48 protein-coding genes (2 of these 48 running past the window's edge) are annotated in these 57,306 nt (G+C 72.3%); 22 read left to right on the forward strand and 26 right to left on the reverse strand.

Features of this window, described 5'->3' with window-relative positions:
- A protein-coding gene (locus tag ACQP2H_RS24945) for a cobalamin B12-binding domain-containing protein (protein ID WP_219464403.1) crosses the window boundary here: on the forward strand, positions 1-834 show its 3' portion. Its footprint begins 150 nt before the window's first position; only the last 834 of its 984 coding nucleotides appear in the window; the start codon falls outside the window, past its left edge; the stop codon is at positions 832-834.
- Between the two features lie 10 nt (positions 835-844).
- Here the strand turns inward: ACQP2H_RS24945 and ACQP2H_RS24950 are convergent, their stop codons facing one another.
- Positions 845-1,357 carry a MarR family winged helix-turn-helix transcriptional regulator gene (locus tag ACQP2H_RS24950; RefSeq protein ID WP_208568506.1) on the reverse strand — a complete coding sequence of 171 codons (513 nt, stop codon included), beginning with the start codon at positions 1,355-1,357 and terminating at the stop codon, positions 845-847.
- Between the two features lie 93 nt (positions 1,358-1,450).
- Between ACQP2H_RS24950 and ACQP2H_RS24955 the strand changes: the two genes are divergently transcribed.
- The gene (locus tag ACQP2H_RS24955; RefSeq protein ID WP_433229084.1) at positions 1,451-2,584 is read left to right on the forward strand and encodes a PP2C family protein-serine/threonine phosphatase; all 1,134 of its coding nucleotides are present in this window, start codon (positions 1,451-1,453) and stop codon (positions 2,582-2,584) included.
- A gap of 57 nt (positions 2,585-2,641) precedes the next feature.
- Here the strand turns inward: ACQP2H_RS24955 and ACQP2H_RS24960 are convergent, their stop codons facing one another.
- From ACQP2H_RS24960 to ACQP2H_RS24990, 7 genes are all read right to left on the reverse strand, one after another.
- Positions 2,642-4,129: a sugar transferase gene (locus ACQP2H_RS24960; protein WP_219464405.1), complete on the reverse strand. Its 1,488-nt coding sequence runs from the start codon at positions 4,127-4,129 to the stop codon at positions 2,642-2,644.
- Positions 4,130-4,347: 218 nt separating this feature from the next.
- Entirely contained in the window at positions 4,348-6,090 is a 1,743-nt protein-coding gene (locus ACQP2H_RS24965; protein WP_357534960.1) for a VWA domain-containing protein, read from the reverse strand.
- 168 nt (positions 6,091-6,258) lie between these two features.
- Positions 6,259-7,290 carry a lactonase family protein gene (locus ACQP2H_RS24970; RefSeq protein WP_219464407.1) on the reverse strand — a complete coding sequence of 344 codons (1,032 nt, stop codon included), beginning with the start codon at positions 7,288-7,290 and terminating at the stop codon, positions 6,259-6,261.
- Between the two features lie 108 nt (positions 7,291-7,398).
- Entirely contained in the window at positions 7,399-8,001 is a 603-nt protein-coding gene (locus ACQP2H_RS24975) for a GTP-binding protein (RefSeq protein WP_208568448.1), read from the reverse strand.
- On the reverse strand, positions 7,982-8,371 hold the full coding sequence (locus tag ACQP2H_RS24980; protein ID WP_208568447.1) for a DUF742 domain-containing protein: 390 nt from the start codon (positions 8,369-8,371) through the stop codon (positions 7,982-7,984). The genes ACQP2H_RS24975 and ACQP2H_RS24980 overlap by 20 nt, the downstream gene beginning before the upstream one ends.
- Positions 8,361-8,783: a roadblock/LC7 domain-containing protein gene (locus ACQP2H_RS24985; RefSeq protein ID WP_219464408.1), complete on the reverse strand. Its 423-nt coding sequence runs from the start codon at positions 8,781-8,783 to the stop codon at positions 8,361-8,363. The genes ACQP2H_RS24980 and ACQP2H_RS24985 overlap by 11 nt, the downstream gene beginning before the upstream one ends.
- Complete coding sequence (locus ACQP2H_RS24990; protein WP_357534963.1) at positions 8,783-11,125, reverse strand: sensor histidine kinase; 2,343 nt, start codon at positions 11,123-11,125, stop codon at positions 8,783-8,785. Before ACQP2H_RS24990 ends, ACQP2H_RS24985 begins: the two co-directional genes overlap by 1 nt.
- Before the next feature lie 422 nt (positions 11,126-11,547).
- On the opposite strand from ACQP2H_RS24990, the gene ACQP2H_RS24995 reads away from it, so the two are divergent.
- The 5 genes from ACQP2H_RS24995 to ACQP2H_RS25015 all read left to right on the forward strand — a co-directional run bounded on the left by ACQP2H_RS24995 (position 11,548) and on the right by ACQP2H_RS25015 (position 15,951).
- The gene (locus ACQP2H_RS24995) at positions 11,548-12,141 is read left to right on the forward strand and encodes a hypothetical protein (RefSeq protein WP_219464411.1); all 594 of its coding nucleotides are present in this window, start codon (positions 11,548-11,550) and stop codon (positions 12,139-12,141) included.
- Positions 12,142-12,154: 13 nt separating this feature from the next.
- Complete coding sequence (locus ACQP2H_RS25000) at positions 12,155-13,255, forward strand: hypothetical protein (RefSeq protein WP_433229086.1); 1,101 nt, start codon at positions 12,155-12,157, stop codon at positions 13,253-13,255.
- Between the two features lie 252 nt (positions 13,256-13,507).
- A complete protein-coding gene (locus tag ACQP2H_RS25005) occupies positions 13,508-15,166 on the forward strand; it encodes a sodium:solute symporter family protein (RefSeq protein WP_363823661.1) in 1,659 nt (552 codons plus the stop codon).
- Between the two features lie 31 nt (positions 15,167-15,197).
- Complete coding sequence (locus ACQP2H_RS25010; RefSeq protein ID WP_208568441.1) at positions 15,198-15,503, forward strand: hypothetical protein; 306 nt, start codon at positions 15,198-15,200, stop codon at positions 15,501-15,503.
- Positions 15,504-15,576: 73 nt separating this feature from the next.
- Positions 15,577-15,951, forward strand: coding sequence for a hypothetical protein (locus tag ACQP2H_RS25015; RefSeq protein ID WP_433229088.1), 375 nt, complete (start codon positions 15,577-15,579; stop codon positions 15,949-15,951).
- Between the two features lie 203 nt (positions 15,952-16,154).
- Here ACQP2H_RS25015 and ACQP2H_RS25020 read toward each other — a convergent pair whose 3' ends face one another.
- Complete coding sequence (locus tag ACQP2H_RS25020; RefSeq protein ID WP_357534965.1) at positions 16,155-17,954, reverse strand: glycoside hydrolase family 6 protein; 1,800 nt, start codon at positions 17,952-17,954, stop codon at positions 16,155-16,157.
- A 547-nt stretch (positions 17,955-18,501) separates the two neighbouring features.
- On the opposite strand from ACQP2H_RS25020, the gene ACQP2H_RS25025 reads away from it, so the two are divergent.
- Positions 18,502-19,662 carry a hypothetical protein gene (locus ACQP2H_RS25025; RefSeq protein WP_433229090.1) on the forward strand — a complete coding sequence of 387 codons (1,161 nt, stop codon included), beginning with the start codon at positions 18,502-18,504 and terminating at the stop codon, positions 19,660-19,662.
- The gene (locus ACQP2H_RS25030) at positions 19,649-20,386 is read left to right on the forward strand and encodes a class F sortase (RefSeq protein ID WP_208568437.1); all 738 of its coding nucleotides are present in this window, start codon (positions 19,649-19,651) and stop codon (positions 20,384-20,386) included. Before ACQP2H_RS25025 ends, ACQP2H_RS25030 begins: the two co-directional genes overlap by 14 nt.
- A 100-nt stretch (positions 20,387-20,486) precedes the next feature.
- Here ACQP2H_RS25030 and ACQP2H_RS25035 read toward each other — a convergent pair whose 3' ends face one another.
- Positions 20,487-25,562, reverse strand: a complete 5,076-nt coding sequence (locus ACQP2H_RS25035; protein WP_433229092.1) for an NAD-glutamate dehydrogenase — start codon at positions 25,560-25,562, stop codon at positions 20,487-20,489.
- Positions 25,563-25,901: 339 nt separating this feature from the next.
- Here ACQP2H_RS25035 and ACQP2H_RS25040 point away from each other — a divergent pair, with 339 nt between their 5' ends.
- Positions 25,902-27,863, forward strand: coding sequence for a penicillin-binding transpeptidase domain-containing protein (locus ACQP2H_RS25040; RefSeq protein WP_433229094.1), 1,962 nt, complete (start codon positions 25,902-25,904; stop codon positions 27,861-27,863).
- Between the two features lie 62 nt (positions 27,864-27,925).
- On the opposite strand, the gene ACQP2H_RS25045 is transcribed toward ACQP2H_RS25040, so the two are convergent.
- The 4 genes from ACQP2H_RS25045 to ACQP2H_RS25060 all read right to left on the reverse strand — a co-directional run bounded on the left by ACQP2H_RS25045 (position 27,926) and on the right by ACQP2H_RS25060 (position 32,262).
- Positions 27,926-29,011, reverse strand: a complete 1,086-nt coding sequence (locus ACQP2H_RS25045; RefSeq protein WP_363823670.1) for an arginase family protein — start codon at positions 29,009-29,011, stop codon at positions 27,926-27,928.
- 65 nt (positions 29,012-29,076) lie between these two features.
- Complete coding sequence (locus ACQP2H_RS25050; RefSeq protein ID WP_219464419.1) at positions 29,077-30,000, reverse strand: tetratricopeptide repeat protein; 924 nt, start codon at positions 29,998-30,000, stop codon at positions 29,077-29,079.
- 112 nt (positions 30,001-30,112) lie between these two features.
- A complete protein-coding gene (locus ACQP2H_RS25055) occupies positions 30,113-31,801 on the reverse strand; it encodes an acyl-CoA mutase large subunit family protein (protein ID WP_219464421.1) in 1,689 nt (562 codons plus the stop codon).
- 122 nt (positions 31,802-31,923) lie between these two features.
- Positions 31,924-32,262, reverse strand: a complete 339-nt coding sequence (locus ACQP2H_RS25060; protein ID WP_357014983.1) for a hypothetical protein — start codon at positions 32,260-32,262, stop codon at positions 31,924-31,926.
- Positions 32,263-32,592: 330 nt separating this feature from the next.
- Between ACQP2H_RS25060 and ACQP2H_RS25065 the strand changes: the two genes are divergently transcribed.
- On the forward strand, positions 32,593-33,096 hold the full coding sequence (locus tag ACQP2H_RS25065) for a hypothetical protein (RefSeq protein ID WP_357534978.1): 504 nt from the start codon (positions 32,593-32,595) through the stop codon (positions 33,094-33,096).
- Positions 33,097-33,290: 194 nt separating this feature from the next.
- Here the strand turns inward: ACQP2H_RS25065 and meaB are convergent, their stop codons facing one another.
- Positions 33,291-34,226 (reverse strand): methylmalonyl Co-A mutase-associated GTPase MeaB, encoded by a 936-nt coding sequence (meaB, locus tag ACQP2H_RS25070; RefSeq protein WP_255598571.1) that lies wholly within the window; start codon positions 34,224-34,226, stop codon positions 33,291-33,293.
- Positions 34,227-34,462: 236 nt separating this feature from the next.
- Complete coding sequence (locus ACQP2H_RS25075) at positions 34,463-35,656, reverse strand: acetyl-CoA C-acetyltransferase (RefSeq protein WP_208568429.1); 1,194 nt, start codon at positions 35,654-35,656, stop codon at positions 34,463-34,465.
- 63 nt (positions 35,657-35,719) lie between these two features.
- On the opposite strand from ACQP2H_RS25075, the gene mce reads away from it, so the two are divergent.
- The 4 genes from mce to ACQP2H_RS25095 all read left to right on the forward strand — a co-directional run bounded on the left by mce (position 35,720) and on the right by ACQP2H_RS25095 (position 41,985).
- Complete coding sequence (gene mce, locus ACQP2H_RS25080) at positions 35,720-36,196, forward strand: methylmalonyl-CoA epimerase (protein ID WP_433229098.1); 477 nt, start codon at positions 35,720-35,722, stop codon at positions 36,194-36,196.
- 516 nt (positions 36,197-36,712) lie between these two features.
- The gene (locus tag ACQP2H_RS25085; protein ID WP_219464425.1) at positions 36,713-37,978 is read left to right on the forward strand and encodes a DivIVA domain-containing protein; all 1,266 of its coding nucleotides are present in this window, start codon (positions 36,713-36,715) and stop codon (positions 37,976-37,978) included.
- A gap of 177 nt (positions 37,979-38,155) precedes the next feature.
- Positions 38,156-40,303 carry a hypothetical protein gene (locus ACQP2H_RS25090; RefSeq protein ID WP_363823679.1) on the forward strand — a complete coding sequence of 716 codons (2,148 nt, stop codon included), beginning with the start codon at positions 38,156-38,158 and terminating at the stop codon, positions 40,301-40,303.
- A gap of 290 nt (positions 40,304-40,593) precedes the next feature.
- Entirely contained in the window at positions 40,594-41,985 is a 1,392-nt protein-coding gene (locus ACQP2H_RS25095; protein ID WP_433229100.1) for an AI-2E family transporter, read from the forward strand.
- A gap of 233 nt (positions 41,986-42,218) precedes the next feature.
- On the opposite strand, the gene ACQP2H_RS25100 is transcribed toward ACQP2H_RS25095, so the two are convergent.
- The 4 genes from ACQP2H_RS25100 to ACQP2H_RS25115 form a co-directional block, all read right to left on the reverse strand.
- On the reverse strand, positions 42,219-43,019 hold the full coding sequence (locus ACQP2H_RS25100) for an alpha/beta hydrolase (RefSeq protein WP_219464427.1): 801 nt from the start codon (positions 43,017-43,019) through the stop codon (positions 42,219-42,221).
- A 139-nt stretch (positions 43,020-43,158) separates the two neighbouring features.
- Positions 43,159-43,485, reverse strand: a complete 327-nt coding sequence (locus ACQP2H_RS25105) for a hypothetical protein (RefSeq protein WP_208568424.1) — start codon at positions 43,483-43,485, stop codon at positions 43,159-43,161.
- Between the two features lie 111 nt (positions 43,486-43,596).
- Positions 43,597-45,381: a 3-hydroxybutyryl-CoA dehydrogenase gene (locus tag ACQP2H_RS25110; protein WP_219470323.1), complete on the reverse strand. Its 1,785-nt coding sequence runs from the start codon at positions 45,379-45,381 to the stop codon at positions 43,597-43,599.
- A 420-nt stretch (positions 45,382-45,801) separates the two neighbouring features.
- Complete coding sequence (locus ACQP2H_RS25115; protein ID WP_219464429.1) at positions 45,802-46,269, reverse strand: FHA domain-containing protein; 468 nt, start codon at positions 46,267-46,269, stop codon at positions 45,802-45,804.
- Between the two features lie 193 nt (positions 46,270-46,462).
- On the opposite strand from ACQP2H_RS25115, the gene ACQP2H_RS25120 reads away from it, so the two are divergent.
- The gene (locus tag ACQP2H_RS25120; protein WP_219464430.1) at positions 46,463-47,962 is read left to right on the forward strand and encodes an aldehyde dehydrogenase family protein; all 1,500 of its coding nucleotides are present in this window, start codon (positions 46,463-46,465) and stop codon (positions 47,960-47,962) included.
- Between the two features lie 142 nt (positions 47,963-48,104).
- Here ACQP2H_RS25120 and nucS read toward each other — a convergent pair whose 3' ends face one another.
- On the reverse strand, positions 48,105-48,764 hold the full coding sequence (nucS, locus tag ACQP2H_RS25125) for an endonuclease NucS (protein ID WP_208568421.1): 660 nt from the start codon (positions 48,762-48,764) through the stop codon (positions 48,105-48,107).
- A gap of 71 nt (positions 48,765-48,835) precedes the next feature.
- On the opposite strand from nucS, the gene ACQP2H_RS25130 reads away from it, so the two are divergent.
- Positions 48,836-49,453: a DUF4126 domain-containing protein gene (locus ACQP2H_RS25130; RefSeq protein WP_208568503.1), complete on the forward strand. Its 618-nt coding sequence runs from the start codon at positions 48,836-48,838 to the stop codon at positions 49,451-49,453.
- Between the two features lie 66 nt (positions 49,454-49,519).
- Here ACQP2H_RS25130 and ACQP2H_RS25135 read toward each other — a convergent pair whose 3' ends face one another.
- Entirely contained in the window at positions 49,520-50,116 is a 597-nt protein-coding gene (locus ACQP2H_RS25135; protein WP_219464432.1) for a hypothetical protein, read from the reverse strand.
- Positions 50,117-50,853: 737 nt separating this feature from the next.
- Here ACQP2H_RS25135 and ACQP2H_RS25140 point away from each other — a divergent pair.
- The 3 genes from ACQP2H_RS25140 (at position 50,854) to ACQP2H_RS25150 (ending at position 53,142) form a co-directional block, all read left to right on the forward strand.
- Positions 50,854-51,150, forward strand: coding sequence for a DUF1540 domain-containing protein (locus ACQP2H_RS25140; protein WP_208568419.1), 297 nt, complete (start codon positions 50,854-50,856; stop codon positions 51,148-51,150).
- Positions 51,151-51,397: 247 nt separating this feature from the next.
- Positions 51,398-52,300 carry an ABC transporter ATP-binding protein gene (locus tag ACQP2H_RS25145; protein WP_219464433.1) on the forward strand — a complete coding sequence of 301 codons (903 nt, stop codon included), beginning with the start codon at positions 51,398-51,400 and terminating at the stop codon, positions 52,298-52,300.
- The gene (locus ACQP2H_RS25150; protein WP_219464434.1) at positions 52,300-53,142 is read left to right on the forward strand and encodes an ABC transporter permease; all 843 of its coding nucleotides are present in this window, start codon (positions 52,300-52,302) and stop codon (positions 53,140-53,142) included. Before ACQP2H_RS25145 ends, ACQP2H_RS25150 begins: the two co-directional genes overlap by 1 nt.
- Positions 53,143-53,237: 95 nt before the next feature.
- On the opposite strand, the gene ACQP2H_RS25155 is transcribed toward ACQP2H_RS25150, so the two are convergent.
- Both ACQP2H_RS25155 and murA read right to left on the reverse strand, forming a co-directional pair.
- Complete coding sequence (locus tag ACQP2H_RS25155; protein ID WP_219464435.1) at positions 53,238-54,086, reverse strand: 3-hydroxyacyl-CoA dehydrogenase family protein; 849 nt, start codon at positions 54,084-54,086, stop codon at positions 53,238-53,240.
- 128 nt (positions 54,087-54,214) lie between these two features.
- Positions 54,215-55,654, reverse strand: coding sequence for a UDP-N-acetylglucosamine 1-carboxyvinyltransferase (gene murA, locus ACQP2H_RS25160; RefSeq protein WP_219464436.1), 1,440 nt, complete (start codon positions 55,652-55,654; stop codon positions 54,215-54,217).
- Here murA and ACQP2H_RS25165 point away from each other — a divergent pair.
- Both ACQP2H_RS25165 and ACQP2H_RS25170 read left to right on the forward strand, forming a co-directional pair.
- Positions 55,653-56,225 (forward strand): cob(I)yrinic acid a,c-diamide adenosyltransferase, encoded by a 573-nt coding sequence (locus ACQP2H_RS25165; RefSeq protein WP_208568414.1) that lies wholly within the window; start codon positions 55,653-55,655, stop codon positions 56,223-56,225. The two genes, murA and ACQP2H_RS25165, sit on opposite strands and share 2 nt — an antisense overlap.
- Positions 56,201-56,623: a VOC family protein gene (locus ACQP2H_RS25170; protein WP_208568413.1), complete on the forward strand. Its 423-nt coding sequence runs from the start codon at positions 56,201-56,203 to the stop codon at positions 56,621-56,623. Before ACQP2H_RS25165 ends, ACQP2H_RS25170 begins: the two co-directional genes overlap by 25 nt.
- Before the next feature lie 106 nt (positions 56,624-56,729).
- Here ACQP2H_RS25170 and ACQP2H_RS25175 read toward each other — a convergent pair whose 3' ends face one another.
- Together ACQP2H_RS25175 and ACQP2H_RS25180 are read right to left on the reverse strand one after the other, a co-directional pair.
- The gene (locus ACQP2H_RS25175; protein ID WP_208568412.1) at positions 56,730-57,185 is read right to left on the reverse strand and encodes a DUF2550 domain-containing protein; all 456 of its coding nucleotides are present in this window, start codon (positions 57,183-57,185) and stop codon (positions 56,730-56,732) included.
- A 12-nt stretch (positions 57,186-57,197) separates the two neighbouring features.
- Positions 57,198-57,306, reverse strand: partial view of a F0F1 ATP synthase subunit epsilon gene (locus ACQP2H_RS25180; protein ID WP_219464438.1) — the 3' end only. It continues 170 nt past the right edge of the window; the window shows 109 of its 279 coding nt (coding positions 171-279); its start codon lies beyond the right edge, outside the window — the gene reads right to left on this strand; it ends in the stop codon at positions 57,198-57,200.

Consider the following 57,306-nt stretch of genomic DNA (forward strand, 5'->3'; position numbering starts at 1 on the left):
GGGCTGCGCTGGCTGTCCGGCCGGTGGAGCATCGCCCAGGAGCACGCGGCCACCCACGTCAGCGAGCAGGTGGTCGAGGCGGTCGCCGCCCACACCGCCCCGACGGACGACCGGGGCCACGTGGTCCTGGCCTGTGTCGAAGGCGAGTGGCACGCGCTGGCCGCCCGGATCGTGATGGAGGTGGTCCGCGCCGCCGGCTGGCGGGTCACCTTCCTCGGCGCCAGTGTGCCGGTCCGGCACCTGGTCTCCTACCTGCATCAGACCGGCCCGGACGCGGTGCTGCTGAGCTGCGTGCAGCCGAGCCGGTTGGTGCGGGCGGGGCGGATGGTCGAGGCGTGCCGGGCGGCCGGGGTGCCGGTGGTGGCCGGCGGGCCCGGTTTCGGCCCCGAGGGCCGCTGGGCCACCGCGGTCGGTGCCGCCGGCTGGGGCGCCACCGCCCGGGACGCCGTCCGGCTGCTGTCCGGCCCGCTGCTCGCGGCCCCGCACACCGGTGCCGCGCCGACGGCCGGCTCCGACGAGTACGTACCGGTGCTGCGTCGCCGTCGGGAACTCGTCCAGCTCGTGCTCCGCGAGGTCACCCCCGCGGCGGAACGGGCGGAGGAGGTCGCCGGGGTCGTCGCCCAACTGGTCGACGCGCTGGCTGCGGCGATCCGGATCGGCGACCCGCAGCTGCTGGTCGAGTTCGTCCGTTGGCAGGCGGGGGTGCTCGACACCAGGGACGGGGCCCGGCTGGTGGACGACGTGCTGCGGGTGTGTGCCACCGCGCTGACCGAGCATCCCCGCTCGGCCGACCACCTGCACCGGGCCCGGACCGCACTGGCCACGCCACCGTGACCGGCCCGGGTCAGGCCGAGCGGGCCGCCGGTGGGTCGGCGGAGCCCGGACCGGGCTGGGTGGGTGGGTGCGGTGCCGACCGGAACTCCACCGCCGGCCCGGTCTCCCCCTCCCGGGCCCGCGCCACCCGGTCGAACTCCACCAGACCGCGCAGCAGTGCCTGCCGCCCCTCGCCGCTCATCCCGGCCAGCACGTCGGCGAGCCGTTGCCGGCGGTCCCGCCGCAGCTCAGCGAGCAGGCGGATGGACTCCGGGGTCAGGTGCAGGGCGATCTCCCGTCGGTCCGACCGGCCCGGCTCCCGCTCCAGCATGCCGGCGGCGACCAGTCGGTCACAGAGCCGGCTCGCCGAGGAGAGCAACATGTTCAGCAGGGCGGCGAGCCGGCGCAGGTTGATCCCGTCGTACCGCTCGACCACCATGACGGCGCGCAACTGCGCGCCGGACAGCCGGCTGGTGGTGTTCTCCCGGGCCGCCTCCCACACAGACAGCAGGGTCCCCGTCGCGCCGTCCAACTCGGCGGCCATACTCACGTCTGATCCGTAAGGACCACTCTCTTCGGCCATGGTGGGCCCGAGACTACCCCCCGTACCAGGGGATCTGCGCTTTCAGGAGGCGTGATGACGAGCGGACCCGAGGCCCGGGCCCGGCAGGTGCTGACCGAATCTCCGGCGGACCTGCTGCTGGACCGGCTCGCCGGGGAGCTGACACGGGCCTATCGGATCACCGACGTGGAGCTGTTCCAGGTCGACTACCGGTTGTCGGTGCTGCTGCCGCTGGCCGGTGGGGAGCCCGTGAGCGGCCCCGGTCACCCGGCCTGGCGCTGCTTCGACCACCAGCAGCCGGTGCTCACCGAGGGGGTGGGCTGGTTCCCCGTCGGGATGCGGGGTGAACGGCGCGGGGTGCTGCGGTTGGCCCCGGTGCCCGACGACCGGGCCACCGTCGGCGAGTTGGCCCGCATCGCCACCGCCCTGGGGCACGAGTTGGCCGCCGTCACCGCCGGCACCGACGTGTACCGCACCTCGCGCCGGGCCCGCCGGCTCACCCTGGCCGCCGAGATGCAGTGGGAACTGCTGCCGGGACGCAGCCGGGACCGGCCGTCGTTCCGCCTCGCCGGCCAGCTCGAACCGGCGTACGCGGTGCGCGGGGACAGTTTCGACTGGTCCGACGACGGCGACCGGCTGTGGCTGTCGACGATCAACGGGACGGGTGAGGGGGTGGCCGCCTCGATGCTCACCGCGTTGGCCACCCACGCGCTGCGCAACGCCCGCCGGGGCGGACTGGGCCTCGCCGACCAGGTCGCCCTCGCCGACCAGGCGATCTATGCCCTGCACGGGGGTGAGCAGCACCTGTCCGCCCTGGTCATGGAGCTGGATCTGGGCAGCGGTGTGCTGACCGCGGTGGACGCCGGGTCGCCCCGGTTGATGCTGCTGCGCGACGGCGAGGTCACCGAGCAGGTGCTGGACAAACAGTTCCCGTTGGGCATGTTCGAGGGCACCGACTACCAGCACCAGCGTTTCGAGCTGCGCCGCGGTGACCGGCTCTTCGTCCTCAGTGACGGCGTGCTCGACGCGACGGACCGGCACGTCCGGTACGGGGAGACGGCGCTGGAGCGCTTCCTGCGTCGTACCGGACCGATGACGCCGCTGGACGCGGTCCGCTCGCTCATCGGTGACCTGCGCGCCTTCGTGGCCGGTGACCTGGTCGACGACGCGGTGGTCGTCTGCCTGGACTGGACCGGCCCGCAGCCGTGAGCCGGGGCCCGGCTGCGGGCCGCCGTTCGGGGTGCGGTGCGGGCCTGGGGCCGGGGTTCAGTAGGCCCCGCGCCCGCGCAGCACCGCGCCGAAGGTCTTCCACAGGATGGTCAGGTCGGCGGCGAGTGACCAGTTCTCCACGTAGTAGAGGTCCAGCCGGATGCCGTCCTCCCAGCTCAGGTCGGACCGGCCGCTGACCTGCCAGAGGCCGGTCATGCCGGGCTTGACCAGCAGGCGGCGGGCCACGTCGCCGTCGTAGCGGGCCACCTCGGAGGGCAGCGGCGGACGGGGGCCGACCAGGCTCATCTGCCCGAGCAGCACGTTGACCAGCTGGGGCAGCTCGTCGGCCGACCACTTCCGCAGCAGGCGGCCGATCCGGGTGACCCGCGGGTCGTCGCGCATCTTGAACATCAGCCCGTTGGTCTCGTTGCGGGCCGCCAGTTCGGCGAGGAGCGCGTCGGCGTTGACCACCATGGTGCGGAACTTCAGCACCCCGAACTCCTGGCCGCCCTGCCCGACCCGGGTCTGCCGGAACAGCACCGGGCCCCGGCTGTCCAGCTTGACGGCTAGCGCGATCACCGCCACCAGCGGCAGCAGCAGTGCCAGCGCCACCGCGGCGGCCGACCGGTCGACGAACTCCTTGACCAGCTTGCGGGCCCCCCGGAACTCGGGCGCCTCGACGTGGATCAGCGGCAGCCCGGCCACCGGCCGGGTGTGGATGCGCGGCCCGGCCACGTCGGTGAGCGCCGGGGCGACCACCAGGTCGATCCCGGTGCCTTCCAACTGCCAGCCCAGCCGGCGCAGCCGGGTCGCGGTCAACTCGCCGGACGCGGTGACCGCGACGGTGTCCGCGCCGATCGCGGCGGCCGCCTCCGGGATGCCCCGCAGGGAGCCGACCACCGGCACGTCGCTGAGCCGTTGCGGCACGGGGGCGAGCAGCGCGTCGGGGATACACGCGCCGACCACGTGGTAGCCGGCGTACGGCTCCCGACGCAGGGTGTGCACCAACTCCAGCACGTGTGCGGTGTCCCCGACGACGAGGACCCGACGGGACCATCCGTCGCCCCGGCAGCGGGCCCGGTGCAGCGCCTTACGGGCGGCGAACCGGGTGACCACCAGCCCGACCGTGCCGACGGCGAAGGAGATGCCGAGGAAACCCCGGGAGACCCCGGCGTCGAAGATGTAACCGGCGATCGCGACCCCACCGGCCAGGCGCAGGCTGGCCCCGCTGACCCGCCGGTACTCGTCGGCCCCGTAGCCGAGTACCCGGTCGTCGTAACAGCGCAGTGCCTTGAGCGAGACCAACCAGACCAGCACCAGGGCCGGTGCCACCACCACGTACGGGATCTCGGAGCCGCGCGGCACCGCGTCGCCGAAGCGGGTGGCGTAGCCGGCGAGGACCGCCAGCGACAGCACGGCGGTGTCCAGCACCACCAGGGTGCGGACGTAGCCCCGCTGGTTGGCCTGGGAACGGGTACCCGCCGATCGGCGACCTGGCGCCGACGGCGGGGTACGGACGGGCGTGGACAGCGTTGCCGAGGTCACCCAACCTCCCCCACATCACACTTGTCGGCTCCGAGCCCGATGCTCACCTCTGGCGGGGCCTGCCGGCCGGAGCGCTCCCGACATCCTGCCCCACAATGATGCTCACCTATTGCTTCGGACGCATTACTGTCAGTTTTCTTTCGCCGCCGAGATGGCGGAATCCCATCACCGCATTATTTCTCACCGAATGCAGCGATTCGTTTGCCCTGTGCGACGGCTCAACGCGGCGCGTTCGGACGCAACGCGATGGCCTTCAGGAAGATGTCACCGATCTTGGAGGGGTCCTCGGTGACGAAGGCGCCACCACCGGTGACGCTGGTGATCGACTGGAGTTCGGTCTTGGAGACCTCACTGCCGATGCCGATGATGACCACCTGCACCGGACGCTCCGGATCGTTGAGCTGCTTGAGCCGGGTGATCAATCCGCTCTGTGAAATGCCGTTCTTGTCCTCGTTCTTACCGTCGGTGAACAGCACCACCGAATTGACCCGGCCGGGCTCCCAACCGTCCTGGACCGTCTTGTACGCCGCCAGCATGGTGTCGTACAGGCCGGTGTCGCCGCTGGACGGGCGGATGCCGGCGAGCCCCTGCTCCAGTTTGGCCCGGTTGCCGGAGAGCGGGTTGATCGGCTCGATCTCCCGCCAGTCCCGCGAACCGACCAGTTCGGTGGAGAACGTCCACAGCCCGATCGACCAGGAGTCGTCGAAGAGGTTCAGCCCCCGGCTGGCCGCCGCCACGGTCACCTGTTCGCGGCTGGCGTTGTTGGCCGACGGGACCGGGGCCTTCATCGACCCGGAGACGTCGATGACACAGAGCATCCGCCCGGACTGGGTGGCGATCGACCAGCCGGAGACCGCACGGTCTATGGCCACCGGGTCCAGGCCACCCGCGGCGGTCCCGCCGGACGGCGGCACCGCCGTACCGCCGCCGGCCGGGCTCGGCGCACCCTGCGGTGCCTTGAAGCCGTCACCCCAGTTGCCGTCCGGGGCACGCAGCGACTGCACGGCCAGCCGGTTCTTGAAGCCCTGCGTGGTGAGCAGCTCGAAGAGCACCTTCGCCGCCGACGCCTTGGTCTGGTCGATCCCGGGCAGCACCGCGTAGGGGTAGTCCAGCGGCATCGGCGACGGCTCCAGATAGAGCGCGGCCAGCGGGATCGGCGGCTTGGTGTTGTTGTAGGCGATGACGTCCTCCTCCGACAGCGCGGCGGCGCCGAGCGCGCTGGCGATGGAGGTCGGGTCGTTGGAGCGCGGGAACCGGGCCAGCAGGTCCTGCCGCAGCGCCGACCGGCCGGTGGCCAGCGCCCGCAGGGCGGCCGTGGTCGCCTGCTGGGCGTCGCCGCCTCCGCCGCTCGCGGCGGCGGTCAGGGAGAGCAGGCCGGAGAGCCCGGCGGCGTCCTGGGTCGGCTCGACGATGCCGGCCCGCAGCGGCTTGTCACTGCGGACGGCGCGCAGCATGTCGTTCCAGGTGAGCTTCTTGTCCGGCCAGCCGAACTTGGTGGTGGCGACCGGCTGCGGCATGGCCACCACGACCGGGCTGCGGGCGATGGAGGCGCCGTTGCCGGGCGCGAACGCGGTGGCGCCGCCGCTCTTGAGGCGCAGCAGCCAGGTCGACGAGTCCGGGATCCAGACGTCGGGGGTGACCGCGGTGCCGCTGGCCTGTCCCACCCCGGCGAGGCTGGCCCCGTGCTTACTGGCCACCGCGGCGGCCACCTCCACCGGCTCGGAGGCGGCGACGTTCACCTTGATGCAGGTGCCACCGACCGCCGCGCCGTCCGCCACCCACTGGGCCGCCGCCGCCTCGACGGCCGGTGCCACCTCGGGCGCGGCGGCCACGCCGAGCTGGATCCCTCCTGAGCAGGACGGTCCGGCCAGCTGCTGGTAACCGACCCAGGAGCCGCCGACCACGACGACGAGCGCGGTCGCCGCCGCGGCGGCGCCCGCTCCACGGATACTTGAACGCATGCGATGGCGGCCAGACACGCTGACCATCTTGCGTATCTCGTGCGCTTACTGCCACAACCGTTCGGACGAAAGTTACGCAGGAGAAACAGTTGATCACTATTTTCCCACTCTGCGTAATCAGACCGTTTCGTGACGTGGCCCGAATCCACCCTGGACAACCGGCATCTGTCAGGGCAGTACGCAGGTCGGGCTGCCGGTCGACACCGGCTCACCCACCGGCGACGGCACGCCCGAGTCCGGGTCGACCCAAAACACCCGGATCATGTCGGCCCGTTCGTCGGCCACATAGAGGTGCCGCCCGCTCAACGTAAAGTGCCGGGGCCACTCCCCACCGGTGTCCACCTCGTCGACCAGCCGCGGCAGGTCCCCGTCGAGAGCGAAGACCGCCACCGTGCCCACCCCGCGGTTGCCCACGTAGAGGAACCGGCCGTCCGGCCCCACGGTGATCTCCGACGGCTGGACGTGGCCGGCCCGCGCGCTCGCGTCCACCCGGCCCCGCTGGTGCAGCACCCCCTCGGCGGTCACCTCGTAGGCGGTCACCGTCGCATCCAGCTCACCGGCGAGCCAGCAGCGCCGCCCGTCGGGATGCCGGGCCAGGTGCCGGGGACCGGTGCCGGGGGCCGTCCGCACCCGGGGGGCCCGCGGCGTCAGCCGGCCGGAGGCCGCGTCCAGGTCGTACCGGTAGATCGAGTCGGTGCCCAGGTCGACGACGAGCAGCGGGCCGGCGCCGGGGTCGGGCGACACCATGTGGCAGTGCGCCTGTTCCTGCCGCTCCGGGTCCGGACCGTGCCCCTGGTGGATCACCAGGTCGGTGCGTTCCCCGGGCACCCCCCGCCCGTCCAGCGGCAGGACGGCGACGCTGCCCCCGCCGTAGTTGGCGACGAAGAGGTGCCCGCCGTCGGGAGCGACCGCCAGATGGGCCGGCTCGGCACCCCCGGTCGACCACACCCCCAGCGGGGTCAGCCCGCCGTCAGGGCCGACGTCGAAGGCGCTCACCTGCCCCTCGGGCAACTCGTTGACGGCGTACAGCACCGGCCGGGCGGGGTGGCGGGCGAGGAAGGACGGCGACGGGGTCGACGCGACCGTGCCGAGCAGGGTCAACTGCCCCGACTCCGGATCGCGTCGGGCGGCGACGATGCCCTCCCCGCGCCCGCCCGACCGTGCCGTGTAACCGCCGATGTGGACGATCGTGCCCGTCACCGAACCACCCTCCGCCGAATCCGCCGTCGATCTCCAGGCTTCCCGCAATCCCCGGCCGTCACCCCTGATTTCCGGGTTTTCCTCACCGGCGGGACCCGGCCGGCCGGTTCAGCCCACCGGCACCGGTTCCCCACGCTGGCGGGCCACGTGCTCCACCAGCGAGATCAGCACCAGCTTGCCGGACTGCCGGTCCCGGGCGTCACAGAGCACCACGGGCACCTCCGGCTCGATGTCCAGCGCCTGCCGGACCGCCTCCGCGCCGAACCGACGGGTGTCCTCGAAGCAGTTCACGCCCACCACGAACGGGATGCCGCGCTGCTCGAAGTAGTCGATCGACGGGAAACAGTCGGGCAGCCGGCGGGTGTCGGCCAGCACCACCGCGCCGAGCGCGCCGAAGGCCAACTCGTCCCAGAGGAACCAGAACCGATCCTGCCCCGGGGTGCCGAACAGATAGACCTGGAGGTCGTCGGTGATGGTGATCCGACCGAAGTCCATCGCCACCGTGGTGGTCGATTTGCCCTCCACCCCGGAGAGGTCGTCGGTGCCGATGCCGGCGTCGGTCAGCACCTCCTCGGTCTGCAACGGCCGGACCTCACTGAGCGCACTCACCAGCGTCGTCTTGCCGGCACCGAAGCCACCGGCGATGAGGATCTTGAGGGCCAGGGGCAACCGGGCCGGTGAGGGGTCGCGCTCAGAGCGCACGTAGTCCACTGACCACCGCCTTGAGAATGTCGTTGTCGGGAAGGCCGGCGGCGGCCGGCGGTTCGTGCACGGTGACCAGCCCACGGGCGAGCAGGTCACCGAGGAGGACCTGGACCACGCCGAGGGCGAGGTCCAGGTCGGCGGCGAGATCCACGACCGCCACCGGTTGCCGGGCGCACTCCACCAGCCGGCGGTGCTCGGGTTGCAACCCCGGCTGGCCGTACGGGTCGACGCCCGCCGCGGCCAGCACGAAGGCCACCAGGTCGAAGCCGCCGACGGCAGGCCGCACCCGACCACCGGTGAGGGTGTACGGGCGTACGACCGGCCCGGCTGCGCCGTCCAACCACTCGTGCTGGTGACCCGGCTGCTCAGCCCGCATCGGCGATCCCCGCCGCCGCCCTGGCCGGCGCGGTCAGGTTCTCGCCGACCCGGACGACCAGCATCGCCATCTCGTACGCCACCAGGCCGATGTCCGCGTCCGCCGCGCAGGCCACCGCCAGGCAGGCCCCCTGACCGGCGGCCGTCACGAAGAGGTACGCCTCCTCCATCTCCACCACGGTCTGCCGGACGCCACCGGCGGCCAACTGCCGGCTGGCCCCCTTCGCCAGGCTGGAGAAGCCCGAGGCCAGTGCGCAGAGGTGCTCGGCGTCGGAGCGGTCCAAATCGGCGGACGCGCCGAGCAGCAGGCCGTCGGCGGAGAGGATCACCGCCTGCCGGGCCGCCGGCACCCGTTCCACCAGCTCGTCGAGCAACCAGCCGAGATCAGCGTTCTGCCGTGTCGTGTGCACCACTAGGCGTCCCTCTCAGTCGCGGTCGAATCGGACGTCGCCGCCGGGCCGGCCGGTGACGGTGGCACCCCGACGCCGTCGGTCCGTCCCGGCTCGTCGCCGGCGGTCGGGTCGGGCCGGGCCGGCGGCGCCGGGTGGACGCCGCTGCTGTCCAGGCGCCCCCGGGCGGTACCGGCCTGGAGGGCCGACATCTGCCGGCGTACCTCCTCGGGAGAGCGGGCGGCGGGCGCGTCCTGACTGGCCGGGGGCAGCTGGTGGGCGGCCGGCCCCCGACGGCGGACCCGACGGGGCAGACCGTCGCCGTCGGGGGCGGCCTCCACCGACGAGGTACGGGCCGGGGCGAACGGCAGCACGGTCTGCTCCGGCCGTTCCCGGGTGGTCCGGGTGGTCCGTGGTCGGGGCAGCGTGGTCAGCCGGGACACCGACGCCGCCGGGCGGTCCCGGGTGGGCGCGGCGATCGGCGGCTCCTCGGTGACCAGGTCGGCGGGGATACGCACCAGCGCGGTGAGCCCGACCGGCGTGCCGGCCCGCAGGGTGACCTTGACGTCGTGCCGGGCGGCCAGCCGGGACACCACGAACAGGCCGAGCCGGGCGCTGTCGGCCGGATCGAACTCCGGCGGGGTGGCCAGCCGCCGGTTGGCGTCCTCGATCGCCTGGGGCGACATCCCCAGCCCGTGGTCGGTGATCTCGACGAGGTAGCCGTCGACGACGGGCGTCCCGGTCACCTCGACCCGACGCTCGGGCGGGGAGAACGCGGTGGCGTTCTCGATCAGCTCGGCGAGCAGGTGGATGACGTCGGCGACGGCCCGGCCGAGCAGTCCGGCCGGGCCGACCCGGCCGATGTCCACCCGGTCGTACGCCTCGACCTCGGAGATCGCGCCGCGCAGCACGTCCAGCAGGGCGACCGGCTGCCGCCAGCCCCGCCCCGGGGCCGCGCCGGCCAGGATGACCAGGTCCTCGGCGTGCCGGCGCAGCCGGGTGGCGAGGTGGTCCACGCGGAACAACTCGGCCAGTTCGTCCGGGTCCTCGGCGCGGCGTTCCATCCGGTCGAGCACCGCAAGTTGCCGGTGCACCAGCCCCTGGCTGCGCCGGGCCAGGTTGAGGAAGACCTCGTTCAACCCCCGTCGCAGCGTCACCTCGTCGATCGCCGACCGGACCGCCACCCGGCTGACCTCGGTGAACGCCCGACCGACGTCGCCGATCTCGTCGGCGCCGTAGGACAGCGGCGGGGCCTCCCGGGCCACGTCGACCTGCTCACCCCGGCGCAACCGGGTGACCACGTCGGGCAGCCGGTGCTCGGCCAGTTCCAGCGCGGCGGCGCGGACCGCGGACAGCCGGCGGGCCAGCGTCCGGCCGACCCGGACGGCGACCAGCAGCGACGCCACGATCGCCGCCAGCCCCAGCACCCCGGCCACACCGAGCCGGGCCAGGATCGTGACGGCGACCGGCACCGAACGCTCGGCCAGCCCGTCGGCCTGGCTCAGCTCGAAGTCGCGCAGCTCCTGCTGCACCGCTTCCTGACTGGCCTGCCAGGTCCGGGCGTCGATCGGCGGGACGGCGGACGGCCCGACGGTCAGCAGCTGCTCCTGCATGGTGCGCAGCCGGACGAACGCCTCCCCCTCCACCAACCGCTGGTAGGCGGCCCGGTCGGCGGCCGGCAGGTCGGCCACGGACGCCTCCGCGACGAACCGCTCGTTGGCGATGGTCTGCACCAGCCGCAGGTGCTCGCCCTCGGTGAACCGGCCGGTTACGAACGCACCGGCCAGCACCGCGTCGGTCTGGCCGAGCAGCTCGCGGGAGCGGCCGAGCGCGGTCAGGGCGAGCGCCTGCCGGTTCAGCTCCGCGTCGGGCAGGGCCGCCGTGGCGGCGAACGCCTGGAACGCCGAGGAGATCATGCCGCTGTAGAGCCCGATCGCGCCGGCCCGGTCGACCTGCCGCCGGTCGATGAACCCCCGACCGGCGGGCAGCGCCTCCAGGGCGGCGCCGAGCGCGTCCAGCCGGGCGTTGAGCAGGTCGCCTGCGGCGTCGCGTAGCTGCTCCCCGGCCATCAGCCGACGCAGCTCGACGATCGCCTCGTCGGTGCGGCGCCGCTGTTGCGCCAGGGCGGGCAGGGTGTCGGTGCCGGCCAGGTGGATCACCGAGGCCCGGCGCTCCCGTTGCAGCTCGGCCACCACCTGTTCGCCGGGCCGACCGAAGTCCGACAGCAGGGTCCGGGCGGCGAGCAGGTCGAGAGCCGGCCCGAAGGTCAACGTCGTGGCAAAGATCCAGAGCGCCAGCAGGGCGGCCACGGGGGTGACGACCAGGGCGGTCAGCTTGGCGCGGATCGGCCAGTCGCGGGTGTCCATGATTCCTCGCCCGGGCGGGAGTGTCGGCGGTGACGCCGGTACCGGCCGGGCGGTCCGGCATCGACGCCGGGCACCGGCGCGGCGCCTTGGGCAGGATACGTAATCCTGACGCTCAGCACTACCGTGCGTCTCCCGCCGTCACCGCTGCGTCGCCGCCGCCGGACCCGCCGTCGCGGCCCGGCGGATCGGGTCGCACCCGGGTTGATCAGGCATCGACGACACCCACCACGACCACCGACGACCCGTCGGCTGGCCCCGGGTACCGGCGGAAAAAACGTGACCGGGCCGCCCGCCCCGATCGACCCCGGACGTACGACGTGACCGGTTCGTCACGGTCCGGTGCGAACCGGCGAAGGAAATTCGCCGGATCGGGATTGGTGATCAGTGCGGGGAGGGAATACCGGAGGGTGAAGGAGGAGGCCATGTCGCCCACGCAGATAGTCCTACTGGTTCTCGTCGTCCTGGTGGTGGCGGCGCTGGTCGCCGTGGCCGTCGTGGCCAACCGACGACGCGCCCTCAGGTCCCGGTTCGGCCCCGAGTACGACCGGGTGGTCGCGGAGCAGGACAGCCGCAGCGCCGCCGAACGCGAACTGCGCGAGCGGGAGCGCCGGCACGCGGAGCTGACCCTGACCCCGCTCAGCCCGCAGGACCGGGCCCGGTACGCCGCCGCCTGGGAAGAGTTGCAGGTCCGCTTCGTCGACTCGCCGGCCGAGACCGTCGGCGACGCCGACGAGCTGGTCAGCCAGCTGATCACCGACCGGGGTTACCCGACCGGCGAGTTCACCGAGCAGGTCGCCCACCTCTCCGTGGAGCACGCCCGCACGCTGACCCACTACCGGGAGGCGCACGAGATCCGGCTGCGCAACGAGCGCGGTGAGGCCGGCACCGAGGACCTCCGCCAGGCCGTCGTCCACTACCGGGCGCTCTTCGCCGACCTGCTCGGCGAGGACCCGGTCGGGCACCGCCCGGCGCAGCAGCAGCACCCGGACCGCCCGCAGGACGCCACCACCCGCTGAGGAGAACCCCACCATGCGCCAGGACGAGCAGCAGCTCCACACCGACCACCCGGAGGTCGTCCGGTCCACCCCGGTGGCGGTGCCACCCCCGGACGCGGAGGACACCGACACCGCCGGCCGGCACGGCCGGGACCGGCACGCCGGGACGCCCGAGGACGCGCTCGACGACCGGGGCATCTTCGACGACCCGGGGGCCGACGGCGACCTGGACACCACCCGCCCGTACCCCGTGGACGACGCCGACCGGGACGGGCTGGACGACCGGCACGACCGGGACGCGCTGAGCGACCGGGACGCGCTGAGCGACCGGGACGACGTGACCGGTCCCGACGGTGACCGGCGGCCGGAGTTCCACGAGCCGGCGCCCCTGCCGACCGCCTTCGGCGCGACCAGCGTGGGTGACGCGGTGGCCGCCTCGGCCCTGGCCGGCGGGCGACCGCAGGACGAGCGGGACGCCCGGGACGAGGACACCGTCGCGCCCGGCGACGGGGCGCCGGGGCAGACCGGGCCGTTCGACGACGAGCGGGCCGACCCGACCGCGGCGGACCGGATCCACGACCGGGACCGTTGGTCGTCCGGGGCCACCGACCCGCACCCCACCGCCGAGGACACCGACCTCCCGGCCGCCGACCGAGCCACCACCGCCGACCCGGACACCACGACGGACCGCGCCGCCGCCGACCTGGACACCACGGGCGGCCCGGACATCACGGGCGGCCCGGACACCACCGCCGCGCCGGGCACCACGGCCGGCGGCGTCGTGACGGCGGCGGCAGCAGGCGGCGCGGCCGGCGCGGTCGCCTCGGCCGACGCCGGCCGGTCGGCGAACAGCACCGTGCCCAGCGACGCCGCCACGCTGTTCGAGGCGGACGCCGCGCAGGGCTTCCGGGACCGCTGGCGCGACGTCCAGCTGCGGTTCGTCGACGATCCCCGGGCGGCCGCCGGCGAGGCGCAGTCGCTCGTCGAGGAGGCGATCGGGGCGCTGTCCAAAGCGCTCGCCGCGCAGAAGGAGAAGCTGGGGGGCTGGCAGGGTGCCGGCGAGGCCGACACCGAGCAGCTCCGGGTGGCGGTCCGTCAGTACCGCGACTTCCTGGACCGGGTGCTGGGCCGCTGAGCCGACCCGGGACAGCCGGCCGCCGCCCCGCGCGGACCATTGCGCCCCAACGGCGGACCGGGCCGCCCGGGCCCGACCCACCGACCAACCCTGACGACCACCGCGGCACCACTCGACGCCCCGGCCGGAACACTTCCGGCCGGGGCGTCGTCGGAATCACCGCCGAATCCACACGGACGGTGTGAAACCCCGCACGGTGGGTAATAGCGCGCTCGGCGGGTGCCGACGGCGCGATCAGAGGGGTGGCGGGCGATGGACGGTGCCGGGCTCAGACTGAACATGAACGTGCTGGACTACGGGATCCTGGCGCTCTACTTCGTCACCGTGCTGGGGGTCGGCTTCGCCGCCCGCCGGGCGATCCGCACCAGCGTCGACTTCTTCCTCTCCGGGCGTTCGCTGCCCGCCTGGGTGACCGGCCTGGCCTTCGTCTCGGCCAACCTGGGCGCCCTGGAGATCATCGGGATGGCCGCCAACGGCGCGCAGTACGGCATCATGACCGTCCACTACTACTGGATCGGCGCCGTACCGGCGATGATCTTTCTGGGCATCGTGATGATGCCGTTCTACTACGGCTCCCGGGTGCGCAGCGTCCCGGAATACCTGCGACTGCGGTTCAACCGGCCGACCCACCTGCTGAACGCGATAAGCTTCGCGGTGGCCCAGGTGCTGATCGCCGGGGTCAACCTGTACGCGCTGGCGCTGATCATGCAGGCGCTGCTCGGCTGGCCGCTCTGGCTGGCGATCGTCATCGGGGCGGCGATCGTGCTGGCCTACATCACCGTCGGCGGGCTGACCGGCGCGATCTACAACGAGGTGCTCCAGTTCTTCGTCATCATCGCCGGGCTGGTGCCGATCACCGTCATCGGCCTGGTCAAGGTGGGCGGCTGGGCCGGCCTGATGGACTCGGTCCGCGACTCCAAGCTGGGCGAGGCCGGGCTGCACGCCTGGGAGGGCACCGGCAGCACCGCCAACCCGCTCGGCGCGCACTGGCTGGGCATCGTGTTCGGGCTCGGTTTCGTGCTCTCCTTCGGCTACTGGACCACCAACTTCGCCGAGGTGCAGCGGGCGCTGTCGGCCAAGAACATGAGCGCCGCCAGGCGTACGCCGATCATCGCCGCGTACCCGAAACTGGTCATCCCGGTGGTGACCGTGGTCCCGGGCCTGATCGCGCTGGTCACCGTCAAGGGGCTGGGGGCCGAGTCCGGTGACCTGGTCTACAACAACGCGATTCCGCTGCTGATGCGCGACCTGCTGCCCAACGGGGTGCTCGGGATCGCGGTCACCGGCCTGGTCGCCTCGTTCATGGCCGGCATGGCGGCCAACGTCAGCGGCTTCAACACCGTCTTCACCTACGACATCTGGCAGGCGTACGTCCGCAGGGAGCGCTCCGACGACTACTACATCCGGATCGGTCGGATCGCGACCGTGGCCGGGGTGGTGGTGGGCATCGGCACCGCGTTCATCGCCGCCGGGTTCAGCAACATCATGAACTACATCCAGGCGCTGTTCTCCCTGTTCAACGCCCCGCTGTTCGCCACCTTCATCATCGGCATGTTCTGGCGGCGGATGAGCGCCCTGGCCGGTTTCTGGTCGCTGCTGGCGGGCACCCTGGCCGCGCTGGCGACCTACCTGCTCTACAAGGCCGGCGTGGTGCACTTCAACTCCGACCTGGAGGAGAGCTTCTGGGGCGCGGGCATCGCCTTCGTCACGGTCGCCGTGGTGGCGGCGGTGGTCACCCCGCTGACCCGACCCAAGCGGGCCGAGGAGTTGCAGGGTCTGGTCTACGGCATGGGCGGGATCGACCTGAAGGGCGACGTGCTCGCCGGGGACCAGGTCTGGTGGCGTTCGCCGGTGCTGCTGGGCGCGATCGCGCTGGTGCTGGCCGTGCTCTTCTACATCCCGGTCTTCTGAGCCCGGTCCGTCACGAGAGGGAGGCGCAGGCGTGGACCAGCACAGCGAGCGGGCGAACGACCCGCAGGTCGTCGAGACGGAGAACGAGCGCAAGCGGTCCGCCGCCGCCCGGCTGTTCGACATCCGCCGGGTCATCGGTGGTCTCTTCGTGGTGTACGGGGTGATCGTCGGCCTGGTCGGTCTCTTCGACTCGGCTGCCGAGATCGACAAGGCGCAGGGCGTCCGGATCAACCTGTGGGCCGGGCTGGCGATGTTGGCTTTCGGGCTGTTCATGCTGGCCTGGCAGTGGCTGCGGCCGGTGGTGCCGCCCACCACCGAGGAGGCCCGGGAGGTCTGATCCGCCCCGGCATGGCGTCGCCCGGACGGGGTACCCGGGGCGCGGAACGCGTCTGGGACAGGAGGGCGGCACCATGACCGATCGTGACCCGAACCGACCGTTGGAGGAACGCCCGGAGGTGGCCGCCGCGGTGGACGACGACTCCACCGTGCCGCAGCTGGCCCGGGGCGGCGGTGGGCCGGCCGACCCGTCGTTCGTCGCGCCGGGTGACCAGCCCGGCGCGTCGACCGAGCAGCTGATCGGTGACCCGTACGCGGCGGGCACCGGGGCCACCGGGACCGGCACGGGGGCCGGTGGGGACAACATCCGCACCGGGGCCGAGCAGCCCTGGGAGCCGGAGGACCTGGTCATGGCGCGCGGGCAGGACCTGACGCCGCAGAACCTGGAGCGGGCCCGCCGGGACCTGGCCGAGTTGGGCCGGGCGGCGGTGGAACGAACCGTGCCCTGAGTCCCGCCGCAGTCGCCTCGCGCCCGGTGGGGTGTGCGGCGACCCGGGGACCGGGAGACCGGGGCCCCACATGACGACCGTCCGGTCCCGGCCCGGGGGCCCGGGGAGACGGGTGGGCCCCCGGCCCGACCTCTCGGTCGGACCGGGGGCCCGGGTGCGCCCGCCGCGTCAGTGCCTCACTCCAGCCGCGGCGGGCTGGTTCGTCAGAGCGCCGGGTAGGCGTTCTTCATGAGCTCCTGGAACTGGGCGGAGAACCAGGCGCCGGAGATCGGCGCGTTGGGCAGGGCGCCGCTCATGCTGTTGCCGTTACGGGCGTTACCGGTGTAGGTCGGGTCGCACATCCGGTCGAAGCCCTTGCCCTCGTTGTTCGGGATGAGGGAGCTGGAGCCGTCGGACTCACCCGGGGGCTTCACCCAGACGTAGGCGTCGATGCCCGGCTCGGGGTTGGCCTTCGGCCGCTCGCCGAGACCCGCACCGACCTGGTTGCACCAGTTGCCGGCGTGGAAGCGACGGTCGATGCGACCACCGTTGACGTAGGTGTCGACGCTGGTCGTCGCACCCGGGCCGGTGGGCCGGGCGGTGCCGCCCCAGCCGTTACGGGAGGTGTCGATCAGCATGCCGATGTTGCTGTTGAAGCCGACCGAGATCAGCTTGGTGCGGAACGCCTGGGCGAACGACAGCTCGTCGACGTAGAAGTTCCAGTCGATCCACTTGGACTGGCGGACGGTCTGGCCGTTCACCGAGTCGGTGATCTTGATGTACGGCTCCTTCAGGGCGGAGTAGTTCGCCGTGTTGGTGATGAAGCCGTGCACGTAGTTCACGTTGCTGCCGGAGGCGACGGCAGCGGTCTTCAGGATGTCGGCGGTCGGGCCGAAGTTGGTGTCCCAACCCAGCCAGCCGTGGTGACCAGCGTCGATGTAGTTGTAGACGTTACCGATCGCGCCCAGCTTGGCCAGGGCGTAGCCGACACCGTTGACGTACGCGCCGTTGGCCTTCACCACGTCGCACTGCACCGTGCCACCGGCGTTGCCGGAGGTGTTGGTGACCAGGTTCGGCAGCGAGTCGATCTCGATGATGTTGACGATCCGCAGGCTGGCGTACTTGGCCTGGCTCTGGATCGCGGCGATCGGGTCGATGTACTCCGCCTTGTAGCGCGGCAGTTCGTCGGCGGCCAGCTCACCGTTGGAGGCGAGCGCCGAGCAGTCCCGGCCGGGCAGGTTGTAGATCACGAACTGGATGTAGCCGGCACCCTGGGCCAGGGCCGCGTCCAGGTGGTCCTTGACGCCCATCGCACCGTTGGAGCTGCTGTCGGTGGTGCCGTTGATCGCGGCGATCCGGTCCAGCCACACCGCGGTCGGGTTGTTGGAGACCCGGCTGCCACCGGCCTCGGCGTCCGCCTTGGCCTTCCACTCCGGGTTCACGTACCCCTTGACCCCGACGTAGGGGTTGTCCACCTTCTGCCCCGGCGGGGGCGTGGTGGGCGGCGGGGTGGTGGGCGGCGGCGTCGTGGGCGGCGGGGTGGTGGGCGGAGGCGTGGTCGGCGGAGGCGTGGTGGGCGGAGGCGTCGTCGGCGTGACGCCGCCACAGACCACCCCGTTCAGGGTGAACGAGGCCGGCTTGGGGTTGCTGCCGCTCCACGAGCCGTTGAAGCCGAGGGTGGTGCTGCCGCCGCGACCCAGCGAGCCGTTGTAGGACTCGTTGGTGGCGGTCACGTTCTGGCCGCTCTGCGACCACTTGGCCGACCAGCCCTGGGTGACCCGCTGGCTGCTGTTGGGGAAGGTGAAGCCGAGGGTCCAGTTGCTGATCGGGTCACCCACGTTGCGGATGGTGACGTTCGCGGTGAAACCGCCGGACCAGTCGTTGGTGGTGTAGTCGATGCTGCACTGGGTGGCGGCCTGCGCCGCGGTGACCGGGATGGTCACCAGCCCGCCCGCGACCAGCACGCTCGCCCCGGTGAGGGCGAACGCCCGGCGTCGGGCGGACAGACTTCTCCACAGATTCATGCCTTTTGCACTCCTTGGGCGAGACCGGCACCGCATGGGGACCGGCAAGTGGCGCGTGAGCGTCCTGGGGTACGGACGAGCCCGGCGCCAACGGGACATCTCGGGGGGTGCCCGACCCGGAGGGCGGGCATGGTGGTGGCGAGCTGCACCGGCCCCGTGGGACCGGTCGGCGGCGACGTCGTCCGGTGCACCGGTTGCCCTCGACATCTGCCGTGCGCGGTGTGGCTCCCCGAACCGCGTGCAGCGATTCTTGCATGGGAGCGCTTCCATGGCAATGGCTCGATACTTGGCGGCAACCTGGCGGCAACGCCGGACCGACACCCGGGGCCCTGGCGAGCCTATCCCCGCCCAGCTCGGCCGGCAGGGCACCAACCGCCCCCCGAGGCGGCAAATGACGACACAAGCGCTCTAGCTCCCTTAAGCCCCGCATCATCGGTAAAGCCGAAAACACGAATCTTTCCCCGAATAAGTCGTGAAACGGTCTAACGTCGGTCATAGCTCGACTGTCGTCGGGCTCAGGACAACAGGGGATGGAGTGACGCAGGTCATGGCTAACAAGATGCTCGGGAAGGTTGTCGCGGGTGCCGCTCTCGGTGGCGCGTCCCTTCTGGTGTTCACGCCGGGGATCGCGTTCGCGGACGGTCACCACGACGGCGAGAGCCGGGACGGCAAGGTCATCGCCAAGCCACACGTCGTCAAGCCCGGCGACGAGGTCAAGCTCATCGAGATCTGCCCGGAGGCACAGGAACACGCCTTCGTCTGGTCCGAGGTCACCGGCAAGGTCAAGCTCAAGCCCGAAGGCCGCGGCGAGGACCACGGCAAGGGCGACGAGCACGGCAAGGGCGAAGAGGGCAAGGGCGAGGACCACGGCAAGGGCGAAGAGGGCAAGGGCGAGGACCACGGCAAGGGCGAAGAGGGCAAGGGCGAGGACCACGGCAAGGGACCCGACGGGAAGGGCCCCGACGACAACGGCCCCAAGCCGCAGCCGCCGGCCGAGGGTGGCCAACCCCCGGCTGACGGCGGGCAGCCGCCGGCCGACGGCCGGGGCGGTGGCTTCATGGCCGCCGACCAGGGGCCGGACCATGGCGACAAGGGCGACAAGGGCAAGGGCGAGGAGCACGGCAAGCCCGGCGAGCACGGCAAGCCCGGCGAGGAGTCCGGCGAGCACGGCAAGCCGAGCGAGGAGTCCGGTAAGCCCGGCGAGCACGGCAAGCCCGGCGAGGAGTCCGGCGAACACGGCAAGCCGGGCGAGGAGGAGCACGGCAAGCCCGGCGAGGAGGAGCACGGCAAGCCCGGCGAGGAGTCCGGCGAGCACGGCAAGCCCGGCGCCGAAGAGGAGCACGGCAAGCCGGGCTACAGCGAGGAGTCCGACGAGGACGACTGGCTGGGCCACGACGGGTACGGCCAGGACGAGGAGTACGGATACGGCAAGGACGAGGGTGGCTGGGAGCACAAGAAGGACTTCGTCTACTACGGCGAGGCCGAGGTCTCCGAGCACGCCCGTCCGGGCCGGTACGAGCTGAAGGGCTCGTGCGGCGAAGGCGAACTGGTCGTCCTGCCGAAGGGCCACGTCGATGGCGGTGACGGTGGGATGACCACCACCGCCGCCGACCGGAGCATGGCCGTCGGCGGAGTGGGCATGATCGGCGCGGCTGCCCTCGGCGGCATCGTGCTGATGCGTCGGCGTCGGGCCGATGAGCTCGGCTGACCCGACGGCGACACGGGCCGGCGGCCGTCACGGGAGACCGTGGCGTGCCGCCGGCGCGGCCGTCGTCGTCCTGCTCGCCATGGCCGGCTCCGGCATGGTCGGCGCGTCACTGCGCACCACGCCCCCGCCGCGTCCCCCACAACCGGCGGCCCAGGCCGCGCCGCAGACCACCCCGGCGACCACCCCCGCCGGGGAGACCGGGCCGGTCGACGACCCGGACGCCCAGGTCCCCGCCGACGCGAGCGTGCCACCGGGCCCCGATCCGCTGCTCCGGGCCGCCCCCACCGCCATCGTGATCCCGCGGATCGGGGTCGACGCGGAGATCATGCCGCTGGGCACCAACCCGGACGGCACGGTCCAGGTGCCCCCGCTGGACCAGGCCCAGCGCGCCGGCTGGTACGAGCCGGGCGTCAGCCCCGGGGAGACCGGGAATGCGGTGATCGTCGGGCACGTCGACTCGGCGAAGCTCGGGCCGGCGGTCTTCTTCCAACTCGGCGCGCTCCTGCCGGGCGACACCATCACGGTGTCCCGGGCCGACGGCGGCGTCGCCATATTCACCGTCGACGAGGTGCGTTCCTATCCCAAGGACCAGTTCCCCACCGAGCTGGTGTACGGCCCGAACGACCGACCCGGACTGCGGGTGGTGACCTGCGGCGGCCAGTTCGACCAAGGGGCCGGCAGCTACCAGGACAACGTGATCGTCTTCGCCACCCTGACGTCCTGACCCCTACCGCACCTCCCGGCGGGACACCGCCGGCCGACCACACCGGTGCCGCGCCTGCGGCGGGACGAGGATCCCACCGCAGGCGCGGCCGGTGTCACGGTCAGGCGGCGGCGGACGTCCGGACCAGGGTGCGGATCTGCCGCAGCAGCACCGACAACGAGGCGAGGTCCGCCCGCGACTCGTCGAACTCCCCCATCGCCCGGTGCGCCCGGTGGATCGAGGTGGCGTTCGACTGTTCCCACTGGAGCACCCGCTCCTGCGGCGGCAGGTCGCCCGAGGTGGAGTCGAGCACCTCCCCGGTGAGCGCGGCCAGCGCGGCGTACAGGTCGTAGCGCAGCGCCATCCGGGCCAACGTCTGCCAACGGTCCTCGCGCGGCAGCAGGGAGATCTTCGACAGCAGCGAGTCGACCCGGAACCGGTCGGAGAGCACGAAGTAGACCGAGGCCACCTCGCCGACGTCGCGGCCACTGGTCCGCGCCGTCTCCACCACGTCCAGCAGGCCGAAGCTGTACATCAGCCGGGTCGCCTGCTCGGCCAGGCCGGCCGGCAGCCCCCGGGCGGTCATCGCGTCGATGTGCTCCCGCAACGACTCCCGCTCGCTGCCGTGGAACCGGTCCTGGAGGTCGGGCAGTAGCCGGGCCACCCCGTCGCGGAGCCGCTCGATCTCGGCCGGCACGTCGATCGGCGAGCGCCGGTTGGTCACCAGCCAGCGCACCGCCCGGTCGAGCAGCCGCCGGGTGTCGAGGTAGACGCTGGTCTGCAACTCCGGCGAGACCTGGTTGTCCAGCGCCTCGACCGCGTCCCACAGCTCCCGCAGCCCGAAGACCTCCCGGACCACCACGTACGCCCGGATGACGTCGGCCGGCGACGCGGCCGTCTCCTCGATGACCCGGAAGACGAACGAGATGCCGCCCCGGTTGATCGCCTCGTTGACCAGGACCGTGGTGACGATGTCCCGGCGCAGCCGGTGCTGGGCCATCCGGTCGGCGAACCGCTCGCGCATCGGCGTCGGGAAGTAGTCGACCAGCACCCTGGTCGTCCACTCCTCGTCCGCGAGGCCCTCGGCGAGGATCTCCCGCTCCAGCACGATCTTGACGTACGCGAGCAGCACCGCGAACTCCGGCGCGGTCAGCCCGGACTCGGTGCGTACCGCCAGCTCCTCGTCCGGGGGCAGCGCCTCCAGCGCCCGGTCGAGCTGACCGGCCCGCTCCAGTTCGCTGATCATCCGGCGGTGCACCGGCAGCAGCGAGGCGGCCTGGGCCTGCGAGTTGTTGATCGCCCGTGCCTGGTCGTAGTTGTCCCGCAGGACCAGCTCGGCGACCTCGTCGGTCATCTGGGCCAGCAGCTCGTCACGGGCGGGGACGTCCAGCGCCCCGTCGGCGACCGCCGTGTTCAGCAGGATCTTGATGTTCACCTCATGGTCGGAGCAGTCCACTCCGGCCGCGTTGTCGATGAAGTCGGTGTAGATCCGGCCGCCGGTAGACGCGTACTCGATCCGGCCGAGCTGGGTGCAGCCCAGGTTGCCGCCCTCGCCGACGACCCGGCAGCGCAGGCTCCTGCCGTCCACCCGGATCGCGTCGTTGGACTTGTCGCCCACCTCGGCGTTGGTCTGGCTGGACGCCTTCACGTAGGTGCCGATGCCGCCGTTCCAGAACAGGTCCACCGGCGCGGTGAGGATCGCCTTCATCAGCTCCGGCGGGCTGAGCTGGGTGACGTCGTCGGCCAGGCCGATGGCCGCCCGCACCTGCGGGGTGATCGGGATCGACTTGGCCCCGCGCGGGAAGATCCCGCCGCCTTCGGAGATCAGCTTCGGGTCGTAGTCCTCCCAGGACGACCGGGGCAGCCCGAACAGCCGCTGGCGTTCCCGGAAGGAGGTGGCAGCGTCCGGGTCCGGGTCGAGGAAGATGTGCCGGTGGTCGAACGCGGCCACCAACCGGATGTGTTCGGAGAGCAGCATCCCGTTGCCGAACACGTCGCCGGACATGTCGCCGACGCCGACCACGGTGAAGTCAGCCGTCTGGGTGTCGTGGCCCAGCTCGCGGAAGTGCCGCTTGACCGACTCCCAGGCACCCCGGGCGGTGATGCCCATCTTCTTGTGGTCGTAGCCGGCGGAACCGCCGGAGGCGAAGGCGTCACCCAGCCAGAAGCCGTGCGCCGCCGAGATCTGGTTGGCGATGTCGGAGAACGTCGCGGTGCCCTTGTCCGCCGCCACCACCAGGTACGGGTCGTCCGGGTCGTGCCGCACCACGTCCACCGGCGGCACGATGTCCCCGGCGACGATGTTGTCGGTGACGTCGAGCATCGCGCCGACGAACTCCTGGTAGCAGGCGACCGCCTCGTCCCGGTCCCCCGGCTTCTGCTTCAGCACGAAGCCGCCCTTGGCACCCACCGGCACGATCACCGCGTTCTTCACCATCTGCGCCTTGACCAGGCCGAGCACCTCGGTGCGGAAGTCCTCCCGCCGGTCGGACCAGCGCAGCCCGCCCCGGGCCACCGCCCCGTAGCGCAGGTGCACGCCCTCGAACCGGGGCGAGTAGACGAAGATCTCGAACCTGGGTCGGGGCGCCGGCAGGTCCGGGATGGCCTGCGGGTCCAGCTTGAACGCCACGTACGGCTTGGGTCGCCCGTCGGCGCGCTTCTGGTAGAAGCTGGTCCGCAGGGTGGCCTGCATCAACGTCAGGTAGGCGCGCAGGATGCGGTCCTGGTCGAGGCTGGCCACGTCGTCCAGCGCGACACCGATCGCGTCGACCAGCTCGCCGCTGCGTTCCCGGCGTTGCTCCGCCTCGCGCCCGTCCGGGGCGAACCGCACCTCGAACAGTTCCACCAGCAGCGCCGCGATCCGCGGGTACGCGATGAAGGTCTGCTCCATGTACTCCTGGGAGAAGACCGCCCCGGTCTGCCGCAGGTACTTCGCGTACGCCCGCAGCACCACCACCTGCCGCCAGGTCAGGCCGCCGCGCAGGACCAGCTCGTTGAAGCCGTCCACCTCGGCCTCACCCCGCCAGGCGGCGGCGAAGGCGTTCTCCACGTGCGGGCGCACCTCGGCCAGCTCCTGGTGCCCCTCGGGCAGGCGCAGCCCGAAGTCGTACAGGAAGACCCGGCCGTCGATCCGGTCCACCTCGTACGGGTGCTCGTCGACCACCCGTACGCCCAGCGAGTGCAGCACCGGCAGCACGGCGGAGAGCATCATCGGCTCGCCGTACCGGTAGACCTTGAACCGGACGTCCATCGCCTCGTCGGCCCCGGCGTCGCGCTGCCCCGGCCGGGACGCCCACTGCTTACGGAACAGGTGCATCTCCAGCTGGCCGGGCTCCTCCAGCAGCTCCAGCTTGGCCAGGTCCTTCATCGCCTCGTACGGCGTGTGCCCGTCCTTGTAGCCCTCCGGGAACGCGTCGGCGTACCGGACGAAGAGCCGTTTGGACTGTTCGTCGCCGAGCTTGCGCTCCAGCACCAGCCGGTAGTCGTCGTCCCAGAGCCGGGTGGCGTCGGCCAACTCCTCGGCGAGCAGGTCGGCGTCGATCTCCCCGGGCGGCCGGTTCGGATCGGTCCGGACGATGAAGTGCACCCGGGCCAGCATCGACTCGGTGACCCGGGTGGTGTAGTCCACCCCCACCCCGTTCAGCTCACGCAGCAGGATGTCCTGCATGCGCAGCCGGTTCTGGGTGGTGAACCGGTCCCGGGGCAGGTAGATCAGGCAGGAGATGAACCGCCCGTACGCGTCGCGGCGCAGGAACACCCGCAGCTGCCGGCGGCCGGCCATCCGCAACACCCCGACCACCGCGTGGTACAGGTCGTCGGTCTTGATCTGGAACAGCTCGTCGCGCGGGTAGGTCTCCAGGATCTGGAGCAGGTCCTTGCCGGAGTGGCTGCGCTGACTCAGCCCGGACCGGTCCAGCACCTCGGCCACCTTGCGGCGGACCACCGGCAGCTCCCGCACGCTCGTCCGGTAGGCGGCGGTGGAGAACAGGCCCAGGAACCGCCGCTCGCCGACCACCCGGCCGGCCTCGTCGAAGATCTTGAAGCCGATGTAGTCCAGGTAGGCCGAGCGGTGCACGGTGGCCCGGGAGTTCGCCTTGGTGATGATCAGCAGCCGCTTCTCCATCACCTTCTCGTGCGCCTCCGGCGTCATCGACGACAGCGCGCGCGCCTCGGGCGAGTCCGACCGCAGGATGCCCAGGCCGGTGCCGAGCACCGCCTCCAGCGCCGGGCCGCCCTGCCCGCCGGAGTCGACCAGCCGGTACTCCCGGTAGCCGAGGAAGGTGAAGTGGTCGTGGGCCAGCCAGCGCAGCAGCTCCACCGAGTCGGTGATGTCCTTTTCCGGCACCGGTGGGCGGTCGTTCGCCGTCCGGGCGGTGGACAGCTCGTCGGCGAGCGCCAGGGCCCGCTGCCGCATCTTCGGCCAGTCCTCGACGGCCTCCCGCACGTCGGTGAGCACCCGCTGCAACTCGCGGCGCAGCTTGTCCCGCTGGTCGGCGTCCCGGACCGGGTCGATCTCGATCCGCATCCAGCTCTCGACCAGGTCACCGGCGATCGCGTCGTCCGGCTCCACGTCGGCGGAGACCTCGGTCAGCCGGCCCAGCGGCTCCCGCCGCACCACCACCAACGGGTGCACCAGCAGGTGTACGTCGAGGTGGTGGGCGTTGAGCAGGGCGGTCACCGAGTCGACCAGGAACGGCATGTCGTCGGTGACGATCTCGACGACGGTGTGGTGCTGGTCGGCGTCGGGGGGCAGGATGCGCAGCTTCAGCTCACCCGGCACCCGCTGCTGGGCGAGGTCACGGTGGGCCCGGGCGGCGTCGAGCATCTCCTCGGCGGTGAACCCGATCAGCTCCTCGTCCGGCGCGAACCGCCAGAACCGGCCCACCAGGGTCGCCGCGTCGTGGTCGTCACCGGCCAACGCCACCGCCTGGGCCACCAGGCGCTCCGCGTTGGGCACCGGCTCGTCGAGCTCGGCGTCCTCCACGTCGTCACCGAGCGCTTCCACCGGAAGCCCCAGGTCGTAGAGGGTGTCGATGCTCGAACCGGTCAACCCGGTCACTCCTGTGTCGAGTCGACCGTAGCCGTCCCCGTCGATCGGCGGGCTGTCCCCGTCGGTCACCGAATCGAAGCTGTCGTCCCGGCCGGTGTCAGTCTGCCGGAGGTCGGGTCCCGGTTTGATCGCCGGACGCCGGTCCATGGGTGCCACTCCCCTCGACGACCCACCGCGTTGTGGGTCACTCTGCCGCCCCACCTTAGGCCCTGCCGTTCCGGTCATCGGTCGGCGGACCGTCGGCCGGACGTCCGGTCCGCGACTCCGGGCCGGTCGCCTGTTGCAGATCCACGTCGGCCGGCTGCCGAGTACCCCGCTGTGGGATGTTCACAACACCCGGGGGCCCACCTCTTCGCCCTGCCCACCGGGGCGGGAAGGGCGTCGACCGCTCCCGCCCGGCGACCCGGTCCGGCCGCGCGGGGCGGTACGGGCGCCCGCCGCGTACTAGCGTGCAGGGCAGCCCGCCACCCGGAAGGTGCCAGCTCCATGCCCCTGTCGTACCCGTACCACCGCCCCGGCACTCCCCTGCGGCGGGCTCTCGCGGCCGTGGCCGCCACGGTGCTGGCGGCCGGTGCCCTCGTCGGCTGCTCCGGCGACGACGACCCGGCGGGCAGCGTGGACGCGTTCCTCGCCGGCTGGCGCAGCGGCAAGCTGGACAAGGTGGGATTTGTCGACCCGACCGGCGCGAGAGTGCCCGCCGCGACCGTCACCGAGCAGATCAAGGCACTCTCCGGCGATCTCGCCACCACCGTGCCCACCCTGGGTCGCGCCGGGGACGCCGAGGTCACCAAGAACCTCGCCACCGCGAAGGTCGACATCAGCTGGGCGTTGCCGGGCGGGGCCACCTGGGCCTACCAGCGGCCGGTCCGGCTGCGGCAGAACAGCGGCGACGACCGGTGGCAGGTGATCTGGGAACCCCAGGTGCTGCACGAGCAACTGGAGAAGGGCGACCGGCTGGCGCTGCGGCGGACCGCCGCGCCCCGGGCCGGGGTGCTCGACGGCGCGGGGCAGCCGATCGTGGCACCCCGCCCGGTGGTCCGCATCGGCGTGCAGCCGGGCGAGGTCACCGACGCCAAGGCCCTGGTGGGAGGGCTCGATGCCGCGTTCAAGGCGGTCAAGCCGCCGATCAGCCCACCGGTGGACCTCAGCGACCTGCCGCAACGGCTGCGCGACGCCGATCCGGGCGCCTTCGTCGAGGTGGTGACGTTACGCGACGAGGCGTACCGGCAGATCCGGCCCCGGATCTACGACCTGCCGGGGACGAAGTTCCGGGCCGAGAAGCTCGACCTGGCCCCCACCCGGGAGTTCGCCCGCGCCCTGCTCGGCACAGTCGACCAGGCGCAGGCCGACGACCTGGCCGCCCACCCCGACCGGTACGCCAAGGGTGACCTGGTCGGCCACGGTGGTCTCCAGGGCCGCTACGACGAGCGGCTGCGCGGTGCTCCCGGCACCATCGTGGAGATCCGCCGACCCACCCCGGAGGGCGGCAGCACCGTCGTCACCGAGGCGTTCCGGCAGGACCCGACCGCCGGTAAGCCGGTCCGTACCAGCCTCGACGTGGCCGTCCAGAACGCCGCCGACGGCGCGTTGCGGGCGGAGAAGCGGCGGTCGGCCCTGGTCGCGGTGCGGATCAGCGACGGCGCGGTGCTCGCCGCCGCCAACGGCCCCGGAGCGGCCGGGGAGAACCTGGCCTTCACCGCCCAGGTGCCGCCGGGCTCCACCTTCAAGACGGTCAGCGCCCTCGCCCTGCTGGACAAGGGCGCGGTGACCCCACAGACCATCGTCGACTGTCCCAAGACCCGCGCGGTGGACGGTCGGCCGTTCAAGAACTCCGACGACTTCGTCCTCGGCAAGGTGCCGTTCCGCACCGACTTCGCCAAGTCCTGCAACACGGCCTTCGTGGCGCTGGCCCCGCAACTCGGCCCGGACGGGCTGGCCGCCACCGGCCGTACCCTCGGCCTGGAGGGCAGCTGGGACCTCGGCGCGGACGTCTTCACCGGCAAGGTCTCCACCGGCGGCGCCCCCACCGAGCAGGCCGCTGCGGCGATCGGTCAGGGCACCACCGTGGTCAGTCCGCTGGCCATGGCCGGCGCCACCGCCGCTGTCGCCCGGGGCCGCTGGGAGCAGCCGAAGCTGGTGCTCGACCCGGCCCCGGCCGCACCCGCCGAGGCCGGCCCGTCGTTGAAGGCCGAGTCGGTGGCGGGGCTCAAGACGATGATGCGCGAGGTGGTCACGGCCGGCACCGGCAAGGCGCTGTCCGACGTGCCCGGTGGCCCGGTGTACGGCAAGACCGGCACCGCCGAGTACGACAACGACCCGGCGCACACCCACGCCTGGTTCGTCGGTTGGCGGGGGGACGTCGCGTTCGCCGTCTTCGTCGAGCAGGGCGGGTCGAGTACGGCCAGCGCCGTCCCGATCGTCGAACGCTTCCTGCGCGCCCGCCCCTGACCCGCCCCGGCGGGCGCTGTCGGCGCGGTGGAGCGCAACGTCGACCCTTCCGGGGATCGTGCTCAGGCGACCGGCTCTTCGGCACGCCCCGGCACGTCGGCCGGCCCGGAAACAGCCGGCCCGGAGGCGAAGGGCTCGGGAACGGACGGCCCCGGGACGGATCGTCCGGAGTGGGACGGGCCGGGATCGGTGGGGTGTGGCTGGGGTGGCAGCAGTCGGGGCGCGACGGCGTCCGGGGCGACCACCGGGGCCAGTCCGGCGACGACCGTGTTGACGATCTCGGCGGCGTACGCACCGTCCGGGTCGTAGTCGGGGTCGAAGACGGTCAGCTCGACGCCGAGGCAGTGTGGGGTGTCCACCAGCCCGGCGAGCAGGATCTCCAGCTCGGCGAAGGCGATCCCGCCGGGGTCGGGGGCGTCCACGGCCGGCATCACCGCCGGGTCGAGCACGTCGACGTCGATGTGCACCCAGTAGCCGGCGCAGTCGGCCAGTTGCTCGTGCGCCCACTGGGCGCTGCGGGCGGCGCCCTCGGCGCGCAGGGCCGGCACCGGTCGGGTGGTGATCCCGGCGGCTTGGAGGTCGAGCCGGTACTCGTCCTGTGCCCGGATGCCGAGCACCACCACGTCGATGTCCCGGAAGTACGGTCGACGCCCCTCGATGGCGGCCAGGTCGGCCTGGCCGCGCCCGGTCACCAGGGCGAGGTCCTCGCCGGCTGCCGCACCCACGTAGGAGGCGTTGCCGGGGTGCCGGAAGTCGGAGTGGCCGTCGACGAAGACCAGCCCGATCCGCCCGCCGACCGCCTCGCCGAGCCGGTGCATGGCCAGCGCCGAGCCGAGCAGCACCGAGCAGTCCCCGCCGAGGACCAGGGGAAACTCGTCCCGGTCGATGATCGCGCCGATCCGGTCGGCCAGCGCCGTCGAGTAGCCGGAGATCTCCCGGGCGTGGCAGACCCCGTCACCGGGCCGCCAGTCGCCCGGGTCGTACCGGGGGGCGGTGAGGCAGCCGGCGTCCCGGGCGCCCAGTCGGGCCAGCAGCCCGTGGTCGCGCAGCGCGCCGGGGGCCTTGCCGCAGCCGGGGACGGAGGTGGAGGTGGGTGGGCGCAGACCCAGGTTGGTCGGCGCGTCGAGGACGGCGATTCGGCGCATCACAGGCTCCCGTCCTCGATGGGTGGCGGGCCGGCCGGGGGGCCGGCCCGCGCGGGGATGTCAGGGGTTCAGAACAGGGCGCTGGCCAGGGCGCGTCGGGCGGAGGCCACGGCGGGGTCGTCCGGGCCGGCGATGCTGAACAGGGCGATCAGGTGTTGGCGGGCCTTGTCCCGGTCGTCACCGGCGGTCCGCCGGACCACCCCGACCAGCCGCGCGTACGCCTGCTCGGCCATCCCGCTGAGCACCTCGATGTCGGCGGCGAGCAGTTGGGCGTCGACGTCGTCGGGGTTGGCCTGCGCGGCGGCGAGGGCGGCCTGCGGGTCCGCGCCGGCGACCCGCCGGGCCACCCCGACCTGGGCCAGCCCGGCCTCGGCCGCGGCGTCCGCCGGGGACTCGGCGAGGATCTTGCGGTACGCCTGCTCGGCGGCGTCCAGGTCGCCGCTCATCAACGCGTCGTCGGCCTCGTCGAGGCGCGGGTCCTCCGGCTCGGCCACGGTGACGCCACCGGCCTTGAGCACGGCGGCGAGCCACTGGCGCAGCTGGGGCTCGGGGATCACCCCGGGGAAGGCGTCGATGGGCCGCCCGCCGACGATCGCGTAGACGGTGGGGATGGCCTGGATCTGGAACATCTGCGCGATCCGCGGGTTTTCCTGGACGTCGACCCGGGCGAGGACCCACTGGCCGGCGCCCTCGGCCGCCAACCGCTCCAGCACCGGGGCGAACTGGTCGCTGTCCGGGTAGCCGGCCGCGCCGAAGAAGACCACCACGGGTGTGGTCATCGACCGTTCCAGCACCTCGGACTGGATGTTCGCCTCGGTCACGTCGAGCGCGGCGGCGGCGCCACCTGTGGCGGGACCGCCCGCCAGGCCGGTGGAGGCACCGGTCTGGCTCGGTGTGGCGGGACGGGAACTGGCCGGGGCGGTGCCGCGCAGCGCGCTGAGGTCGACCGCGCCGCGGGTGAAGATCGACGAGGTGATCCGTGGGTCGCTCATGGTTATCTAGTCTCGCACGATCCCCACCGTCCCCGGCTCAGCCACAACGCCCACAGTTGCCACTCTCACCTCCCGTTCTCCCCCTCCCACCCCCCACCCCCACCCCCGGGGGTCAGAAGCGGGCGGGTTCGCGGTAGGTGCCCCATTCGGCGCGCAGGGCGTCGCAGATCTCGCCGAGGGTGGCTTCGGCGCGGACGGCGTCGAGCATGGGCGGGATCATGTTGCCGCCGGTGCGGCTGACCTCGATCATGCGCTGCACCGCCGCCGTCACCGCGGCGTCGTCACGGGCGGCCTTGCGCTCGGCGAGGACCCGGCGCTGCTCCAGCTCCACCTCGTGCGAGATGCGCAGGATCTCCAGTTCCTTGGCGGTCGTGCTGGTGTGGCAGTTGACCCCGACGATCTTCTTGTCGCCCTTCTCCAGCGCCTGCTGGTAGACGAAGGCCGACTCGGCGATGTGGCCGGTGAACCAACCGTCCTCGATGCCGCGCAGGATGCCGGAGGTCATCGGGCCGATCTGGTGCGGGCCCTCGCCACCGAGCTGCCGGATCCGGGCGAAGATCGCCTCCGCCTCGGCCTCGATGGCGTCGGTGAGCGCCTCGACGTACCAGGAGCCGCCGAGCGGGTCGGCCACGTTGGTCACCCCGATCTCCTCCATCAGCACCTGCTGGGTACGCAGGGCGATCTCGGCGGATTCGTCGGTGGGCAGGGCGAGGGTCTCGTCGAGGGCGTTGGTGTGCAGCGAGTTGGTGCCGCCGAGCACCGCGGCGAGGGCCTCCACTGCGGTGCGTACCACGTTGTTGACCGGTTGTTGCGCGGTCAGCGACACCCCGGCGGTCTGGGTGTGGAACCGCAGCCAGAGGGCCTTCTCGCTGGTCGCGCCGTAGACGTCGCGCAGCCAGCGGGCCCAGATCCGGCGGGCGGCCCGGAACTTGGCGATCTCCTCGAAGAAGTCCAGGTGCGCGTCGAAGAAGAAGCTCAGCCCGGGGGCGAAGACGTTGACGTCCAACCCGCGCGAGAGTCCCAGCTCGACGTAACCGAACCCGTCGGCCAGGGTGTACGCCAGCTCCTGCGCGGCGGTGGAACCGGCCTCGCGGATGTGGTAGCCGGAGACCGACAGCGGCTTGTAGCGGGGGATCTCGGCGGCGCAGTATTCCATCAGGTCGCCGATCAGGCGCAGGTGCGGCTCGGGGTCGAACAGCCACTCCTTCTGCGCGATGTACTCCTTGAAGATGTCGGTCTGCAACGTGCCGTCCAGCCGGGACAGGTCGACGCCCTGCCGCTCGGCGGCGACCAGGTACATGCAGAAGACCGGCACCGCCGGCCCGGAGATGGTCATCGAGGTGGTGACGCCGGCCAGGTCGATGCCGTCGAAGAGCGTCTCCATGTCGGCGGCGGTGTCCACCGCGACCCCGCAGTGGCCGACCTCGCCGAGCGCCTGCGGGTCGTCGGAGTCGCGCCCCATCAGGGTCGGCATGTCGAACGCGACGGAGAGCCCACCGCCGCCCGCGCCGAGGATCATCTTGTACCGCTCGTTGGTCTGCTGGGCGTTGCCGAAGCCGGCGAACTGTCGGATCGTCCAGGCCCGACCGCGGTAGCCGGTCGGGTGCAACCCCCGGGTGTACGGGAACTCGCCCGGCCAGCCGATCCGTTCGAACCCGGGGTAGGCGGTGCCCTCGGGTGGCCCGTACACCGGTTGCACGGTGGCTCCGGACAGGGTGGTGAAGTCCGCGTCCCGCTTGCGCGCGGCGTCGTACCGGGCCTGCCAGCGTGCCCGTCCGGCGGCGATCTCGTCGGCGTTCATCCGCGGGGCTCCTCCTCGAGTCCTCGACCGAACCCCGAGTGTAGAACGAAGCCTGAACGATCGCTAAGGAAGCTCGTACCCGCCGGTAGCCCGCCGAGCACCGCGAAGGGAGGCGAGCGGAGTCAGGCCGCCGGCAGTGCGGGCACCTCGAAGTCGTAGGTGAAGCTGTCCAGCGCGACCTTGACGAGCACCCGACTCGCCTTCGTGACCTTCTCCCTGCCGGCACAGATCAATTCCGTCTGCCAGTTGGAAGTCGCCGGCAGGCCCGGCGGGCGGGACGCAACTTCACCCAACTCCACCTGACGGCACTCACCCTTCTTTCCGGCCGCGTCGCGCAGGCCGTACCGGGCGCCCTTCGGGCCGACCACGTCGAAGCGCACTTCGGCCGAAGCGCTACGCACGGCCACGACACGGACGGCGTCGGGGCCGAAGACGGGAAGCTCGCTCGGGACCTCGGACACCGCCTGCCGGGGAGTCTCCGAGACTTCCGTGGCGGGCGAAGAATCAGGAGATGCATCTTCCGGTCCCGCGGAACAACCTACGAGGGAAACGGTGACGCTGAGCGACAATCCACATAAAAGCAAGATCCCCGAAACTCTGTCTTTCATTGTCACCCGTTTCGCATTAATAGCTTTTTCGCGATGATACAGAATGGGTCTGGGCAAGTCAAGGGACAACAATGCCGACCTTCCCCTGATATCTTGGCGGCATTCGTGGCGGCCTAATCAACGAGCCGCCCCGCGCATCCACGGGGAGACAGCTTGAACTTCAGGAAACGTATGTTGAGTGTCGTGTCGGCGATTGCGGTTCTGCCGCTGCCCGTGGTGGCCCTCCAGGCCCCGGCCCTGGCAGGTCCGCAGGGCTGCCCGGCCGAGGGTGAGAACCCGATCTACACCTTCACCAACATCAGCAAGTCGACGCGGCCGACCGACGTCTACAGCGCCTACATCACTGGCCCCGGCACCATCTCCTACAGCGAGAACGAGACCGCCAACGTCGCCGCGACGGCGTCGGCGACGGTATCCGCCGAAGCCGGCGTCGTTTTCGCGAAGGCGAGCACGTCCATCGGGGTGTCGGTGACAGCCGGACGCTCGTGGACTGCCGGCTTCAGTTACGCGCTGGAAGTGCCGAGTGGGCAACGTCGCAGGATGCGGCTCTTTCAGGAGTCTCGCTCTTTTGTGGTGAAGAAGCAGACCTGGAACGTCGCGCAGTGCAAATTCCTCACCAACTATTCGGGAGCCAGCGCGAACGCTCCCCGAACCGCCCGGGTCGACGAATGGAAGCTCGAGTCCTGAGGACCGGCCGCTGACCCTGACAGATCATTGCCAGCGGAAGCAGAAATGCAGCGAGGGTACGGCTGATCGGCCGGAAATGCTCCGGCGACCGATCGGCCGTACCCTCGTGCCGGACCACTTCCGCGTCAGATCCTGCGTGGCCCAGGCACCACCGAATTCCACCGCGTGTCAGGCGCGTGCCCCGGGTGGACGGCTCAGGTGCCGATCTGGGCGAGCAGTTCGTCGGCCGCCGCGTACGGGTCGAGGGCCCCCTCGGCGACCTTCGCGGCGAGCGCCGGCAACTCCGTACCGTCGCGTAGGGAACCGATGCGGGCGCGCAGGGTGCCCAGCGCGATCGCCTCGATCTCGGCGGCGGCCCGCTTCTCCCGACGTAGGCGGAGCTGGTCGTGCTGCTCAAGCCAGGCACGGTGCTTGTCGATCGCGGCGGCGATGTCGTCGATCCCCTCGCCGCGCGCGGCGATCGACCGCACCACCTGCGGACGCCACTGCCCCGGCCCCCGCTCACCCAACGCGATCATGCCCTGGATGTCCCGGACGGTGTTGTCCGCGCCGTCCCGGTCGGCCTTGTTGACCACGAAGACGTCGGCGATCTCCAGGATGCCGGCCTTGACCGCCTGGATCGCGTCACCCATCCCCGGGGCGAGCAGCACCAGCGTGGTGTCGGCGAGCGACGCCACCTCGACCTCGGCCTGGCCGACCCCGACGGTCTCCACCAGCACCACGTCGCAGCCGGCGCCCTCCAACACCCGGACCGCCTGCGGGGTCGCCGACGACAGCCCACCGAGGTGCCCCCGGCTGGACATCGACCGGATGTAGACACCCGGGTCGGTCGCGTGGTCCTGCATCCGGACCCGGTCGCCGAGGATCGCCCCGCCGGTGAACGGGCTGGACGGGTCGATGGCCAGCACCCCGACCCGGTGCCCACCCGCCCGCAACGCCCGGACCAGCTCGTTGGTGGTGGTCGACTTGCCCACCCCCGGGGAGCCGGTCAACCCGACCACCTGGGCCTGCCCCGCATAGGGCGCGAGCGCCGCCGCCACCTGCGGCAGCATCTCGTCACCGGACTCGACCAGGGTGATCAGCCGGGCCACCGCCCGGGGGTCACCCTCGCGCGCCCTCTCCACCAGCATCGGTACGTCCCGACTGCGGCGCACCGGGACAGCGGCGGGGGTGGGGGCGCTCTCGACACTCACCGGGTCACCTTCGCCCACGACTGCGGTGCTCGCCAACCCCACTCACTCCTCGCACTCACACGCCCACCTCGCCCGACGATCGTGAGCTGGGAAGTTCCCGCCCCCGACCGTTGTCTTCGCCGCACCGACCCGGACCCGCGACCACGCTCCGCGCCATCCGGCCCGACGGCCGGTCAGTTCCCGGTGTCGGCGGGTACGTGGATGATCAGGGCGTCACCCTGGCCACCGCCGCCGCACAGCGCCGCCGCGCCGGTGCCACCACCACGGCGCTGGAGTTCCAGCGCGAGGGTGAGCACCAGCCGGGCCCCGGACATGCCGATCGGGTGGCCGAGCGCGATCGCCCCACCGTTGACGTTGACCTTGTCGGTGCTGACGCCGAGGTCCCGCGTGGACTGGATGCCGACCTGGGCGAACGCCTCGTTGATCTCGATGAGGTCGAGGTCCTCGACGCTCAGGCCGCCCTTCTTCAGGGCGTGCTGGATGGCGTTCGACGGCTGCGAGTGCAGGGAGTTGTCCGGGCCGGCCACGTTGCCGTGCGCGCCGATCTCGGCCAACCAGGTCAGGCCCAACTCGTTCGCCTTGGCTTTGCTCATCACCACCACGGCCGCCGCGCCGTCCGAGATCGGCGACGAGGTGCCGGCCGTGATCGTGCCGTCCTTGGCGAACGCCGGGCGCAACTTCGCCAGCGACTCGACGGTGGTGTCCGGGCGGATGCCCTCGTCCTCGCTGATCACCAGCGGGTCGCCCTTGCGCTGCGGGATGACCACCGGGGTGATCTCGTCGGCGAAGTGACCGTTCTTCTGCGCGGCGGCGGCCCGCTGGTGGCTGGCCGCCGCGAACGCGTCCTGCTCCTCGCGGGTGATCCCGTGCCGTCCGCCGAGCCGCTCGGTGGACTCCCCCATCGAGCAGCAGTCCCAGGCGTCGCTGAGCCCGTCGTGGGCCATGTGGTCCTTGACCGTCACGTCGCCGTACTTGTAACCGGCGCGCTGGCCGAGCAGCAGGTGCGGGGCGTTGGTCATCGACTCCATGCCACCGGCCACCACGATGTCGAACTCGCCGGCCCGGATGAGCTGGTCGGCCAGGGCGATCGCATCCAGGCCGGAGAGGCACACCTTGTTGATGGTCAGCGCCGGCACCGACATCGGGACGCCCGCCTCCACCGCCGCCTGCCGGGCCGGGATCTGCCCCGCACCGGCCTGGAGCACCTGACCCATGATCACGTACTGCACCTGGTCCGGGGCCACCCCGGCGCGCTCCAGCGCCGCCTTGATCGCGATGCCGCCGAGCTTCGTCGCCGGGAGGTCCTTGAGGTTGCCCAGCAGCCGGCCCATCGGGGTCCGCGCGCCGCTGACGATCACCGATGCCACTGCCTGCCTCCGAGGGGGGTACCAACCTGTACGCCTTAACGCCTGTTCGGCCAGACTAGCGGCATGACTGAAAACTCCTCCGTCGAGCCCGCTGCCGACTACGTCACAGACATCGGGCTGCTCCGTATCGATCACGTCGGGGTCGCGGTCGCCGACCTCGACGCCGCGATCGACTTCTATCAGCGCACCTTCGGGATGCGCTGCATACACCAGGAGACCAACACCGAGCAGGGGGTACGCGAAGCGATGCTGGCCGTCGGCCCGACCGCCGAGGGCGGCTGCGTGCAGCTGCTCGCCCCGTTGTCGCCGGAGTCGACCATCGCCAAGTTCCTCGACCGCAACGGACCCGGGGTGCAGCAGGTGGCGTACACGGTCGCCGACATCGACGTGGCCTGTGCGACCCTGCGCGAACGTGGCGTACGACTGCTCTACGACACCCCGAAGCGCGGCACCGCCAACTCCCGGGTCAACTTCGTCCACCCCAAGGCCGCCGGTGGCGTCCTCGTCGAACTCGTCCAACCCGCCACCACCCCCCACTGACCCCACCCCCTCACTCCCCCACCCCGCCCCGCCCCCGCTCCCCCACCCCACCCCGCCCCACCCCGCCCCACCCGGCCCTGCCTCGCCCCGCCCTGCCTCGCCCCGCCCTGCCCTGCCTCGCCCCGGTGATCAAGAGGTTTGCGTCAGATCTGAAGATCAAAGTGACCTAAACCTCTTGATCACCGGGGCCTGGCCGGGTGGGCCGGGTGGGCCGGGGCGGTTGGGGGTGTGGGTGGGAGGGGTGGTGGGGTGGGGAGGGGTGGGGTGGGATTGGGTTTTGGGCGGGGGTGGTGGGCGTATTGCGGTGGCTTGCCAATTGGGGGTGGTGGAAAGGGCGCCGGGGGCGGGGGCGGGGCCTCAGTTTCGTTACTTCGCGTGACGGCGGGTCCGCCCGGACCTGCCAAGATCGCCGTTTGGGCGGGGCCGACGGGACGACCCGGTGGACCCTGTAAAGAGGACACGAAAGCTCGGCACCGCTCTTGCGAACGACCCCGGGGGGTCTGCAAGTATGTCCCAATGCCCCAGCAGCAGTCCTCCCCTCTCGCGTTCTTCGATAACGCGAACTCGCAGCCGGACTTCACGGTCGGCCTACGCGGCTACAACACCCACCAGGTCGACGACTTTCTCGGCCGGATGACGGCCGCGCTGACCCAGTCGGAGCAGGCCCGCGCCGAGGCCGAGCAGCGGATGAACGACGCCCAGCGTCGACTTCGCCAGGCCGAGCAGCGGCAGGCCGCGCTCGAGCAGAAGCTCACCGACACCAACAAGCAGCTCGAGGAGAACAGCCGGCCGACCCTCTCCGGTCTCGGTACCCGGGTCGAGCAGATCCTCCGGCTGGCCGAGGAGCAGGCCAACGACCACCGCAACGAGGCCAAGCGCGAGTCGGAAGGGATCCTCTCCGCTGCCCGGCTGGAGGCGCGGGAGATCACCGACAAGGCGCGCGCCGAAGCCGCCGCGATGAAGGCCACCGCCGAGCGGGAGGCCGGCACCGTCCGTACCGCCGCCGAGCGGGAGGCCGCCGAGGCCCGGGTGCAGGCCCGCCGGGAGGCCGACACGCTGCGCGCCGACGCCGACCGGGAGACCAAGCAGCTGCGTACGGTCACCGCGCACGAGGTGGCCGAGCTGAAGTCGACCGTCGAGCGGGAGGTCGCCACCCTGCGCGCCACCGCCGAGCGGGAGATCACCCAGCAGCGGGCGAAGGCCGCCCGGGAGGCCGAGGAGAAGCGCGCCGAGGCGACGAAGCTGCTCACCGACGCCCGTGACAAGCGGGACAAGGACCTCCAGGCCCTGGAGCTCCAGCTCGCCGAGCGCCGGGAGAAGGCCGAGCGCGAGGAGTCGGAGCGGCACGCCGCCCAGGTGGCGCAGACCCAGAAGCTGGTCGGCGAGGCTGAGCAGCGGGCCCGGGCCGCCCAGGAGCGGGCCAAGGAGATCGAGCAGCGCGCCGAGGCCCGCCGGGTCGAGTCCGAGCGCACCGCCAACGAGACCGTCGACAAAGCCAAGGCGCTGTCCGAGAAGACCCTCAACGAGGCCAAGGCCGAAGCGAAGCGGCTGCTCACCGAGGCGCGCACCGAGGCGGACCTGACCACCCAGGCGGCCCGCCGCGAGGTGGAGGACCTCACCCGCCAGAAGGACGCGGTCACCTCGCAGCTCGGTCAGATGCTCTCCGGCCTGGCCGGGATCGTGCCGGGCGTACCGGCCCAGCAGCCGGCCGCCGCGCCGGCCAAGTCGGAGCCGGCCAAGGCCGACGCCGACTCGCGGGCCACCGCGGAGACCGCCAGCTGACCGGCTGCACCGACGGGGCATGTGTCACGGCGCGGGATGACACCGGGTAACCGGTGGACCCCCGCGCCGTACGCGTTCCGGCCCTGTGACACCCTGTCGCGCGACCACAGTGAAACAGCTCCCCACAGCGGCGTCCGTATCGCCCCCGGAGGGCAGGATGCGTGTGAGGATGGGGGCATGTCGCACGGCGAGGAACTGTTCGCTCTCGGCGGGGACGTGACGACGGAGCCCAGCTTCGAGTCCGCCCTGCGTGGATACGACAAACGACAGGTCGACCGGTACGTCGCTCGTGCGGAGCACGAGATCACCACCCTGACGGGTGAGCGGGAGCAGGCGTACACCCAGATCCACAAGCTGGCCGGCCAGGTCGAGCATCTCCAGCGGGATCTCGCCCAGGTGCGCAAGCAGATCGGCGTGGTGGACCGGGCCTCCTTCAAGCACCTCGGCCCCCGGGTCGAGCAGATCCTCGCCCTCGCCGAGGAGCAGGCGGACGCCATCCTGGCCGCCGCCAACGAGGAGATCGAGGCCCGCCGGGCCGCCGCCGAACACATCATCGACGAGGCCCGTGAGCAGGCCGCCCGGGCGCTCAAGGACTTCGAGATCGCCCTCGCCGCGCGGCGTGCCGAAGAGGAACGGCACACCACGGCCCGCAAAGCCGAGGCGGACGCCGCCGTGCGTACGGCGAAGGAGGAGGCCGCCCGGCTGCGGGCCACCGCCAAGGACGAGTCGACTCTGCTGCGGGCCACCGCCGAGGACGAGTCGAACCGGCTGCGGGCCACCGCCCAGGAGGCCCTGAGCCGCGCCCAGCAGGAGGCCACCCAGCTGCGCGACACCGCTCGGGAGATCCACACCCGGGCCCAGCAGGAGGCCGCGAAGCTGCGTGAGGCGGCCAAGGCGGCGCTGGCCACGGCCCAGAAGGAGGCCACCGACCTGCGTGAGGCCGCCAAGGAAGTGCACACCAAGGCGCAGCAGGAGGCCCGGCGGCTCACCGAGTCGGCCACCGAGGCCAGCCGGGCCACCCGTGCCAAGGCGCTCCAGGAGGCCAAGCAGGTCACCGACGACGCCGAGGGGGCGGCGAAGGCGACCCGGACCCGGTCCCAGCAGGAGGCGCACCGGCTGACCACCGAGGCGACCGAGGCGGCGCAGCGCAGCCGGGCCGAGGCCGAGGCGTACGTGCAGCGGATGCGCACCGAGACCGAGGCGTACGTGCAGCAGTCCCGCGCCCAGACGCAGCAGGAGCTGGGTGCCTGGCGCGCGGGGGTGGAGCAGGAGGTCAACGGCCGGCGGGAGGCCGCCGACCGGGAGCTGGCCCAGCGTCGCGCCGCCGCCGAGCAGGAGTTCGCCAAGCGCCGCGACGAGCTGGACCGCAAGCACCAGACCCGGCACAACGAGCTGGAGCAGCAGCACCGGACCCGGCAGGAGGAGCTGGAGCGGGAGTGGGCCGCCCGGCGTGACGAGATCGAGCAGGGCGCGGCGGAGATCCGCCGCTCCGCCGAGGCGGACGCGGCGACGCTGCGCCGGCAGGCCGAGCAGGAGACCGGCGAGCTACGTCGGCGGGTCGAGCAGGAGACCGCCGAGTTGCTCGACCGGGCCGAACGGGAGAGCGCCGACAAGCGTCGCCAGGCAGACGAGCACGTCGCCGCCTCGCGTCGGCAGTTCGACGAGTACGCGGCCACCACCCAGCAGCACCTCGCCACCACCCAGCAGCACCTCGCCACCACCCAGCAGGAGGCGGCGGCCGGCCGGCAGCAGCTCGCCCGGGTGATGTTGGAGATCGCCCAGGCTCAGCAGCAGCTCGCCGACCTGCGTCAGGAAACCTGGCAGGCGCGGCAGGAACACGACGAGGTGCAGCGGGACGTCACCGCGCTCCGGATGCACGCCGCGACGCCGGTGGGCCCCGACGCGGTGGCACCGTCACCGGACGGCGACCGACCCGGGACTGGCGTACGCGGCAACGGCACGAAGCCGAAGCCGAAGCCGACCCCCGGCACCGGCGAGCCGGCACCGGAGCCGGTGGGTGCCGGCGGCAGGCCGGATTCGGCCGTGGCGGTCACGAAGCCGGCGGGTGCCCCGGCCGTCAACGGCACCCGACCGGATGGCACGGGTACGAAGCCCAAGGCGGAGCCGGTGACCACGGTGGACGGTGGGACGGCCAGCGCCGGGGTGGACGGCGAACCGACCGTCGCCGCGGTCCCCGGCACCGCCGGTCGGGAGGCCACCCCGACAAAGATCACCAGTACCGGTGAGAACGGCAAGCGACCCACCAAGCCGACCACCGACGAGCGCAGCGCCACCCCGAGCACGGTGACCGTCGAGTCCGAGTGACCACGACCCGCGCGACCACGAACCGGCCGACCACGAACCGGCCGATCGCGAACCGGGTGACCACGAACCGGGTGACTGCGAACCGGCCGACCACGACCCGCGCGACCACGAACCGGCCGATCGCGAACCGGGTGACTGCGAACCGTAGGTGCGCTGCCGGGTGACCCGGGGTGGCTGGCGGTACCGGACCCCACTACCCTGCGGGCGGAGGCCCGTACGGTAGGTGTTCACCGGACGGGCATGGTGATCCACTCCGGTGAGCAGCGCCGGGGCGGAACTGGGGAGGCTCGGTGGCACAGCACGACCCGGCACGCGACGACGTGACCGGGGACGACACCCCTGCCGGCGGAACGTCGGACCGTTCGGGGGTGGCACCGGCCGCGGACCGTTCGAGGGCTGTACCGGCGGCGGACCGCACCGGTACGACGGACCAGATCACGGGCGGGGCGTCGTCCACCGCCCTGGCCGGCGCGGCGAGCCCCGGGCCGGTCGCCGACTCCCGCACAGCTTCCGACCCCACCGAAGACCCCACCACCGCCGAGGACACCGGCACCGCCGTCAGGGCGAAGGCAGCGGCGGGTGCCGCGACGGAGCAGGTCGAGCCGGGGGAACCCGGGTCGGTCGCCACCGGTTCGGGACGGTTCGGTCGGCCCGGCCGGCCACTGCGCCGCAGCAGCTTCCTGGTCGGCTTCACCGGCGCGCTCGGCGTGCTGCTGGCGTACACCGTGTTCCTGGGCATCCGCAATGCCAGCGGGATCCTGGTGCTGGTGGTGATCGCGCTCTTTCTGGCGGTGGGGCTCAACCCGGCGGTGGTGCGGCTGCGCCGTTGGGGGCTGCCGCACGGCCTGGCCGTGACGGTGGTGGTGCTGACCCTGGTGCTGCTGATCATCGCGGGGCTGGTGGCGTTGGTGCCGCCGGTGGTGACCCAGACCGGGCAGTTCATCGAACAACTACCCAGCTATGTCGAGGAGCTACGCCGCAACCGTACCGTCAACGACCTGGTGGTGCGGTACGACGTGATGCAGCGGGTGCAGGAGCTGGCCAACGCCGACACCGTCGGTCGGGCGCTCGGCGGGGTCCTCGGCGGCGCCCAGTTGATCTTCGGCACCCTCTTCCGGGTGCTCACCGTGCTGGTGCTGACGATCTACTTCCTGGCCTACTTCGACAAACTGCGCGACCTCGGGTACGCGCTGGTGCCGAGGTCCCGCCGGCAACGGGTCAGCCTGATCGGCGACGAGATCCTGACCAAGGTCGGCGCATACATGGTAGGGGCGCTGAGCATCGCCGTGCTGGCCGGCGCGACCACCTTCGTCTTCGCCCTGGTCGTCGAGCTGCCCTACCCGTTCGCGCTGGCCGTGGTGGTGGCGGTGACCGACCTGATCCCGCAGATCGGGGCCACCCTCGGCGCGGTGATCGTGAGCCTGGTCGGGTTCGCCACCGGGCTGCCGGTCGGCATCGCCTGCGTGGTCTTCTTCGTGCTCTACCAGCAGGTGGAGAACTACCTCATCTACCCCAAGATCATGCGAAGGTCGGTGGAGGTCAACGAGGTGGCCGCCCTGCTCGCCGCACTGCTCGGGGTGGCGCTGATGGGTGTGGTCGGCGCGTTGATCGCCATCCCGGTGGTGGCCGCCCTCCAACTGATCCTGCGCGAGGTGGTGCTCCCCCGCCAGGAACGCCGCTGACCAAGCCCACCCCGGCCCGCCCCACCCGGACAACCCCCATGCCCAACCCGCCGGGTTCCGGCCACAACAACAATGTTGTAGTGGGCTCCTCCGGCCAGGAGGCCACTACAACATGGATCGAGCACGATCTTGGACCGTCGCGCGCGGTCACGGGAAGGCGGAGCGGGCAGCGGGAGGGGCAGGGCGGCGGGAGGGGTGGGGCGGAGCGGGCGGCAGGAGGGGTGGGGCGGGCCTCAGCCGGCGGCGGGACCCGGCACGGGGGTGTCGGCGAAGGCGGCCACCGTGCGGTCGGCGTACGCGCTGACGTCGCCGGTCTCCATCGGGCCGTCCCAGCTTGTCGGCAGCGGCAGCGGCACCGCCGGGTTCACCCGCCGGACGATCTCGTCGAGCACCCGCTCGGCGTCGCCCACCCAGAGGTGCTTGGCCCCGGGCACCCCGACCACCTCGGCCTGCGGCACCGCCGCGAAGCGTTCCCGAGCCTCGTCGGGGCGCAGGTAGTCGTCGAACTCGGGCACCAGCGCGGTCAGCGGCCGGCCCGACTCCGCCCAGACGGCCAGGTCCGCGGGGTTCGAAAAACGCAACGGCGGGGAGAGCAGGATCGCCCCGGCCACCGCCGGGTCGCAGCCGTACTTGAGGGTCAGGTCGGTGCCGAACGACCAGCCCACCAGCCAGACGTTCGGCAGCTCGTGGAACTCGGCGTACTCGATCGCGGCGGCGACGTCGAAGCGCTCGCCCACCGCGTTGTCGAAGGCCCCCTCGCTGGTGCCCCGGACGCTGCTGGTGCCCCGGGTGTTGAACCGGAGCACCGCCAGGTCGGCCAGGGCGGGCAACCGCCAGGCCGCCTTGCGGAAGACGTGGCTGTCCATCATCCCGCCGTGGGTGGGCAGCGGGTGCAGGCAGACCAGGGTGCCCACCGGGTCCCGGTCGGCCGGGCGGGCCAGCTCGCCGACGAGGCGCAGGCCGTCGGCGGTGTGCAGCTCGATGTCCTCCCGGTGGCCGGGCAGGATCGACGACGCGCGGATCGGTGTGCTCACCGCCCAAGTCTGCCGCGAAGTCGGCGCCGCCGCGCGCCCGGGGCGCAACCGGGGTGACCAGGATCGCCCGACCGGCCCCACCGGCCGCCGCCCACCGGAATCCGCCGGCCGGCGGGCAGCACCTCGTCGGCCGGGCCGGTCAGCCGTAGCGGGGTGCGCCCCGGCCGCGCAGCAGGTTGGGCCCCCGCCGGTCCCGGGCCCGCCAACAGCCGCTGTGCCAGTGCCGCCGGTCGGTCAGGTCGCCCGCGCCGTCGGCCGGCCAGGCCACCAGGTGCGCCACCCCGGGTCGGATCTCCTGGTCACATCCGGGGCAGCGGTACGTCTTGACCGACGCCCCGCCGCTGATCCCGCGTACCTGCCACTCGCCGTCGCGCCACTGCTGCACCGATTCCACGCCGTGGCGGGCCCGGTCGGCGTCCAACTGGGTGGTGTCCTCGCGGCGGGGACGGTTGCGACGGGGGCTCACCTTGCCAAGGTTACGGTCAGTTCCCGGGCTGCTGCGCGGTGAGGTACGCCGCCCGGCCCGACAGCGGTGCGGCGGCCCGGATCAGCGGCGGGTGGCCGACCGTCGCCCCGGTCAGTGCCCGGAGTGGTCCCGGAAGCCCTGGCCGGACCGGTGACCCAGGTGACCGGCGGTGACCAGGTGTTCCAGCAGCGGCGCGGGGGCGAGGCCCGGCTCGCGCTGCTCCCGGTATACCGCACGCTGGCCCGCCAGCGCCACGTCCAGGCCGATCGCGTCGAGCACCTCGAACGGGCCCGTCGGGTACCCGCAGCCGAGCTTCATCGCGTGGTCGATGTCGTCGACGGAGGCGTAGCCCGCCTCCAGCATCCGCACCGCGTCGTTCAGGTAGGGCAGGAGCAGCGCGTCGACCACGAAGCCGGCCCGGTCGCCACAGACCACCGTGGTCCGGCCGAGCGCGGCGCAGACCGCGGTGGCGGTGGCGGTGGCCTCCGCCGAGGTACGGATGGTGCGTACCACCTCGACGAGCGGTCGCCTCGCCGCCGGGTCGGGGAAGTGCAGGCCGAGCACGTCGGCCGGACGCTGGGTGGCCATCGCCACCTCGATCACCGGCAGCGACGAGGTGGTGGTGGCGAGCAGCACGCCCGGCTTGCAGACCTCGTCGAGGCGGGCGAACAGGGCCTGTTTGACGCTCGACTCCTCGGCCACCGCCTCGACCACCAGGTCGACGTCGGCGAGCTGTTCCAGGGTGGCCGACCAGGTGATCCGGGCCAGGGTCGCCTCGTGGTCGGCCGCGTCGAGCTCGCCCCGGGCCACGTCCTCGTCGAGCGCGCTCCGGACCGCGCCGGAGATCCCGGCCGACGAGCCGGTGTCGCCGTCCACCGAGAGCACCGGGTAGCCGGCCCGGGCGAAGACCTCGACGAGGCCGGCCGCCAGCGCCCCCGCCCCGACCACGCCGACCGTGGTCACCGGCGCGCTGTCGGGCGCCGTCCGCGTCGGGGCCGGCGTCTGCCCGTCGGGTACGACCTTCGGAGAGCCCGGTTTGTCATAGGTGTAGAAGCCGCGTCCGGACTTGCGCCCGAGCAACCCGGCGGTGACCATCTGCCTGATCAGCGGTGTCGGGGCGTGCCGCCGGTCCCGTCCGCCGTGCCGGTACATGGTGTTGAGGATCTCGTACGCGGTGTCCAGGCCGATCAGGTCCAGCAGGGCGAGCGGGCCCATCGGCAGGCCGCAACCGAGCTTCATCGCGAGGTCGATGTCCTCCCGGGTGGCGTACCGGGCCTCGACCATGCTGACCGCCTGGTTGAGGTAGCCGAACAGCAGGGCGTTGGCGATGAAGCCGGCCCGGTCGCTGATCGTGACGTCGACCTTGCCGAGCCGGGCGCAGAGCGCCTCGACGTCGTCGACCACGTCGGCGGCGGTGACCACCGTGCGAACCACCTCGACCAGCTTCATCACCGGCGCCGGATTGAAGAAGTGCAGGCCGACGACCTGCTGGGGCCGGTCGGTGGCGACGGCGATGTCGGTGACGCTCAGCGAGGAGGTGTTGGTGGCCAGGATGGTGTCGGGCTGGCAGATCCGGTCCAGCTCGGCGAAGAGCCGTCGCTTCAGGTCGAGGTGTTCGGGCACCGCCTCGACCACCAGATCCACCGCGTGCAGCGCCTCCAGCCCGACCTGGAAGTCGACCCGGGAGTGCAGGGCGTCCCGGTCGTTCTCGGCCAGCTTGCCCTTGGCCACCGCCCGGTCGGTCGACCGCGCGAGGGTGGCCCGACCCCGCGCCAGGGCCGGCTCGGAGATCTCCACCGCGACCACGTCGACACCGTTGCGGGCGAACACCTCGACGATGCCGGCACCCATGGTGCCCAGACCGACCACGCCCACCCTGGTGAACTCCCGCGCCACGACCGGCCTCCCCTGGTTGACTCCGCCGCCGCCGACACGGACGGACGCTGCGCACATGAACGAACGCTAAGGTTATCCGTCGGAGTGTGCCACGCGGCGGTGCGCCGTCGCGACGCCCTGGGAGATTTCCCGCACCCGGCCGGGGCTGCCCCGCCGCACCGGCCGGGCCGCGTCGTCGAACCCATCGGGGCCGCGTCGTCGAACCCATCGGGCCACGCCGCCGCACCAGTCACGGCCACGCCATCGCACCAGTCACGGCCATGCCGTCGCACCAGTCCGCGCCGTCGCACCAGTCAGGGCCGTCGCACCAGTCAGGGCCGCGCCGTCGCACCGGCCGGGGTAGCGCCGTCGAACCCGAGGCGGCAACCGGTCAGGCCGGCCCGGCGGCGGAAGCCCCGGCGGTCGGCCGTGTCCCCGCGGTCAGGTGTCGACGCCACGTACCGCGGCGACGGGGCGACCGGCCACGGCGTCGGCCGGGCCGGGGGCACGCGGCGGCAGCGGCAGCGTGGGCCGGTGGTCCCGACGGCCGCCGAGGCCCCCGGTGAAGCTCAGGCCGACCGGGTCGGTGGTGGCCAGCCCGGGGTCGAAGTAGCGCAGCTCGGTACGGCCCAGCCGGATCACGTCGCCGTCGGTGAGCGGCTCGGCGTCGGTGATCCGCCGGTCGTTGAGCCAGGTGCCGTTGGTCGACCCCAGGTCGACCAGGACCACCCCGTCCTCGGTCAGCCGCACCTCGGCGTGCCGCCGGCTCAGGTGCGCGTCCGCCACCGGGATGTCGACGTCCGGCGCCCGGCCGATCACCTGCGGTCGGGGCCGGACGCGGAAACTCGCCCCCCGCATCGGCCCGCCGGCCACCGTCAACAGCGGCATCAGTTCCGGATGATCCTGCATGGACAGTCAGCTCCCCATCCGCCGTCGCCTCGCGCCCAGCCTGCCAGCTCCGCGTGACCAGCTCACCACCCGCCCGGCCACCTCCGCGACCCCTGGCGGACATCGACCGTCCACCGAACAGGCGGCGGCGGAAGCAATAGACGAGCAGCACTCACAACTACCAGCTGGTAGCTTCCGGGTCTAGACTTCCGCCATGACGGCTGTACAGGTCCCGGGTACCCCGGTAGTCACCGATGGTCAGTTGGTTTCGACCAGCCCGGCCACCGGCGCGGAAGCCGGCAGGCTGCCGGTCGCCACCGCCGAGGAGGTGCAGCGCGCGGTCGACCGCGCCCGCACGGCCGGGCAGTGGTGGGCCGGGCTCGGCTTCGACGGCCGCCGGACGCGCCTGCTGCGCTGGCGGGCCCTGCTCGCCCAGCGGATCGAGGAACTGGCCGAACTGCTCCACGTCGAGGGCGGCAAACCGGTCGGTGACGCGGTCGTCGAGATCCTCACCGCCATCGAGCACATCGACTGGGCGGCCCGCAACGCCCGCCGGGTGCTGGGGCCGCGCCGGGTCCGGTCCCGGTTGATCCTGGCCGAGTTCTCCGGCCACCTGGAATACCAGCCGCACGGCGTGGTCGGGGTGATCGGCCCGTGGAACTACCCGGTCTTCACCCCGGTCGGCTCCGCCGCGTACGCGCTGGCCGCCGGCAACGCGGTGGTGCTCAAGCCCAGCGAGTACACCCCGGTGGCCGGTCAGTGGCTGGTCGACGCGTTCGCCGAGGTGGTGCCGGAGCAGCCGGTGTTCACGGCGGTGCACGGCCTGGGCGACGTCGGCGCGGCACTGTGCCGCTCGGGCGTCGACAAGGTGGCGTTCACCGGCTCCACGGCGACCGCCCGTGCGGTGATGGCGGCCTGCGCCGAGTCGCTGACCCCGGTGCTGCTGGAGGCCGGCGGCAAGGACGCGATGATCGTGGACGCCGACGCCGACCTGGACGCCGCCGCCGACGCCTGCGTCTGGGGCGCGCTCACCAACGCCGGCCAGACCTGCATCGGCATCGAACGGGTCTACGCGGTGGCACCGGTCTACGACGAGTTCGTCGCCCGGGTGGTCGCCCGCGCCGGACGGCTGACCGTCGGCGCGGACTCCGCCGACCTCGGCCCGATCACCATGCCGAGCCAGCTCGACGTGATCCGCCGGCACATCGACGAGGCCATCGCCGCCGGGGGGCGGGCGGTGCTGGGTGGCCCCGCCGCCGTCCAGCCGCCGTACGTGCATCCGACGGTGCTGGTGGACGTCCCCGAGTCCGCCTCGGCCATCCGCGAGGAGACGTTCGGCCCGACCGTGACCATCAGCCGGGTCGCCGACGCCGACGAGGCCGTACGCCGGGCCAACGCCCTGCCGTACGGCCTGGGGGGTTCGGTGTTCGGTCGGCGTGACGCGGTGGCGATCGCCCGGCGGCTGCGGTCGGGGATGGCGTCGGTCAACTCGGCGCTCACCTTCGCCGGGATGTCCACGCTGCCGTTCGGCGGGGTGGGCGACTCGGGCTTCGGCCGGATCCACGGCGAGGACGGGCTGCGCGAGTTCGGGCGGGCCAAGTCGGTCACCCGACGGCGGGCCCGGTCGTTGCTGCCCTCGATGACCTTCGAGCGGACCCCGACCGACGTGGCCCGCCTCGTCAAGGTCGCCAAGGCGCTCTACGGCCGCCGCTGACCGACCGCACGGGCGGTGCCGGGCCGCACAGCGCAACGCCAGCCGCACGGGCGGTGCCGGGCCGCACGGGGTACGGGGGTGCTGGCCACCGGGCCGCGTGCCCGGCGGGGCGGTGGTGCCCGCAGCGCGCCGACGCATGCAGTCAGAACAGGGTCAGCTCGTCGCGCACGATGCCCCGCAGCCGGTCGTAGTCGACGACCACGCAGCGGATGCCCCGGTCGGTGGCGAGGACCCGGGCCTGCGGTTTGATCTCCTGAGCGGCGAAGACACCGGCCACCGGGGCGAGCAGCGGGTCCCGGTTCATCAGTTCGAGGTAGCGGGTGAGCTGCTCGACGCCGTCGATGTCGCCACGCCGCTTCACCTCGACGGCGACCGCGCCGGAGTTGGCGTCCCGGCAGAGCAGGTCGACCGGGCCGATCGCGGTCATGTACTCCCGCCGGACCAGGGTGAAGCCCTCCCCCAGCGTCTCCGGGTTGGCGGCCAGCAACTCCTGCAGGTGCGCCTCGACGCCGTCCTTGCGCAGCCCCGGGTCGACGCCCAGCTCGTAGGAGGTGTCCTGGAAAATCTCCGCCAGGGTGATCCGCAACTCCTCGCCGGCCTTGTTGACCACCCGCCACACGCCGGGGGCCTCCTCCAGCCGACAGGGCGGGCTCATCCAGTTCAACGGCTTGTACGCCCGGTCGTCGGCGTGGATCGACACCGACCCGTCCGCCTTGACCATGAGCAGGCGGGTGGCCAGCGGCAGGTGCGCCGAGAGCCGTCCGACGTAGTCCACCGAGCACTTCGCAATCACCAGACGCACCCGACGAGGGTAGCCGAGGACCGGCCGGTCACCGTCGCGCGGCACTGGCGTGCCGGTGCGATGCTGAGATGGTGCTCGAAGTCCTCACCGGTACCGGTCTCGCCGCCTCGGCGGGCCTCAACGCCTACATCCCCCTGCTCACCATGGGTCTGCTCGCCCGCTACACCAGCCTGATCGACCTGCCCAGCGGCTGGCAGTGGCTGGGCAACGGGTGGGTACTGGCGATCCTCGCCGCACTGCTCGCGGTCGAGGTCGTCGCCGACAAGGTGCCCGTGGTCGACCACGTCAACGACGTCGTGCAGACGGTGGTCCGGCCCACCGCCGGCGGGCTGGCCTTCGGTGCCGGTTCGGGCTCCGAGACGGTGACGGTCAGCGACCCGGGCGGGTTCTTCTCGTCCCACCAGTGGGTGCCGGTGGCCGCCGGGGTCGCCATCGCGCTCGGCGTACACCTGTTCAAAGCAGCGGCCAGGCCGGTGGTCAACGCGACCACGGCGGGCTTCGGCGCACCGGTGGCCAGCACCGCCGAAGACGCGACCAGCGTGCTGATGTCCCTGGTGGCGATCATCCTGCCGGTGCTGGTGCTGGCGTTCCTGCTGGGCATGGTGGCGTTCGTGGTCTGGTTCCTGCGGCGACGCCGGGAGCGACGCCGGGACCGCGAGGCGGCCCGCGCCGCCGGCTACCGGGTCTGACCCGCCGCCGCACACGCCGATGGCCGGCACCCCGGGCGGGGTGCCGGCCATCGTGTCGTACGCGGGTCAGCTGTTCCAGTGCTGGGCGACGAGGTCGGCGGCCTGGGTTTCCCACTGGGCGTAGTGGTCGGGGTACGCCGACACCTGGACCGTCTGGGCGGCCTTGGTCAGGGGCATGTCCTGCCAGCCGTCGACCTGCTTGAGGCCCTTGAGGAACGCCAGGGTGGCGTACTCGGGGTCGGTGATCTGCTCCACCGTGCCCCAACCGGACGACGGGCGCTGCTGGAACAGACCCTGCGAGTCGTGGTCGTTGCGGTCGCCCAGGTGGCCCAGGTTCTCCAGCTTCGACTCCTGCAGGGCGGTGGCGATGGACACCACGGCGGCGCGTTCGTCCATGCTGGCCTTCTTCGTCGCGGCGATGATCGCCTTGACGTTGCCGGTCTGCTCGTCGCCCAGGTCGATGCGGGACTGCTCGCCCTGCACGCCGTGCGGGATCAGCTTGCCCTTGTCCACGGCCGGCTTGTCGGCCTGTACCACGGCCACGGTGTGGTCGGTGGCGGTCGACTCGGCGGTGCCGTGGTTCAGCGGGCCGGCGGCCAGACCACCGGCGACGGCCAGACCGGCGATACCGAGGACACTCTTACGCAGAATGGTGGTCTTCATGGGGGATGCTCCTTCGAGGGGGTCGACGCCCCCCGGACCGGTCGGGGGACCGGAACACCGGCGGAACCGGCGGAGGGGGCGTAAGCACCACGACGAGGCGCTCATGAGGGAGAAGTCGTCGGTCTCCGGTGGGGCCTGCCGCCCATGCCGGAACCAGATGTAACGACCGGGGGCCCCGCATCATTCCGGGGCGCCCACCCACTTCCGGGCTGGCCGGGCGGGGTGCTGCTGCGGTCGTACAGAGGGTGTAACGACCGCTGGCCGGCCAGCATTCCGCCGCAGGGGTGCCGCCGGTCACGGGACACCCCCACCCGGTCGCCCCCACACCGGACACCGGTGACGCCCCGACCGCACCAAACCGGACATCCAGACCAGATGCAACGCCCCCAACCGGTCGACCGCAGACCCGCCAACCCACCCCCACCCACCCCGACCCACCCAGCCGGCCCCCGCCGAGCCGCCCCGCCCCGCCGAGCCGCCCCGGTGGGCCGCCCCGCTGGGCCGCCCCGCTGAGCCGCCCCGGTGGGCCGCCCCGGTGATCAAGAGGTTTGCGTCATCGAGAGCGCTCTCCCTGCCGCAATTCTCTTGATCACCGGGGCGGGGCGGGGCGGGGCGGGGGCGTTGGGGGCGCGGGCACCGTGGGGTGGCTTCCTACGGGGGGATCAGTGGTGGAACGGCCCGCGCCCGCCGGAACGATGCCTATCATTTGTGGCATATCTACCGAAAGTGAGGTTGTCATGACCGCAGCGCTGGAAATGCCCCGGGTTCAGGAGTGCGCGGCCTCGTCCTGCGCCTACAACCACACCAACGACTGCCACGCGTTCGCCATCACCATCGGCAGCACCGACCATGCCCACTGCCACACCTTCGTGGAGCTTCCGGTACGTGGCGGCCTCGACCGGCTGATCGCCCAGGTCGGCGCGTGCAGCCGGGCCGACTGCCAGCACAACGCCGAGCTGGAGTGCCGCGCCCCGGCGATCACCGTCGGCCCCGACAACGACCTGGCCGACTGCATGACCTACCAGCGCCGCTGACCGACCGCCATCGGGGCCGGGGCCACACGCCCCGGCCCCGGCGACCATGCCCGGCACGGCCGAATATCCCTCGCACCGCCGGACCTCCCTCGCACCGCCGGACCTCCCTGGCCCGGCCGGCCACGCCCGGCCGGGCAGCACCTCACCGGTCCGCACCGGGCGCGAGCGGGCCGCCGCGACGCGCCCCGACCGGCACCGGCACACCCCGGACCGCCGCGCCGGACGGCCTGGTCGCACACTGGACGCCATGGAAGACGAGCTCGCGATCTCCGTACGGGGACTGCGTAAGGCGTACGGCGACAACGTCGCGGTGGCGGGGGTGGACCTCGACGTCCGCCGGGGCGAGGTGTTCGCCCTGCTCGGCCCCAACGGCGCGGGCAAGACGACCACGGTGGAGATCCTGGAGGGCTACCGGCAGCGCGACGCCGGTGAGGTGAGCGTGCTCGGCAGCGATCCCGGGCTCGTCCTCGGGTCGAGACCGCGGGGATCGCGGGTGGGATCGTCACGTACGCCCCGACGCGGGGCGGCCGACTGGCGTTCCCGGGTCGGCATCGTGCTCCAGGGCACCGGCGAGTTCGACGAGCTGACCGTGGCCGAGGTGGTGCGGCACTTCTCCGGCTTCTATCCCGAGGCGGACGACCCGGACAGGGTCGTCGAGCGGGTGGGGCTGGGTGCCAAGGCCAACGCCCGCACGCACACCCTCTCCGGCGGGCAGAAGCGACGGCTCGACGTGGCGCTGGGCATCATCGGCCGCCCCGAGCTGCTCTTCCTCGACGAGCCCACCACCGGTTTCGACCCGGAGGCGCGGCGCGAGTTCTGGGAGCTGATCCGGGACCTCGCCGCCGCCGGTACCACCATCGTGCTCACCACCCACTACCTGGACGAGGCCGAGTCGCTCGCCGACCGGGTCGGGGTGATCGCCGCCGGCCGGGTGATCGAGGTGGCCCCGCCGAACCTGCTCGGCAACCGGCAGGACGCCCTGGCGACGGTCTCCTGGCGTACGCCGGACGGGACGCCGGAGACGGCGCAGAGCGCGACGCCAACGGCGCTGGTGGCGGAGCTGGCCGCGCGTTTCGGTGGCGAGGTGCCCGGCCTGACCGTGACCCGGCCGACCCTGGAAGACGTCTACCTGAGCATGATCGGACACTGATGACGACCACCACCAGGCCGGGGAACCCGGTCGCCGCCGGCAGTCGACGGCTCGGGCCGGGCGCACTCGCCCTGCGCCAGGGCCGGTTGGAGATCACCCAGTTCCTGCGCAGCCGGGAGTCCGTCGTGTTCACGATGGGCTTCCCGATCATCATGATCCTGATCTTCGCGTCGATCTTCGACGGGACGATCGGCGGCGGGGTGAAGTTCACCCAGTACTTCATCACCGGCATGATCGCGACCGGCCTGATGACGGTGAGCTTCCAGAACCTCGGCATCTGGATCCCGATCGAACGGGACCGGGGCGTGCTCAAGCGCTACCGCGGCACCCCGATGCCCAAGTGGGTCTGGTTCGCCGGCAAAGTGATCATGGTGGTGGCGATCGGCGTCGCCGAGACCGCGCTGCTGCTGGCGGTCGCCGTGGCGCTGTTCGACCTCGACCTGCCGGCCACCGCCGCCAAGTGGTTCACCTTCGGCTGGGTCGCCGTGCTCGGGGTGACCGCCTGCACCCTGTGCGGCATCGCCATCTCGTCGCTGGCCCGCACCGCACGCAGCGGCTCCGCCGTGGTCACCCCGGTCTCCCTGGTGCTCCAGTTCATCTCCGGGGTGTTCTTCGTCTTCACCGACCTGCCCAGCTGGATGCAGCAGGTGGCCGCGCTCTTCCCGCTGAAGTGGATGTGCCAGGGCCTGCGCGCGGTGTTCCTGCCGGAGAGCTTCGGCGCCCAGGAACCCGGCGGTTCCTTCGAGCTGGGCCGGGTCGCCCTGGTCCTCGCCCTGTGGTGCGTGATCGGCCTGGTCCTCTGCCTGACCACCTTCCGCTGGACCACCAAGCGCGACGGCTGATCCGCCACCCCGGCCAGCGTGATCGACGCGGTTGTGCCGATACTGCGGTGCCCGTCGACGGGAGACCGCAGTATCGGCGACCGTGTGCCCCGGGATCAGTAGGAGTAGAAGCCCTGGCCGGTCTTGCGGCCCAGGTCACCGGCGGTGGCCATCCGCTGGAGCAGCTCCGGCGGGAAGAACTTCTCGTCGGCGGTGTCGGTGTAGATGTTCTTCGTGGCGTTCAGCAGGACGTCCACGCCGGTCAGGTCGACCGTGGCCAGCGGGCCCATGGCGTGACCGAAGCCCAGCTTGCAGGCGGTGTCCAGGTCCTCGGCCGACATCACCCCGGACTCGACCAGCTTGACCGCCTCCATGGCCAGCGCGCAGATCAGCCGGGTGGTGACGAAACCGGCGATGTCCCGGTTGACCACCACCACCGTCTTGCCGATCTCCTCGGCGAACGCCTTCGCCGTGGCGAGCGTCGCATCGCTGGTCTTGTAGCCACGGACCAGCTCGCAGAGCTTCATCATCGGCACCGGGGAGAAGAAGTGGGTGCCCACCACCGACTCCGGCCGCTCGGTGGCCGTGGCGATCTGGGTCACCGGAATGGCCGAGGTGTTGGTCGCGAGCACCGCGTCGGACTTGCAGACCTTGTCCAACGCACGGAACACCTCGTGCTTGATCTCGATCTTCTCGAAGACCGCCTCCACCACGATGTCCGCGTCGGCCGCCGCCTCCAGCTCGGTGGTCGGGGTGATCCGGGCCAGGGTCGCCTCGACCTCGGACGGGTCGATCTTGCCCTTCTCGGCGAACTTCGCCAGCGACTTCCGGATGCCGTCCAGCCCTCGGGTGGTGGCCGCGTCGTCCACGTCCCGCATGGTCACCTGCCACCCGGCCTGCGCCGCCACCTGGGCGATGCCGGAACCCATCAGCCCGGCCCCGACGACCGCGAGTCGACCCGCCATCTGCTTCTCCCTCGCTGCGATTGAGTGTCTGCCAGCACCCTAGTCGGCGAGCCTGAACGACCGCTAAGCCCCCGACCGGGGCAGGGCGAGCTCGGGCGGCAGGTCAGCGCGGGTCAGGTGGTGCGGGGTCAGATGGTCAGCTCCGGGGCCTCCGGGGCGGTGCCGCGTTCCACCTTCACGCCGAGCGCCCGCAGGTCGGCCACGAAGTCCGGGTAGCCCCGGTCCACGTGGTGCACGTGCGAGACCTCGGTGACTCCGTCCGCGCAGAGCCCGGCGATGATCAGCCCGGCACCGGCCCGGATGTCGGTGGCGCGTACCGGGGCGCCGGAGAGCCGGTCCCGACCCCGTACCACCGCGTGGTGGCCGTCGGTCTTGATGTCGGCGCCGAGCCGGGTCATCTCGTTGGCGAACATGAACCGGCCGTCGAAGATGTTCTCGGTGATCAGCGACGCCCCGTCGCTGACCGCCGCCAGCCCGATCGCCATCGGCAGCAGATCGGTGGCGAAACCCGGGTAGGGCAGGGTGACCACGTCGACGGCGGTGGGCCGGTCGTCGGCGCGTACCCGGAAGGCGTCGCCCCGGGTCTCCACCAGCGCGCCGGCCGACACCAACTTGTCCAGCGCGACCTCCAGACAGGCCGGGTCGATCCCGGTGACCGTCACGTCCCCCCGGGTCATCGCCGCACCGAACGCCCAGGTGCCGGCCACGATCCGGTCCCCCACCGTGGCGTGGCGCACCGGGTGCAGCGCAGGCACCCCGGCGATACGCAGGGTGGAGCTGCCGCAGCCGGAGATCCGGGCGCCCATCCGGTTGAGCATGGTGCAGAGGTCGACGATCTCCGGCTCCCGGGCCGCGTTGTCGATCACGGTGACCCCCCGGGCCAGCACCGCCGCCATCACCAGGTTCTCGGTGGCCCCCACGCTGGGGAAGTCCAGCACGATCTCGGCACCCCGCAGGCCGTCCGGGGCGGCGGCGATGACGAAACCGTGCTCCCCGGAGACGTCCGCGCCCATCCGGGCCAGGCCGGCGATGTGCATGTCCAGGCCCCGGGAACCGATCGCGTCCCCGCCCGGATGCGCCACCCGCACGTACCCCCGGCGGGCCAGCAACGGGCCCAGCACGCAGATCGACGCCCGCAGTCGCCGTACCAGGTCGTAGTCGGCGTCCGCACCGGGCTGTTCGGGTACGTCGATGACGACCGACCGGGACCGGGCCTGCCCACCGTGGCCGACCATCGGGTCCACCGGGTCGTCCGCCTCGAACCGCACCAGGCAGCCGAGCCGGCGCAGCACCTCGCCCATGATGGCGATGTCGGTGATCCGGGGGACGTTCGTGATGACCGTCCGTCCCGGTGCCAGCAGCGCCGCCGCCATCAGCTTCAACGCCGAGTTCTTCGCCCCGACGACGTGCACCGTGCCGGCCAGCCGGGCGTCCCCGCCGACCCGGATCACCTCGACGTCGTCGACCGCCGGGTCACCGGCGTCACCCGGCCCCACCCCCATCGGCCACCCGGTCGGGGCCGGCCGGGCCGGGATCGTCAGGTCCGGTATCCGTAGGCTGTGCGTCATGGCCGTCCACCTCACGCGCATCTACACCAAGGCCGGCGACGCCGGCATGACCAGGCTGAGCAACAACGAGCAGGTGCCGAAGACCGATCCCCGGATCGCCGCGTACGCGGATGTCGACGAGTGCAACGCCGCGCTCGGCGTGGCGCTCGCCCTGGGGCAGCTCGACGACGGGCTGCGGGCCGTGCTGGAGTCGATCCAGAACGACCTGTTCGACGTCGGCGCCGACCTGGCCACCCCCGTCGAGCCGGACCCGGCGTACCCGCCGCTGCGGGTCACCGAGGAGTACGTCGAACGCCTCGAAGGCTGGTGCGACGAGTACAACGGGCGACTGGGCAAGCTCGACTCCTTCATCCTCCCCGGCGGCACCGCAGGCGCGGCACTGCTGCACGTGGCACGGACGATCGCCCGGCGCGCCGAACGGACGGCCTGGGCCCTGGTCGCCCACGATCCGGATCGCACCAGCTCCCTTCCGGCAAAGTATCTCAACCGCCTCTCCGACCTGCTGTTCATCCTGTCAAGAACGGCCAATCCGGGCGGCGATGTGCTATGGGTGCCGGGCGGCAAGCGCTGAGCACGGGCGGGCTGCACCACGTCGAGGTCTGGGTGCCCGACCTGGCCGCCGCGCAGCGGAGCTGGGGCTGGCTGCTCGGTGCGCTCGGCTGGACGCCGTACCAGGACTGGCCGGCCGGTCGGTCCTGGCGGCACGGCCCGACGTACCTGGTCATGGAGGAGTCCCCGGCGCTGTCCGGGCGGATCCACGACCGGCTCGCCCCAGGCCTCAACCACCTGGCGTTCCACGCCGGTCCGCCGGACGCGGTGGACCGGCTGGTGGCTGCCGCACCGGCCCACGGCTGGACGCTGCTCTTCGCCGACCGTCACCCGCACGCCGGTGGCCCGGACAGCTACGCCGGCTACCTCACCGACGAGCAGGGGTACGAGGTCGAACTGGTCGCCGCCACGCAACCGTAGGACCACCGGTCCGGCGGCGGGCATCGACGGTCCCGGCGGTGCGCAGCCCCTCGGTCCCGGCGCACCTGGCCGGGCGCGATCCCGATGGCCGGGCCGGCCCGGGGGGTCAGGCGGCGGGCCAGTCCTGGGACGCCATACGTGGCGAGGCCGCCCCGGGCGGGGCGGCCTCGAGCCAGGAGGAGAATCCGGTCACCGTGGAGCGGGCCATGGCGATCTCGACCGGCGCGTGTTGACTGGTACAGCGGAGGATCACCCAGTCGGACGGCATGGAGAGCCGTTCCTGCCCCTCGGGGAGACGCCGTCGTTCCACCACCAGTTCCTTGCGGGAGAGCACCCGCTTGGGCCGGAGGGCGAAGCTGAACATCCGGTACCACCGCAGTTGGTCGCCGACGAAGCGGGCGAAGCCCGGGGACCAGCCCCGACCGTCCAACACGGTGGTGACCCGGACGCTCAACCGGATGATGCCGCCGCTACGGGTGACCAGTGCCCGCCGGACGAAGAGGATCAGGACCGCGACCAGGATCACCGCGATGCCGATTGCGATCCCTTCGACGATCTCCATCGGCGGGTGGGCTCAGCGGGCCGGAGTGGCCGGGGTGGCGCTCTCGGCGAGCACTGTCACGCTCTGGGCGCCGACCGACAGGAATCCGCCGGTGATGTCGTAGGCGACCTGCTGGCCGCCG

Source organism: Micromonospora sp. CA-248260 (genome assembly GCF_050942205.1).
Lineage (GTDB): Bacteria > Actinomycetota > Actinomycetes > Mycobacteriales > Micromonosporaceae > Micromonospora > Micromonospora antibiotica.

What these genes read in the sequence shown, in the direction of transcription:
- murA (WP_219464436.1), bottom strand. Translation starts at nt 55,654, where the DNA reads ATGACGCACAGCCTACGGATACCGGACCTGACGATCCCGGCCCGGCCG.
- ACQP2H_RS25135 (WP_219464432.1), bottom strand. Translation starts at nt 50,116, where the DNA reads ATGAAGACCACCATTCTGCGTAAGAGTGTCCTCGGTATCGCCGGTCTG.
- ACQP2H_RS25090 (WP_363823679.1), top strand. Translation starts at nt 38,156, where the DNA reads ATGTCGCACGGCGAGGAACTGTTCGCTCTCGGCGGGGACGTGACGACG.
- ACQP2H_RS25050 (WP_219464419.1), bottom strand. Translation starts at nt 30,000, where the DNA reads ATGAGCGACCCACGGATCACCTCGTCGATCTTCACCCGCGGCGCGGTC.
- ACQP2H_RS25150 (WP_219464434.1), top strand. Translation starts at nt 52,300, where the DNA reads ATGACGACCACCACCAGGCCGGGGAACCCGGTCGCCGCCGGCAGTCGA.
- ACQP2H_RS24980 (WP_208568447.1), bottom strand. Translation starts at nt 8,371, where the DNA reads ATGCGGGCTGAGCAGCCGGGTCACCAGCACGAGTGGTTGGACGGCGCA.
- ACQP2H_RS24955 (WP_433229084.1), top strand. Translation starts at nt 1,451, where the DNA reads ATGACGAGCGGACCCGAGGCCCGGGCCCGGCAGGTGCTGACCGAATCT.
- ACQP2H_RS25085 (WP_219464425.1), top strand. Translation starts at nt 36,713, where the DNA reads ATGCCCCAGCAGCAGTCCTCCCCTCTCGCGTTCTTCGATAACGCGAAC.
- ACQP2H_RS25120 (WP_219464430.1), top strand. Translation starts at nt 46,463, where the DNA reads ATGACGGCTGTACAGGTCCCGGGTACCCCGGTAGTCACCGATGGTCAG.
- ACQP2H_RS25025 (WP_433229090.1), top strand. Translation starts at nt 18,502, where the DNA reads ATGGCTAACAAGATGCTCGGGAAGGTTGTCGCGGGTGCCGCTCTCGGT.
- meaB (WP_255598571.1), bottom strand. Translation starts at nt 34,226, where the DNA reads ATGCTGGTGGAGAGGGCGCGCGAGGGTGACCCCCGGGCGGTGGCCCGG.
- ACQP2H_RS25040 (WP_433229094.1), top strand. Translation starts at nt 25,902, where the DNA reads ATGCCCCTGTCGTACCCGTACCACCGCCCCGGCACTCCCCTGCGGCGG.
- ACQP2H_RS25115 (WP_219464429.1), bottom strand. Translation starts at nt 46,269, where the DNA reads ATGCAGGATCATCCGGAACTGATGCCGCTGTTGACGGTGGCCGGCGGG.
- ACQP2H_RS25000 (WP_433229086.1), top strand. Translation starts at nt 12,155, where the DNA reads ATGCGCCAGGACGAGCAGCAGCTCCACACCGACCACCCGGAGGTCGTC.
- ACQP2H_RS25005 (WP_363823661.1), top strand. Translation starts at nt 13,508, where the DNA reads ATGGACGGTGCCGGGCTCAGACTGAACATGAACGTGCTGGACTACGGG.
- ACQP2H_RS25035 (WP_433229092.1), bottom strand. Translation starts at nt 25,562, where the DNA reads ATGGACCGGCGTCCGGCGATCAAACCGGGACCCGACCTCCGGCAGACT.
- ACQP2H_RS25055 (WP_219464421.1), bottom strand. Translation starts at nt 31,801, where the DNA reads ATGAACGCCGACGAGATCGCCGCCGGACGGGCACGCTGGCAGGCCCGG.
- ACQP2H_RS24990 (WP_357534963.1), bottom strand. Translation starts at nt 11,125, where the DNA reads ATGGACACCCGCGACTGGCCGATCCGCGCCAAGCTGACCGCCCTGGTC.
- ACQP2H_RS25020 (WP_357534965.1), bottom strand. Translation starts at nt 17,954, where the DNA reads ATGAATCTGTGGAGAAGTCTGTCCGCCCGACGCCGGGCGTTCGCCCTC.
- ACQP2H_RS25175 (WP_208568412.1), bottom strand. Translation starts at nt 57,185, where the DNA reads ATGGAGATCGTCGAAGGGATCGCAATCGGCATCGCGGTGATCCTGGTC.
- ACQP2H_RS25165 (WP_208568414.1), top strand. Translation starts at nt 55,653, where the DNA reads ATGGCCGTCCACCTCACGCGCATCTACACCAAGGCCGGCGACGCCGGC.
- ACQP2H_RS25140 (WP_208568419.1), top strand. Translation starts at nt 50,854, where the DNA reads ATGACCGCAGCGCTGGAAATGCCCCGGGTTCAGGAGTGCGCGGCCTCG.
- ACQP2H_RS24965 (WP_357534960.1), bottom strand. Translation starts at nt 6,090, where the DNA reads ATGCGTTCAAGTATCCGTGGAGCGGGCGCCGCCGCGGCGGCGACCGCG.
- ACQP2H_RS25155 (WP_219464435.1), bottom strand. Translation starts at nt 54,086, where the DNA reads ATGGCGGGTCGACTCGCGGTCGTCGGGGCCGGGCTGATGGGTTCCGGC.
- mce (WP_433229098.1), top strand. Translation starts at nt 35,720, where the DNA reads ATGACTGAAAACTCCTCCGTCGAGCCCGCTGCCGACTACGTCACAGAC.
- ACQP2H_RS25030 (WP_208568437.1), top strand. Translation starts at nt 19,649, where the DNA reads ATGAGCTCGGCTGACCCGACGGCGACACGGGCCGGCGGCCGTCACGGG.
- ACQP2H_RS25145 (WP_219464433.1), top strand. Translation starts at nt 51,398, where the DNA reads ATGGAAGACGAGCTCGCGATCTCCGTACGGGGACTGCGTAAGGCGTAC.
- ACQP2H_RS25170 (WP_208568413.1), top strand. Translation starts at nt 56,201, where the DNA reads ATGGGTGCCGGGCGGCAAGCGCTGAGCACGGGCGGGCTGCACCACGTC.
- ACQP2H_RS24950 (WP_208568506.1), bottom strand. Translation starts at nt 1,357, where the DNA reads ATGGCCGCCGAGTTGGACGGCGCGACGGGGACCCTGCTGTCTGTGTGG.
- ACQP2H_RS24995 (WP_219464411.1), top strand. Translation starts at nt 11,548, where the DNA reads ATGTCGCCCACGCAGATAGTCCTACTGGTTCTCGTCGTCCTGGTGGTG.
- ACQP2H_RS25015 (WP_433229088.1), top strand. Translation starts at nt 15,577, where the DNA reads ATGACCGATCGTGACCCGAACCGACCGTTGGAGGAACGCCCGGAGGTG.